Origin of the sequence: Lederbergia sp. NSJ-179 (assembly GCF_022867885.1) — a bacterium.
Classification (GTDB): Bacteria; Bacillota; Bacilli; order Bacillales; family Bacillaceae_C; genus Lederbergia.
The window spans coordinates 57,672-115,342 of the sequence record NZ_JALIFP010000003.1; the positions used below are offsets into that span (position 1 = coordinate 57,672).

Consider the following 57,671-nt stretch of genomic DNA (forward strand, 5'->3'; position numbering starts at 1 on the left):
TTTGATTTATATTGGACTAGGCATACGTTTAGCCCTTCAAACTCAAGAATAGATGGGGAATACGGATAAAATTCGTTTCTCGAACCACTTTAGTAACCATCTAAAAAGTGTAACAGAAGATGGTTACTTTTATTTTTATGCACAAAATTAAAACAATTTTATTCTCTCTGGACATGTGCTTGTTTTGGAACAATTCAGTCGTGACCTGTACCAACTCAATTGTGGCTTAGAATAGAAAACTAAGAGTAAAAACAATCTGCATGTTTTTATTCAGCATCTCACTGGTGTTTGCCATAATGATCGACAGCGAAGCTAAATAATACTTTCATCAAAAACAGAATACAAATGATCAGCATATAAGGCGTTATTCCCGGAAGCATGGGTATGCAGCCCAGACCAACAGACAAAAGCAAGCCTGCTGCGAATAATTGCGAAGTCTTCCCGATAAGGGCATTCACGATAAATGCTCCGATGATCGTATAAGCCCATATCCCCAATGAATACCAAATATCTGTGTTGAGAAGAAGGGAGATAAGCACAATATGGACATGGATTGCAATGAATACGATCCGATTTGTTTTTCGCACCGCATAAAAGTTGCTGGTTGAAGCTGTAAAATTTGCTATGCAGCCGGCAAAAACATCAAATATCAATAATAATGCCAAGGTACTGCGCCATGCCGGCAAATGGTCGGTCAATTCTGGGAATCTGTAATATAACGTTGCCGTCAGCAGTCCGCCAAAAAGCAGTATTGTCAAAATGGATGCAACAGATTGTTTTTCACCAAATACGTCGTGCAAAAAAGAAGGAATTCGAAGTTGCCTCATTTTACTCCACTCCCATTATCATTGGATATCATTTTTTAAAAAAGTTATGTACTATTTATAGTGCCGAACTCTAAAATCATTATATCTATACGGATTCAATGATTCAAGATGTTTTGTACTATTTTTATTGAAACGCTCTAAATCTTTGGTTACACTACATTTATGAGGTGAAAGATGATGAACGGCTACGAACGGCGGAAACAGAAAAAAATGGAGCGAATATTTAGCGTATCGATTGAATTATTTTTCAAATACGGTTTTCAAAAGGTCAGCGTGAATGAGATTGCGGATAAAGCGGGGGTTTCTCCTGCAACCATATATAACTACTTCGGTACAAAAGAACAGCTTTATACCGATTCCCTGGTCAATTGGTTGGACAAGCAACTGGCGCAGTATGAGAACATTTTGGATTCCGGGTTATCTTTTCCAGAGAAGACGAAAGAAATCATGCTGTTGGAGGCCAAAAACTTAAAGATTTTAGGGAACGAGTTTCCGAAAGTCCCATCCTCCGGGTTAGGCGGGTTGATACAAATAATGGACAGTTATAGCGAGCAAAAGATCGTGCACTTTTTTAAGAGGTTTGTCGCACTTGGCAAGCAAGAAGGGTATATTCGGAAGGATCAGACTGAAGAGATGATGATGCATTATTTCACGATGTTCCAGAATGAACTGCGGCGGTATTGGGAGGCATCGAATCAAGAACGGACAACCTGGAATATCGATCAATTGATGGAGTTGTTCTTTTATGGGATAGCTGGACGGGTCCAATCTTAGGAGCAGGGCGAAAGCCAAAGAGATCCCCTTTTTTGTGGAATTAGAAAAAAACTTTTTGCAATCTAGGAGTTGCTATTGTTAGTGACACGATTGCCTATTTGAAGCGACGTATTTCATAGACAACACAGCCTTTTATTCGTTATACTGTATAATGACAAGGGGGAGTGAAATTGTTAAAACAGGAAGATCTCCTTGCCCGCCAACTACAGCTGCAAGCTGAAGCAGATGTGATTGCTGAAGAAATGAACCTTAAGCAAATGCTGCAAGCAGTCGGTACACCAGTAAAAGTAGGGAGTGCGGCGCTTGGATTAATGGCTTGGAGAGACCTCGATATTACGGTCGTTTGTTCCAAGTTGAACATTGCTGCCATTTCCGAAATTGCTTCGCGATTAATGTCCAATCCTCAAGTCCGTGACGTAAAATTCATCAACGATACGGGCAACTGGAACACAGATCCCGCCTATCCCGACGGCTATTTTCTCGGTATAACGTGCGAGTCTAAAAGTGGAAACAAATGGGAACTGGATATTTGGTTCGTAGACGAGCCTGATAAGCAGCCTGATCTGGAGCATATTCGCACGATGCCCGATCGTCTTACACCGGAAGCAACTGTTTCTATTTTGAATATTAAAAGTATTTGGGCTAAACGAGCTGAGTATGGAAAGCAAGTGAAAAGCTTCGATATCTATACGGCTGTATTAGACGATAATGTACGGACGCCTGACGAATTCAAGCGATGGTTGCAAAAGCGAAACAACCATTTTCATTCGTAAAAAGAAGACAGGAGCTCATGCCCATGGCTTCTTTTTACCTCTAACACAAGAAGTTGTTTCACTGGTCGAATGACATTTTGTAATCAAAAATCTTATGTTTACGCCAACAAAATTTTTCGAATGCACTAAGAAATGCCGTAATTGCAATCGTTGCTGCTAAAGTATGGACGTTAACCCCCGAGGACAGGCTTCAAGCGGGCAGCTGTTTGCGGCTGCTCTTTCTTCATCGATTGACGCATGAAAAATTCAGCTACCTTGGGAACGTTGTCATAATATTACTATAAATATTATGACGTGCCGAGGAATAAAAAAACCATATTTCCTCCATCTCATTGACTAAAGTTTTCCTTTTTTGTTAAAAAATTGAGTTTTGGCAATTGTATTTAAAAACGTATAAATGGTAAGATATATGATTATTTTTACTATAAAACATTGTAAAATTTTATAAATAGACGATAATGGTAGTAAGGAAAGTATTCTATTATTAAGGAGAAATGTTCTAGATGGAGATAGGTGCGCTTTTTCGTAAGAAAAGTACGAAACGCTTGCTCATTTTTGGGCTAATTATATTAGCCTTATATAGCGTAAGAAGTATGATCAACTTAATGTTACTAACATTTATTATTTCATTTTTGATGAATCAATTAATAGAATTTATAGCCAAACGCCTTCCAATCAACCGGCGGATTCTGGCTTTAACCATGTTTATCATTATTATAGGATTACTGACGCTTGGCTTAGTAAAATATCTCCCAATTATTACATCGGAAATCACATCGCTCATTAAACAAATTAATAGTTTCTATATGCAACCACATGATAATATCCTGATAAGCTATATTCAAACCATTATATCTGAAAACCAAATTTCTGCTTATTTAGAGAATGGTTTCTCCTTTCTTATCAAATCATTTACTGATATTAGTAAAACGAGTGTTCAAGTAGTAATTGCTTTAATCTTAAGTTTGTTTTTCTTACTAGAAAAGAAACGTTTAATAGAATTCACAGCTAAATTTAAGGACAGTAAAATAGCTCCATTCTATTTTGAAATTGAATTTTTTGCTAAAAAATTCACTCGTACTTTTGGAAAAGTGATTGAAGCCCAATTTGCTATTGCGCTTATCAATTGTTTATTAACAGTCATTGCACTAGCCATTATGGGTTTTCCGCAATTATTTGCATTAGCGATCATGGTGTTTCTTCTTGGTCTTATTCCGGTTGCAGGAGTGATTATTTCCCTAATACCGTTAAGTATTATAGCTTATACAATTGGCGGATTTATAAATGTCATTTACGTGGTGATTGCGATCACGATTATTCATGCAATTGAGGCGTATATTTTAAATCCGAAGTTGATGTCAGCAAAAACAGATTTACCTGTATTTTACACATTCATTGTTTTGCTTTTTTCACAAAATTTATTTGGGGTCTGGGGGCTCATTATTGGAATACCTGTATTTGTGTTCCTTCTTGATGTTCTGGACGTAACGAATAAAGAAGGAACTTGAAAGGAAGGGAAGGATCGTACGCAATAATCTAATTTTTCACCTGTTGATCAAATAGGAATAGAAGCTCGAAGGTTTTCAAAATCAAGGAATTTTCACGGAAAAAGAAAGGAAACTTATGCGAAAGAAAAATAAAAAGTTTCCATTTCCTTCTTGACTATATTCTCACTTTCCTCTATACTCTTTTTTGGGTCTTAAAGAGATTGTTTCTTTTTCCCGGAGTATTGGCCCCTTGGTCAAGCGGTTAAGACACCGCCCTTTCACGGCGGTAACACGGGTTCGAATCCCGTAGGGGTCACCATCTAAAGGTTGGAAGTGGGAGGTTGGAAAACATCTCGCCCGCCGCAATTTAAGCGTAAAAAATACGTGACTGACAAAGTGAAAGAAGCTGACGCAGTATGCGCCGCTCATCACACCTCCCGTTAAAATTGGGAGGAGCAAGCAGGACAAGGAAGCGAATGAGAGACGGAAGAAGCGTACAAAAGTACGTGACTGACAGAGCGAAAGAAGCTGACGCAGTAATGCGCCGCTCATCACACCTCCCGTTAAAATTGGGAGGAGCAAGCAGGACAAGGAAGCGAATGAGAGACGGAAGGAGCGTACAAAAGTACGTGACTGACAGAGCGAAAGAAGCTGACGCAGTAATGCGCCGCTCATCACAATTTTAACCCGGAGGATTAGCTCAGTTGGGAGAGCATCTGCCTTACAAGCAGAGGGTCGGCGGTTCGAGCCCGTCATCCTCCACTTTATTTAAGATAGGAGTATGGATTTCGGCTAATACCGGATCTAGCTCCAGCGCCTAGCCCCTCGAGGTCATAAACCCGCGCCAATAAAAGTCAGAACCGGACTTTTATTGTCTCAGAACATTTGCTTGTCGGGGCTGACCAAGGCGCTTGCGCTTTTCAAATGGTGGGGTAGCGAAGTGGCTAAACGCGGCGGACTGTAAATCCGCTCCCTCAGGGTTCGGCGGTTCGAATCCGTCCCCCACCACCATTTTTAAAACCTGTGAATATTTAGTTTGTAAATGGGTAACATACATATATCATCGTTGGGCTATAGCCAAGTGGTAAGGCAACGGACTTTGACTCCGTCATTCGTTGGTTCGAATCCAGCTAGCCCAGCCATGAGCCATTAGCTCAGTTGGTAGAGCATCTGACTTTTAATCAGAGGGTCGCAGGTTCGAATCCTGCATGGCTCACCACTGAGGACGTCTTGATGATCAAATTTAAGGCTTTTTTTTATTTGTAAAGCTTGCATGAATAGCTTAGATACAAAATAGACGAGAAGCAACCAATCATGGATTGCTTACTCGTCTATATTTGTTGTGAGAGCGTGATACTTATTCAGAAGTTTGTCCAACTGGTCACTGATATGAATGACCCGTTCGTCCATAAAGGAAGAGGACAGACTCAGTTCAATCATCTGTTGTCGATAATCTTCAATCTTATTGAGTAAATCTGATTTATTTCTCACGTCCACTGCCCCCTGCTGTTTTTTTCATTTCTTGTATTCCCATTTAACAAAATATTAAACAAGTACTTAGAAATTTGGTAATATAGAAGTGATGTGTCTATTTTAAATATATAGTTACAAGATAAATTTTTTTAATTTGTATTTGAAACCTTTTTTTACTTTATACGTATATAGGATAACCGCATGAGCGGGGGGTATTTTAGGGATGGATTTGATTATCAATCAACGAATCAAAGAGGTTCTAAAGGGCGATCAGGAAGCATTTGGCGAAATTGTGGAACTATTTAAGGATAAAGTTTTCCAGCTTTGTTACCGAATGTTGGGGAATCGGCATGAAGCGGAAGATATTGCTCAAGAAGCTTTTGTTCGAGCGTATATTAACATCCATAGTTTTAATCAGAAAAAAAAGTTCTCCACATGGATTTACAGGATTGCCACCAATCTTTGTATTGATCGGATTCGGAAAAAGAAACCTGATTATTTTCTGGACGCAGAAGTTGCGGGATCAGAAGGATTAACTATGTACTCGCAAATTGCTGCTGAAGGGAAATCGCCTGATGCTGAAGTGGAAACCATTGAACTTCAAGAGATTGTTCAACAAGAAATTATGAAGCTTCCTGATAAATACAGAGTCGTTGTCATTTTGAGATACATTGATGAACTTTCATTAAATGAAATTAGTGAAGTTTTAGAAATGCCGCTAGGTACAGTGAAGACGCGAATTCATCGTGCGCGTGAAGCGCTTCGTAAACAACTGAACAATTTGTAGGAAAGGTGAGAAGGAAATTGAAGGCGTGTCCTGAAGAAATCGTTCTCTATATGCATGATTACTTAGATGGTGACCTGCCTTACGAGAAGGAGCAACTATTAAAAAGTCATTTACAGCAATGTTCTAGCTGTCAAAAGCATTTTCAAGAATTGAAAAGAACCGTTGCTTATATACAAAGCACTTCTAATTTACAACCATCCAGTGGATTTACCGCAAATGTTATGGCGAATTTGCCTAAAGAGAAAAGTAGTACTGGTGTCAAACGCTGGTTTCGTCAACATCCTATCCTTGTTGCAGCATCGTTATTTCTCGTTCTGATGGCTGGCAGTGTTTTTAGTATTTGGAGTGATGATCAAAGGTTTTCGGTGACCAAACAACCTAATCTTGTCGTTGAAAATAATACAGTCATCGTACCTGAGGGAAAGGTAGTTGATGGGGATATTACGGTCAAAAATGGTGATATCCGTATAGAAGGAGAAGTAAGAGGAGATGTGACCGTTATTAATGGTGATAAATATATGGCTTCAGCCGGAAACATCACAGGGAATGTAGAGGAAATTGATGAATTATTTGATTGGCTTTGGTATAAAATGAAACAAGGCGCAAATAAAATTGTTCATTTGTTTGAGGAGGACTAAGCAGGACTGTTGAAAATCAGCAGTCCTCTTTCTTTATTTAGCTCCAGCGCGCCTTGCTGTTCATCCATATTCCAGGCGCCTTGCACTTTCCTTAATTTTCCTATTGGATAAAATGACTGGATACGTGCAAATGGAAAAATAGAGATTCTCGAATGATATGTGATATAATAAATTGGTTAATAGAGCGAATAGATGTAAAAATGCATTTTTGAATAAATAGATGGAGGAAAGATAATGCCGTTTCCCGACCTTCCCATCCTAAAATACTTATCCCAAATCGTTGATATTTTTCTCGTATGGTTTGTTATTTATAAATTAATTATGGTGATCCGTGGAACAAAAGCTGTTCAGTTGCTTAAGGGAATATTTGTGATTATTATCGTAAAGTTATTGAGTGACTTTCTCCATTTAAACACATTGAGTTTAATGATGGATACAGTCATTACATGGGGATTTCTTGCGATTATTATTATTTTCCAACCAGAATTAAGACGTGCCTTGGAACAATTGGGACGTGGCAGATTTTTTGCGCGAAGTGGTATCCAAGAAGAGGAGGAACAAAAACAGCGGGTTGATGCGATTATCAATGCAACCAATTACATGGCGAAAAGGCGGATTGGCGCCCTTATTTCGATTGAAAAAGGAACAGGTATGGGGGATTATATTGAAACAGGAATTCCTATGAATTCAACGTTGACCCATGAATTACTAATCAATATTTTTATTCCAAATACACCTCTTCACGATGGGGCTGTCATTATCCAGAAGACGAAAATTGCTGCTGCAGCTTGCTATCTTCCATTGTCAGAAAGCCCGTTTATTTCTAAGGAATTAGGAACAAGACATCGGGCTGCATTGGGAATTAGTGAGGTGACAGATAGTTTAACCATCGTGGTTTCAGAGGAAACAGGCGGTGTCTCTGTTACGAAAAATGGGGAGTTACTTCGAGACTTATCAAATGAAAAGTTTAAGGAAATTCTCATACAAGAGCTTGTTACAGACAGCAATGTAAAAACGTCTTCCCCATCTATCTGGAAAAGAAGGGAGAAGACAAAAAATGGATAACTTTATGGAAAATCCTTGGTTCGTTAGAATTATTGCTATGTTGCTTGCCGTTTTACTTTTTATAACAGCGAATGATTTAGGTGCAAAGGATAAAGGTTCCACCCCAAACAACATGGAAAATAATGATTCAGATACCATTACGGATTTCCCTGTTGAAGTTTATTATGATTCCGAAAATCTTGTTGTTTCGGGAGTACCAGAAATGGTCGATGTGAAGATTGAAGGACAACGAAGATTTGTAGAGGCAGCTAAAAGACAGCGGGATTTTACGGTCTATGTTGATTTATCCAATTTAGAAATTGGGAAGCATCGTGTACCAATTCTATACAAGGATATTTCAGATAAATTGAAAGTGACAATTGAGCCATCCTATATAGAGGTTAATGTACAAGAAAAAGTGACAGATGAATATAGTGTGGAGGCTGAATTTAATCGGAGGATTTTAGCAGAAGGATTTGAAGCAGAACAACCAGAAGTAAAACCAAAAACAGTGAAAATTACAGGGGCTAAAGATGTTATAAAACGAATTGCCTATGTCAAAGCGACGATTGATGCGAGTGGTCTCATTAATGATACAATTAGAAGAGATGCTCATGTCACTGTGCTTGATCGCGATTTGAACAAGCTTGAGGTGATGGTTGAACCTGAAACAGTCGCTGTCACAATCCCGGTGACGAATCCGAGAAAAAACGTTCCGATCAAAATTAACAAAACAGGGGAACCGCCTAAGGGGATTGAAATTAAGGCTGTAAGCACGGTTACACCTGAGGTGGTTATATTTGGAACAACGGAGGTTTTAAAGGACATTAATGAGCTGGAAGTATCGGTGGATGTAAGTAATATTGAGCAGGATACAGAAGTGGAAGTCCCGCTTAATATTCCAGAGGGTGTGAATAAAATAACACCAGAGACGATTAAAGTAAAGATTACCGCAGATAAGGAAAAAAAGGAAAAAACTTTTGATAATGTGTCGATTGAATCGAAAGGTTTGAAATCTGGTATGGAGTTTGATCTATTGTCTCCAGGGAACGGATCCGTATCACTGAAAGTGTTCGGAGACGAAAAAGATCTAGCGAAAGCCAGTAAAGAGCAGTTCCATGTAGTAATGGATTTGAGTGGTCTAGATACAGGGACTCATGATGCGGACCTTACCGTTGATGGACCTAAAAACATGGAATGGGAATTATCCGAAAAAAAAGCAAAAGTCCGGATAAGAGAAAAAGAAACTGACTAAGACATTCTCTAAAGAAGGAGCGAAACGTAGAATGGGTAAATATTTTGGAACTGATGGAGTAAGAGGGGTTGCGAACAGTGAACTTACGCCAGAATTAGCATTTAAATTGGGAAGGTTTGGCGGCTATGTTTTGGCGAATCAAACAGAACGCCCTAAAATCCTCATCGGCCGAGATACCCGGATTTCAGGTCATATGCTAGAAGGTGCCCTTGTATCTGGATTATTGTCGATTGGAGCAGAAGTGATGCGCCTAGGCGTGATTACAACGCCTGGAGTAGCTTATTTGACGAAGGTATTGGGAGCGCAAGCAGGAATCATGATTTCTGCTTCTCATAACCCTGTAGCAGATAATGGAATCAAGTTTTTTGGACCAGACGGGTTTAAGTTATCAGATGAACAAGAAACTGAGATTGAAGAATTATTAGAGTCGGATGATGATGATCTACCACGTCCTATCGGAGCATCCTTAGGGGTTGTCAATGACTATTTCGAAGGTGGACAAAAGTACTTACAGTTTCTAAAACAATCAGTGGATGAGGATTTTTCCAACATCCATGTTGCGCTCGATTGCGCGCATGGTTCTACTTCCTCTTTAGCAACTCATTTATTTGCCGACCTTGATGCCGATATTTCAACCATGGGTTCATCGCCGAATGGACTTAATATCAACGAAGGAGTGGGATCAACCCATCCTGAAGCGCTTAGTGCCTTTGTAAAAGAAAAAGGGGCCGATATTGGTCTAGCCTTTGATGGGGACGGAGATCGAGTTATTGCCATTGATGAAAATGGACAAGTTGTGGATGGAGATTATATTCTCTATATTTGTGCAAAACAAATGCAAGAAGAGGCCCGCTTGCAACAATCAACCGTTGTTTCAACAGTCATGAGTAACCTAGGCTTTTATAAGGGACTTGATGAACAAGGGATTAAAAGTGTCCAAACAGCGGTTGGAGATCGTTATGTAGTAGAAGAAATGAAAAAGAATGGTTATAATTTGGGGGGAGAACAATCCGGGCATATCATTTTCCTTGATTATAATACAACTGGTGATGGTCTCTTAACCGGTCTTCAGCTTGTGAATATTATGAAGTTAACAGGGAAGCCATTATCGGAGTTAGCGAAAGGGATGGAAAAATTCCCGCAAAAGCTTGTAAACGTGCGTGTGAAAGATAAATATCATGTAACAGATAATGAAAAGGTAAAATCCGTGATAGAAGAAGTTGAGTCAGAAATGAATGGCAATGGTCGGATCCTTGTCCGGCCTTCAGGCACAGAACCGCTCGTTAGAGTCATGGTAGAGGCCGCTACCGAAGAAGATAGTGAAACTTTTGCCAATCGAATTGTTTCGGTTGTATTAGAAGAAATGGGCCTTTCTACAGAAGAATAGAAAGAGTAAAGCGCAAGGCGCCCGCTATCGGCGAAAAGCAAATGTTCTGAGACAATAAAAGTCAGGTTTTGACTTTTGTTGTCTCGGTTTTATGACATCGAGCCAGTGGCGCCTGGAGCTAGACCCTAACACTAGCCAATTTTTATACTTTCCTATCTTGTAACAAAAGCGCAAGCGCCCGAATAGGGCACTTGCGCTTTACTTATTATCCCCAAACTTCCTTGGCGATGTCCACAATGAACTTTAGTTTTTCCCATTGCTGTTCTTCCGTTAAATTGTTTCCATGGTGAGTGGAGGCAAATCCACATTGCGGGCTTAGGCATAGTTGTTCCAATGGAACATATTGAGAAGCTTCTCGAATGCGTGCGATAATTGTTTCCCTGTCTTCGAGTTCCCCCTTTTTCGAGGTGACAAGTCCAAGGACAACCCGGGCTCCGCGATTGGGGATATGTTCTAAAGGTTTAAAATCCCCTGAGCGATCATCATCATATTCTAAGAAGAACCCATTCACTTTTTCCTTCGCAAATAAGGTTGGAGCGATCAAGGTATAGCTTCCTTCAAAGGCCCAGTTAGACCGATAGTTTCCACGGCATAGATGGGTTGTCACCACTAGATCTTCTGGTTTCCCTTCTAATACACCATTTGCTACTCGTAGAGCTAAGTCAATTAAATATTCTCTTGAAAATTCTCCTTCATTAAAAGGGATGTCTGGAGAAGAAAGCCCTGCAATATATACATCATCCAACTGCAAATAACGGCAGCCTGCATCATAGAAAGCCTTGATTGCATCACGATAAGCCTGAATTACATCATTTGCATATTCCTCAATATCTGGATAAATATCGACGTCACGGATCCCTTCATTAAACAGTTGATTCGGACTCGGAATGGTTTGCTTGGCTACCGCACGTCCACCAACAATCTCATTGAACTCAATAAAGTCCTTTACATGAGGATGGTCAGGGTTAAAAGAGATTTTTCCAGTGTTTCGGACATTATATCTTTCCGTTTCTTCTTCTCCATTAAAAATATATCCAACCTCAGGGACATAGCCTTCAATTCCCGTTAAATGTTCTAAGAAATCTGTATGCCAGAAACGTCGTCTAAACTCTCCATCTGTCACAAGCTCAAGGCCTGCTTCAATTTGTTTATCAATAATGCGTTTGATTTCTTTTGTTTCAATTTCATGTAATTGTTCAGCAGTAATGGCCCCTTCATGGAAATCTTTTCTAGCTTGATGGATGCTTTCTGGCCGTAATAGACTTCCTACATGGTCTGCTCTAAAAGGTGCTTTCGTTGTTGTGATAGTTGTCATTGTTCATTTTCTCCCTTTTTTTAAAAATTTTTTTTTAACATACTTGCTGTGCGGCGGAAAAGGCTTGTTTTACATCCGCAATAAGATCCTCTGCTTCTTCAACTCCAACGGAGAAGCGTAATAAACGAGCGCATACTCCTCTTTTGATCCGCTCATCCTCCGGAATATCCGCATGGGTTTGTGTTGTAGGATAGGTAATAAAGCTTTCGACCCCTCCTAAGCTTTCGGCGAAAGCAATTAATTGCAAGTTTTTCAGGAAAGGATCTACCCATTTGCTATCTTTGATCCGGAAGGAAATCATACCCCCTTTACCTGCATATAGAACATCTGTGACAAAGGGTTCATTTTTCAAATAGGTAACGATTTTCTTCGCATTTTCCGTATGCTTTTTCATTCTTAGATGGAGGGTTTTCAAGCCTCTAACAAGCAACCAAGAATCAAGTGGGGATAGAATCGCACCTGAAGCATTATGGTTGGTTGCCAATTGTTCGCAAATCTTTTCTCCTTTTGCCACAACGATCCCAGCTACAACATCATTGTGACCGCCGATATATTTGGTTGCACTATGGACAACGATATCCGCCCCTAATTCAATTGGTCGTTGATAATAGGGAGTTAGAAAGGTATTATCGACAATCAGTAATAGATTATGTTTTTTGGCTAGTTGTCCGTACTGTTCAATATCAATCTCTTGCATAAGGGGATTTGTCGGTGTCTCAATAAGTAATGCCTTTGTTTTGGGTGTGATCAAATTTTCCGTTTCATGGACATCTCTAAAATCGGAGTAGACTGTTTTCATTTGATAGGACTCCTCATACTGTTTAAGAAGTCGATAGGTCCCACCATAAAGATCTGCACAGGCAATAATCTCTTCACCGGTGCGGAATAAAGATAGGGCCAGTTGAATGGCGGCCATCCCTGAACTACAAGCAAATCCAGCATCCCCTGCTTCAAGATTGGCCATCCCTTCTTCAAGAACAGCTCGAGTAGGATTTTTCGTCCTTGAGTAATCATACCCTGTGGAGAGACCAAGTCCTTGATGTTCAAAGGCTGTAGATAAATAAATTGGTAAATTGATGGCACCAGTCTTTTCGTCTGTTCGATTTCCTAGTTGCGCAAGCTTTGTTTCAATGTGATTCACTGGCATTATGGTCATCCTCTTCTGTAGAATATTTAAGAAAAGCGCAAGGCGCCTTGAATATGAATGGATATGGCGCGCTGGAGCTTGATCCAAAAAAATAAAGACCCTCTAGAAAAAAGAAGGTCTTCATAAATGAAAGTAAACCTCTTATCTTCTAGGTTAAAATACCTATTGGAATTAGCACCATTGCCTTAAAAGGCCGGTTGCTGAGACTTCAAAGGGCCAAATCCCTCCGTCTCTCTGGATAAGGAAAATATCATATTCAACTTTGAAAGGTTTAATGTTTAATACTTTATTATATTTCTTGAAAAAAAGCAAGGATTTTTTTCAAAACCTTGCGCAATAGACTTGTGATGGTTGCAAGTTTCCGGGGTGCCGTTTCATATGTTATGTTAAAATGATTTCATATGAAACAGGAGGTCATACAAAATGAATGAGAAATGGCATGAACGTTTTTCAAGCGATGAATATTTTTATGGGAAAGAGCCGAATCTTTTCTTGGTTGAGGTAGAGAAGATTTTGCCTAAGGGGAAGATTCTTTGTATTGCGGAAGGGGAAGGGAGAAATTCTGTCTTTCTTGCTTCACAGGGATATGATGTGACGGCATGGGATTTTGCTCAAGCAGGTCTTGATAAAACGAAGAAGCTAGCTCATGAACGGGGAGTTGTTGTCAAAACAGAGCTGCATGATTTGGCCAATGTCGAGTGGGAAGAAGAACAATGGGATGCAATTATACATATATTCGGGCATTTCCCGACACCAATTTTTGAAAGAACGATGCAAGGGATTCGTAGGGCATTGAAGCCTGGTGGGTATTATGTGGGTGAATTGTATACGAAGGAACAAATTAGATATGGAACAGGTGGTCCAAAGGAAATCGATAATCTTTGTGATCCCGGTACATTATTAGAGCGATTTTCAGGTTATTTCATTCAACATTTTTATATTGGAGAAGTGGAGAGAATCGAAGGTCAGGGGCATACAGGGGTAGCCCATGTTGTGCAAAGTATTTTTCAAAAAAGATAGATCTTTGTTATAGAGAATAGTGCGTAAAGAATAAAGTGATAGAAAGATCTTAAGGCATGGAGAGGATATTACAAATGAATATAAAAGAAAAACGAAAGCCCATTACGGCTTCTTTTGACCCTTGGGAAGCGTATGTGGATGTCGATGAATTTGGAGAAATGGTGTTATCGAATATTGAATTTACAACAACAACCCTGTGTAATATGCGTTGCGCTCATTGTGCCGTTGGTTATACATTGCAGGACCGTGACCCGGATGCACTGCCAATTGAATTACTTTTGAAACGTCTAGATGAAATCCCGCATCTCCGGACTCTTAGTATAACGGGCGGCGAGCCAATGATGTCGAAAAAGGCTGTGAGAGAATATGTGCAGCCCCTTTTGGAGTATGCGCATCAGCGAGGAGTCAGAACACAAGTCAATTCAAACTTAACCCTTCCGTTTAGCCGCTATGAATCGATTATTCCTTGTTTAGATGTCATGCATATCTCGCACAACTGGGGAACGGTTGATGAATTTGTTGATATTGGGTTTGCGAATATGGAAAGAAAGCCCTCAAGGGAAAACCGCGCAAACTATTTGAATCAGATGTTTGAGAATGCACAGGCACTTTCTAAGGAAGGGGTGTTAGTTGCTGCGGAAACGATGTTGAACAAACGGACTTATCCTTATTTAGAAAAAATCCATGAAGAAGTGATAGAGATGGGCTGTGCTCGCCATGAAATTCACCCTATGTATCCAGTCGATTTTGCTAGTAAACTAGAAACATTATCGTTAGAAGAAATGAGAAAGGCAATTCAACGTTTACTAGATCATCATGATCCCCATATTTGGATGATGTTTGGGACCCTTCCTTTCTATCCTTGCAGTGCTTCTGAAGAGGATTTAGCCTTGCTCAAACGGTTATACCAAGCGCCCAATGTAACAATTAGAAACGACCCGGATGGGCGCTCGCGGCTTAATGTGAACATATTTAATGGAGAGATTATTGTCACGGATTTTGGTGATGAACCATCGCTGGGAAATATCGAAACGACATCTTTAAGTGAGGCTTATAACACCTGGATGGAAACAAAAACGGCACAATCCCTTAATTGCCATTGTCCAGCTGTGAAATGCTTAGGACCTAATCTACTTGTAAAAAACACTTATTATCAGGATGTAAATTTTCAAGGAAGAAAAGAGAGAATAACGATAAAATGACGGATGTGGAGGTTTGCCAACTGCTAGGCTAATATTTAATGACCTCTTGGACCTTAAACATTACCCAATCTCCAAAAAGGATTTTCCCATTGTGCGGTTAATTACAACAGAAATTGAAAAGGAGAGGAAAAATGAGAAAGTTGATGCTGTTTATGATATTGTTTGCCTTCTTTAATATCCTTTTTATCCAATTTTCCCCTGCCCCCGTACAGGCTTGTTCATGCGCTGAATTACCGGGGGTGGAAGAGGAGTTTGATCGCTCCAAGGCAGTGTTTTCTGGGAAGGTCTTAGAAGTAAGGGAAAAAACAGATTCATCAGGGTATATGTATAAATCCATCCTATTTCAAGTAATCAAGACATGGAAGGGGATAAAAGAATCACAGGTAATCATTACGACCGGCATAGGCGGTGGAGATTGTGGAATTGATTTTAAGGAAGGACAAGAATATTTAGTGTATGCGGACGAGACGGATACGTATGAAGCAAAAACATTATCGACAGTTATTTGTGATCGAACGAATAAGATTCATTCTTCACAAGAAGATTTAGAAATATTAGGAGAAGGGCAACCTCCGACAGCAGAGATCGATCTAACTAATAAAGGGAGCAATGAAATTCCATCAAAAGATATCGATCATACAAAGAAGCAAGATATGGTGCAAGAGAAGGGCATCCCATTAGCCATCTGGATGATGACTCCGGTAGGTATCCTGTTCATAGTAGGATTGATAGCTTTCCTATTTCAGAAAAGAGAAGGGTAATCTACAAATGAGGAATTAATGGCCTTTGGAGTTCACATAAAAAGCGGATAGCATGTCTCACCTGCTTTTTATCTCGCATTAACTAGCAGTGAGCCGCAGGATGCGGCGAAATTAGCCTAAGAGTATTATTCTTCAGTGGGGAAAAAAGGGAATACAGATCCGCCACATCATGACGCCGTCCTGCGGGTTTAACCCCCCCGCTGAATAGGTTTCACTTTATTCTGGCATTTGCACTAATAGACCGACAAAGGAAGCGATGGGAATACTTATAGCTAAACCTAGTCCAATCATGGTAAAAGTCATGACGAACTGCTTAATATCTTCCGTAACATCTACTTTTGTTTGTAGAAACATAAACCCAGCTCCAATCACCATAGAAACAATTATGATAACAAATGGTAGCAATAATTCACTTATTTCTTGAACAGGCTGCATGGTGGCAAATCCAATGATCACTATCAGCATTGGTTAATTATGAACAACAATATTTTTGGACTTTGGAGTCCGAAAATAAAGTTCTAAGCTCGGTTTTATCTGTCAATCAAAATAATAAGGAAATAGTATTAATATTGGACAAAAATGATTTTGAACTATATCAAAATCATTTAGTGATAAATATTAGACAAGATATAGATGAGTTAAGTTATAAGAATGATCTAGTAAGAGACTCAAATACGCTAAACTTTACATATTATGTTACAAATAAAGATGAAAAAAACAAAATAATAAGAATAAAAACAGTATTAAAAGTATAATTGAAACTCCATTGGAAGATTCAAGCCAAAATGTGGTGTTTGACATAAATGCCGCTAATAATGATCATCCATTGATTATAGCTAAAAGAAACGAGGATATTACAATAAATTTAAGAGTTGGAGGAAATAAAACAAGGGAATATATTATTTGGGCTTATTTAGATTCAAAACAAGTCAAAATGAATGAGTATTTGTATAGTAATATAAAAGTTAATGAAAATAAGTTAGGCATTACCAATTTAAATCTTGAAAATACAGTTCAACCTGGTATATATGAGCTGGAAATATATTGTGTACCATCGCCTTATGAGGAAATAAGTGAGAATTTAAAAGAGGTTATTTCGGGTAAAAGGTATACTGTAAAGGTGGAGTAATCATGTTTAAGTTTATTTTTCAACAATGGAAAAATAGAAAGGCAACAGTTCTATTAATTATTATTGGTTTTTTTATTGGTAGTTTAGTAATATCACTTGGGATAAGTGCATCTGTGGAATCATTAGAGTATATAAATGACCAAAAAGGTGGTAACCCTGAACAGCAATTAGATATTTTTTTATCTAGTGATGGCGATTGGAATCAGAAAGATGTTGAAGACATAGTAGAAGCATTAAGTGAATTTGGGGAAGTACAGATTCTTAGTATGGGGAATCGAAGGTTGAATCAATATAATGACAGTTTTCCAATCGTTCCCGTGTTATTTCATCAGGAACCGGACTGGCATATACCATTAATAGAGGGTAGATATTTCTCAAAAGAAGATATGAAAGAAAACAAATCAATTATCGTAGGAAAAAGTATTGCCACGGAGCATAACATTAAAATAGGCGATAGTTTAATTATTGAAGGTGAAAAATTTCACGTAATTGGCATCGGCGGCCGTTCTTCAAGAGAAACGTCATGGGAGTATGCTATATATATGACGTGGAATGAATATTTGGCAATATACGAAGATAGTTTTCTTGAAGAAAATAATCTTCATAGTGTGAGTATTCATTTAGAAAGTGGTAAAGAGCAATTTATGAAAAAGAGCAACATGATTATAGAGAGAGCAAATCAGAAAGGGATCCAATTAATTTACGAAAATGTGAATAATGTAGATTCTAGTTCGTTCCGAAATTCGCTTGTTATTACAATAGTGGCTACAGTACTTATTTTTACTATAGCAATTATCAACATTATTCAAGTAATGCTGTATTGGTTAATGGAGCGAAAAAGAGAAATTGGTATTATGAAGGCATTAGGAGCGACCAACCGATATATTGCTAAAACGGTTTTAATGGAAGTCTTAACCATGTCTATTATTGGTTGCTTACTAGCGATTTCAGTACAATATCTTTCAATGCTACTATTATCTGATTCTTCTCTTGGAAAAGAGATTACCTTTAAAGTAACATGGTTAAATTTATATTATGCAATGGGGGTGTCTTTGTTTTTTGGAATGGTTTCCGCAATCACTCCTGCGCTGAATGCTATGCGTCTTGAACCGATCAATGCTATTAATCGTACGTGAGGTGTTATATATGATAAGACTTATTTGCCAATCAATGATCAATAAGAAAAGTAAGTTTTTATTGTTGATGGTACAGTTTACAATAGGTTTTGCTGCATTATTATTTGGATTAAGTTGTATTTTTAATTTGTTGCAATATAAAAAGAGTATTGAAGAGTTAGCTCCATTAGATACGGTTCATGCTTATATTAATGAGGATGACAGTCTATTAGAAAAAAATATAAACATGTTTAATGAATACAACAATATTTTTAAAAAACTAAAGGAAAAGAATTTAGTTGAAAATCTAGGTTTGTTTGAGACTATGTATGTTTATGATAGTACACAAGAGACAAAGAATGAATCACGTTTATATATTCTAAATAACGATAGTATTGAGATGTCAAACTTAACTTTGCAGGAAGGAACGACAAAACCATTAGAAACCGATATACATTCTCTTAATAATATACCTGTTGTTGTAAGTGCCGCAATGAAAGATCAATATAGACTAGGAAAGACTTATCAACTATATTATATGAATGGGCATACAGACGAGTATGAAAAGATAACGATTAGGGTTGTTGGAATTTTGGCATCATCCGTACATTTTTGGCCAGGGGGTTCAACTTATATTAGTGAAAACATTATGGCCAATAAAGAGTTTATATTAGCTCCTCAATTTAAGGATTTTGAAAAAGCTATCACATTTGCGTTTAACTCATTGTTTCAATTGCCAGAACACAATACAAGAGAAGCGAATTTGGAACAAATTCAATTGCTGTTTGAGGATCACGATCTGGATTTACAATATACTACATTACGAGATGAAATAGACTCCTATAATAAAGCCCAAAAAGTATTTATCATAGGTACAATAACTTTGGCCGCAATTCTTTTGTTATTATCCTTGTTGGGATGTATCGGTGCTATTTTAGCTAGTATAACGACAAGATACAAAGAGTTTGGCATTTATTATTCATTAGGATTTACAAAGACCAATATGATTCGATTGGTATACGGAGAAATAATCGCTGTTTTTGGGATTTCTTTCATTATAGCTACAGTTATTTGTAAAATTCTTTTTGCAACCCTTTTGGTGAATGAAGCACTCACTATGAATTTATCTGTTATTGCTATTGCATTCGTGATTATGATTATTTGTATTATGCTATCTACAATCATGCCTTTTATAAAGCTAAAGAAGATAGAACCAATTGAGATGATTATAGGAGTGAATAGATAGATGAATTATATTGAGCTAAATGGAATTAATAAATATTTTGAAGTAGGGGAAAGAAAAAATGTCTTAAAAGACATATCCCTACACATTAATAATGGAGAAATGATTGCCATTATGGGGCCATCTGGCTCGGGTAAATCTACACTACTTAATATTCTGGGACTACTAGATCGACCAACTTCCGGTACATATTACTTGGAAGAGAAAGATACGAATTTATTAAAAGATAAGGAGAGGGCTTTCACCAGAAATAAGAACATTGGGTTTGTATTCCAAAACTTTAACTTAATTAATGAGTTATCTGCATTAGAGAATGTTAAGATAAATCTGCAATTTTATAATTTGCATAGTAAGAAAAAAGTAGATCGTAAAGAGGCATTACATAGAAGCAAAGAGGCTTTAATATCTGTAGGCCTAGGAGAACACATCAATAAACGACCGTTGCAGCTTTCTGGGGGACAGCAACAAAGAGTAGCAATTGCTCGTGCAATAGTGAATGATCCGGCATTTATTTTGGCAGATGAACCAACAGGAGCACTCGACTCAAGTACAACTGAAGAAATTATGCAGGTTTTTAAAAGATTAAATCAACAAGGAAACACAATTATTATTGTTACACATAATACAGAAGTAGCAAATCAATGTAATCGCATCATTGAAATAAAGGATGGAGAAATAGTTGCAAGTGGAAGATAAATAGCAAGGAAGCTAGTACTCATTCAAAGGAAGTATAAAATATAGTGATATCCCCATAGCAGAGGCCTAAAAGCTATCTTATAGGAAATTTAAAATAACAAAAGAGCAGGAGAATCTGCTGAATGGCATTCCCAATTGTTAAGCTGTACCGAACATGGGGGCAGTTCAGTTATTCCCCTGCCTTTTTATACACCAGGAAACTAAAAATCCTAGCCTGTGGATAAATTCTAACAGGAATGGATTGGCGTCCAGCTCCAGGCGCACCGGCGAAGACATGTGGACATGGAGACTTAGCTGATGCTCCACGAAATAATCTGAGCCAAAAAGCCTTTAACGGCGTATAAAAGAGGCATGATGACGAATAAAAGACTGAGCATGACGAGTAAAAGTAGCCTGATGACGAATAAAAACAGGTGACGGCGAATAAATCCGTCTCAACGACGAATAAAGTCCCGCAGCATCATCTTTTCATAAACTTGCGCCTTTGTTGTTATTGAGGCATTTGTACAAATAGCCCGATTAAGGAAACAATAGGGATACTTGCAACTAAAGAGAGACCAATCATTGCAAATGTCAATCAAAAAAAGATTATGTCAAACCGAAAAAGCGCTGTATAAAAAACTTTTAATAAAAAGAAGGAAATCCCTCTAGTCAACCGCTCCTTTTGATGGTAAGATACCTTTTGTTTGATTATGAAAAAGGAGGGCGGATGACTTGAAGGCAAAACATACGAATGGAACACAACTTCATTTATTTCATCTCACTTGGCCCATTTTTTTGGAAGTCTTTTTATTTATGTTTATGGGGATTGCCGATACATTAATGCTCAGTTCGTTATCAGATGATGCGGTTTCCGGTGTGGGAGCTGCCAACCAATATTTGCAAATCGCCATTTTAATACTTGAAGTCGTCGGGAATGGGGCGGCGATTGTCGTTTCCCAGTATCTCGGTTCGAAAAGATATAAAGAAGCAGCCAAAATTTCAGCATTGGCTGTCACGCTTAATTTGCTTGTCGGAGTAGCCATTAGTGTAGGTTTTCTTATTTTTTCAAAAAGTATGATGACAACAATGAATTTGCAAGGGGATGTTCTTTACTATGCCACTCATTATTTAGGCATTGTTGGAGGAGCGATTTTCCTTCAAGCGATTATTAATTCATTAGCCGCGATTGTTCGTGTAGATGGATGGACAAAGCAAGCCATGCTTGTTTCTTTAGGAATGAATATTGTCCATATTGTCGGGAACTATGTATTGATATTTGGAAAATTTGGTTTCCCTGAATTAGGAGTACAAGGAGCCGCGATTTCGTCTGTTATTAGTCGTTTACTTGCCCTTATTGTTTTCTTTTGGCTCTTGTATCAAGCGTTGGACGTACGGATTAAAATTCGTTATTACATCACATTATCAAAAGAGTATATTAGGAAGATTTTAAAGATTGGGGTTCCCTCAGCGTTCGAACAAGTGATGTATCAAGGCTGCCAGCTGATGTTTTTATACTACGCAACATTCCTTGGAGCAGAATCATTAGCAGCCCGGCAATATGCGATGAATATATCGATGTTCACCTATCTATTTGCGATTGCAATTGGGATGGGTACAGCAATTATTGTCGGCCGTTTAGTCGGGGCAAGTGAAAAGGAACTGGCCTATACTCGTGTATGGAGCAGTGTGAAATGGTCGGTAGGTGTAACAGTGGGAATGGTGCTGATGGTGGTCATTTTTCGTAAACACTTGATGAGTATTTTTACGGATAATCCTCATATTATTGAATTGGGCGCATCTGTGTTATTACTTAGTATTGTACTTGAAACAGGACGCTCCATGAATATTGTGCTTGTGAACTCCTTGCGTGCAGCAGGCGATGCGAAATATCCACTCTATATTGGTGCTTTTTCAATGGTGATGATGAGCTTGCCGCTCGGGTTTTTCTTCGTGTTTCATTTAAACATGGGGCTTGCGGGCATATGGCTAGCGATTGCCGCGGATGAATGGATTCGAGCCATTATCTTTTTCTTCCGTTGGCGGAGTCGGGCTTGGGAAAATCATTCCCTTGTGCAACCAGAAGGTACGGAAAAACCTGCGCCTATCTAACAGAAGGTTCGGATGAAAAAAGGATAGCTCATGGGCTATCCTAATTCCTGTCCTGTGACAAGGATATAAAGAATCAAAAATACATTTAAAACAATGATGACCGCTGTACAGATCCAGGCGAGGATTTTGATCCAAGTCTTATTGGCAAATTCGCCCATCTTCTCTTTGCTGTTTGTAAAAACAACGAGGGGCACAACTGCAAAAGGGAGCTGGAGACTAAGAATAACCTGACTCCAAAGCAAAAGGTCGGCCGTTCCTCTTGAACCGGCGATCCATGTCACAACAAAAGCTGGGACAACAGCAATTAATCGTGTGATGATTCTGCGAAGCCAAGGTGAGATTCTTAAATGAATAAAGCCCTCCATCACGATTTGTCCTGATAAGGTTCCAGTGATTGTTGAGTTTTGCCCGGAGGCCAAAAGGGCTACAGCGAATAAAGTGCTTGCAATTCCTACACCAACCGTAGGACTTAATAGTCGATATGCCTCTTCAATTTCCGATACTTGAATACCTTTTCCATGGAAGGCGGCTGCCCCTAGAATCAAGATAGCTGAATTAATGAGGAAGGCCATTGATAAAGAAAAGGTGGAATCTAAAACAGAAAATTTAATCGCCTCTTTTTGGCCAGCTACTGTTCGTTTATATTGCCGTGTTTGGACAATTGATGAATGCAGATACAGATTATGAGGCATCACAGTCGCTCCTAAAATTCCTAAGGAAATAAACAACATTTCTGGATTGACGACAATCTCCGGGTCAGGTATATAGCCTTGAAGCAGTTCAGCAATCTCCGGTTTAGAAGCAATTACTTCAAATATAAAAACACCAAATATCGTCACCATTAAGACAATAACAATCGATTCAATAATCCGAAATCCCTTTTTTTGTAATAATAATAGTAATAAGACATCTAACGTTGTAATTAAAATACCAGCGAGCAACGGGATACCAAAAAGCAAATTCAAAGCAATGGCTGACCCAATAACCTCAGCTAAATCCGTCGCGATAATAGCAAGTTCGGTTAGAATCCAGAGAACAAACGAAAGCTTTTTACCTGTTGCATCTCGTGTTGCTTGGGCTAAATCTCTGCCTGTCACAATCCCGAGTTTGGCGGACAATGTTTGTAAGAGAATGGCCATTAAATTAGAAATGAGAATAATTGACAGTAATGTATAACCGAATCGAGCACCACCTGCTATCGAGGTTGCCCAGTTACCTGGGTCTACATATCCCACAGCCACAAGGGATCCAGGTCCCGCAAAAGCAAAAAACTTTCTCCAAAAACCAGCGTTTTCCGGTATACGAACAGAATTATTCACTTCTTCCAAGCTTATATTCGAACTACGTTTTAACCAACCACGATGAGAGTGTGATGATTGATCATGATCGTGCATTTTCCTCACTCCATATATAATTCAGTATGCAAAATATTTTGGTTTTGGGCAAATTTTGGATAAAAAATGTCCTGATCTCTTAAAGCTCATTGAATCACTTCTATCATACCCGTTTAAGTAATTTTCAATAGTAATATCATAAATCTTACCGGTTTGAGGATGCAAGGAAAAAACATTCCTATTTTTCATTTTCTTGTGAAATGTTAGGAGTTTTGACTAATTACTCATGTTGACCGTTTTAGGAAATATACCCTGATTTCTGACACAGATTATGTGCTTCCCCTAAGATAGATATTCTGATCGTAAGCCTTGTTAGTTTCCGCATACAAAAATAATCACAATCCATGTTAGAATTAGAATGAGTAAGTCGCTTGAAATTGATAAGGGGGTTTAGCATGGATGAGATTTCCTCTGTTTTTATTGACCGTGATGGTACAATTGGCGGAACGGGTCACTTTATTCATCCGAGGGATTTTTCTCCTTTTCCTTTTAGTTTAGAGGCGCTTTCTACTCTAAAGAAAAGTAACATCAAAATATTTGCATTAACGAACCAACATCGAATTAGTAGAGGAGAGGCGACACAACAGGATTTTTTTGATGAATTTGCTTTGTTTGGTTTTGATGATGCCTTTATTTGTCCGCATAGCTCCACATCAGGATGTGAGTGTCATAAGCCTAAGCCTGGACTACTTTTAGAAGCTGCTGCGAAACATCGGCTTGACCTCACGAAAGCTTGTGTAATTGGTGATGTTGGGTCGACCGATATGCTTGCTGCGCATGCGGTTGGTGCACGTAAAATACTAGTTTTGACAGGTTGGGGACAAAACTCGATTCATGATTACCGTCACACTTGGGAAGATGTAAAACCAGATTATGTAGCGGAAAACCTTTTAGAAGCAGTACAATGGATCGTGGATTATAATAATAGTTAAGTAATCACAATAGAGGGGAAATAAAGTCCCCTCTATTTAGAACCTTTCATCCCAACCACCCGTATTCTTTTATAATCGGCTAGCCATTGACCATTTCGGAACATGACCTCCCTTAAGCTGTCCTCAACACCTGAGATCAACTGTGCCTTCTGGCTTTCTGTTAATCCTTTAAAAAGGGAGCTGCCAAACATTTCTAGCCAATTTTTTAGTCCATGAGACCCTTCTAACGGGGTGGGCCGGTCAAAATGTTGCGCAAAGGTTACTCGAAATCCAACCTCTTCCATTAAAGAAGTGTACTCTCCGATGCTAGGGAAGTACCAAGGAATTCGCTTATCTCCATCCTCTATGCCCTGCTTTTTAAATTGATCAAGCACGGCATTGATAATCCATTCCACATTGTTTTCTCCTCCAAATTCCGCAACGAAGCGCCCACCAGGTTTTAGCGCATCATATATACAGGTAAGGGCCTGCTTTGGCGACTTAATCCAATGAAGAGTGGCATTAGAGAAAACAGCATCAAATTCATTTCGATAAGGTAAGGCGGTTGCATCCTCTACGTGAAAGGTGATATGAGGATACTTCTCTTTTGCTTCTTGAATCATGTTTTCTGATTGATCAATTCCGACAACCTGTGCACCCAAATCGGTGAGTTGGTTGGCTAAGTCTCCAGTGCCGCAGCCAAGATCCAGAATGCGTTCCCCGGCTTTTGGCGCTAACAATTCTACGATACCTTGTCCCAGTTTTGATACAAATGCGTGACTCTGATCATAAAGCTTTGAATTCCATTGATCATTTGAACTTTTCACCTATCGGATCCCTCCAGTTTCAATCTGAATAATGATAGTATATCTGTTTAATGATATAATGGAAATAAACAAAAATCGAAGTAATTGATAACGAAGTGTTATTGGGGTTGAACGGAATTGGAGATAAAATGGCTTAAAACCTTTTTAGTTGCCGCACAATTTGAAAACTTTAGAAAAGCCTCTGAGAAACTTTTCTTAACCCAACCAGCGGTTTCCAAACATATCAGACAGTTGGAGAAAAATCTTAATATCCCTTTGTTTAAAAGAGAAGGAAAGGCAGTCAGCCTTACAGCAGCAGGGCTTAAATTCCTCCCCATTGCGAGAGAATGGATGGCGATTTTTGAACAAAGGATGGATGAATTTGAATCATGGAAACAAGGATATCATCGTAAACTCACCATTACGGTCGCTCCACAAATTGCTTCTTCCTTCTTGCCAGCTATACTCCGTACGTTTATGGGGCAACACCCAGACATAGAGGTCATGATTAATATTATGAAGTCATATGATATCGGTGGGGAAATAAGCACGGGAAGGGCCGATTTAGGATTAACGAGAATTCAACCGGTCCAGGCAAATATCCAAACTGAACTGATACATGAAGAGAGGGTGATGTTGGTAGGGAGTCCGTTTATGCACAGGAACGGGAGCATAGACGAGGAGATAGTCTTAACTACCTATCGGTTGATGACCGATAACCATCCGGATTATTGGAATGATCTTTTGCCAAGAATAAAAAGTTTTTATCCAGCCGTACAAACAATGCCAGTAAATCAAGTGGAAGGGACAAAGCGTTTTATCGAGGAAGGACTTGGCGTGTCCTATTTGCCGATTTCGATGGTAAAAGAGGAAATAGAGTCTGGGAAATTAATAGAGATTCCATCCATTTATATTCAACCGCCTATTTCCAAAACATTTCTCATCGTAAAAGTGGCCACAGAGGAGGCACAATTATTTTCCCGCTTTTTAAAAGAGGCGATAGCAAGTCAGTAGTTCGGTTTTCGTAGAATGTCTGGTTCCTCGGGTATGAATTGCTGAAGTTTGAGAGTAGATTGCTGAACTTTGGAGAGAAATGCTGAACTTTGAGAGAGAATTGCTGATCTTTCGATGTGGATTGCTGAACTTCGGGTATGAAATGCTGAACTTCCGGCTTGAATTGCTGAACTCCTCTCTACTTCTTGGATTCGACAAGTTTAGATAAATAATTGCAGTATGATTGAACTTACCTCGCTTGCTGGCCAATCGACTTTAAGGAGACTGCTACTTTGGAACTTTTGTTTGAGTTGTAGTAACAATCTCCTTGTTGTCGGCCTAATACATATAAACGCTCTTTAAAAGAGAATTCGGAATGATAAGAGGAATGAAAGGGAGGATTTTCTTTATGGTGAAAGCAGTTATATTTGATTTAGATGGTACGTTGCTGAATCGTGATGCATCCGTACAAAAATTCATCGGGTATCAATATGAACGATTACGCGAATACTTAAGGCATATTCCAAAAGAAAAATATATATCAAGATTCATAGAATTGGATTGTCATGGGTATGTATGGAAGGACAAAGTGTATCAACAAATGGTCCAAGAGTTCTCCATTCAAAAGATGTCTTGGCAGGATTTGCTATCAGATTACGTGGAGGAGTTTCAATATTCTTGCGTCGGATTCCCAAATTTGATCCAAATGCTTACACAATTGCAAGGAGTGGTGTCACTTGGAATCATCACGAACGGAAAAGGAATATTCCAAATGGACAATATAAAAGCTTTAAAAATCGACCCCTATTTTAGTTCCATCCTTATTTCGGAATGGGAAGGAATGAGTAAGCCCAATCCTGAGCTTTTCCAAAAGGCTGCTCTCGACTTAGGGGTGTCTGTTAGGGAATGTATTTATATAGGTGACCATCCCATTAACGATATAAAAGGAGCCGAAGCTGTAGGGATGAAAACCATTTGGAAAAAGAATCCTTTTTGGGATAAGGTTGAAACCGATTATGTAATTGAGGATTTATCTGAAATCCCCCATTATGTTAGCACTAATATTCAATGGAGGTAAAGGCTAGGAATTTAGGAAAATAATACCTCTCGCTTTTGCAATGAATCCAGGCAGAACTAACGCCACTCTCATTGGATTTTAGCAATTTCTTTTTCTGCTTTCTCACATAATTCCATTAACCGGTTCGTATATACATCTCGAATTTTGTCATAAATTAATTTGGCTTCTACTTCATCGTATAAATGTGACGTTTTATTTCGATCGACCATCATATCAATCCATTGCTCTCCGTCTGATATAAGTCGATTTGCGAAAGCCTCACGAATCGTTGCCCTTGGACTTCTTAATTCAGTTACTCCATAATACTCCAAGAGCATTTTCATCAATTTCCAGCTTAGCTCAAAAGTAAACTCAAACCGCTGAATCACTCCATCAATAACAATATCGTATTCAATCTCCAGTTCTGTCGCTTCCTTAAGTCTCATGCAGGCTTGCTTATAATCCTCAAGCTTCTCATAAAGCCGTTCCTTGCTGCTCATATAAAACAACCCCCTCTCGTTGAATATTAGCCAATAATTCAGCCTTTTTTAGCCGATCCACAAATACAATATCCATTTTTAGGTGAGTAGGCATCTCCTGTATGTTTGCTTCAATTATATTTTGCTTCGTATGTGATACATTTTTGGCAGTGTAAATAGCTAAGTCGATATCTGATGTCGTATTAAAATCGCCTCGTGCCCTTGATCCATATAAAATAACCTTCTCGATCCGCTTATCCATCAGACAATAGGCAAGCAATTCATCCAAAAATCGCTGGGGCACATTCACTTCTAATGACATTTTATCCACCGCCAACTTGCGTGTTTTCCTCATTATACCATTACAGAAGAAAAAACGTAAAATACAGCACAAAGATAACAAATATTAGATATATGCTCAGAAGGAATACTTTAATGCGATCTTTCAAATGGATAAAATACATAATCAATTGCATTTCCAAAGGGCATTTTTCGCCGATAGTATTGGTTCCGAAATAATCGTCATTAAAATGTGCCTGTGATACTATTATGAGGAATGAGAAAGGAGAGAAAAAAATGCTAGAAACGGAGGGAGACATCATACAATGTATTCAGGAAGACGAGTGGATGATGAACATACTAAAAACAGTCCAAACCCTAGAATTGCCTGATTGGTGGATTTGCGCTGGATTTGTCCGCTCCAAAATATGGGATGTATTGCATGATTTCTCTGTTCGCACCCCGCTTCCAGACATCGATGTGATTTTTTTCGATTCAGTCCATGCAAGTGAACGAATTGAAAAGGAATATGAAAAACATCTTGTTTCCATATCTCCCCATATCCCTTGGTCGGTGAAAAACCAGGCGAGAATGCATTCCTTAAACGACATGCCACCATATTCTTCAAGTATAGATGGGGTTGCAAAATTCCCAGAAACTGTTACAGCGTTGGCGGTAACATTGAACAAGTGTGAGCATGTAATGTTAGCCGCTCCGTGGGGCGTAAGGGATGTGCTGAAAATGGAAGTAAGACCAACAAAGTATTATTCGCGAATTAGAAAAGCAGTCTATAACCGACGGATAGCTGCAAAAAAATGGTCAGAAACCTGGCCAAAATTGAAGGTTTTTGATGCGGACGGAAAGCTACGCCACACCAATAGAAAATAAAGGAAAGACCGTTCATATAAAAGAGGTGAGTACAAAGGAGATTCGATTATTAGTCCCGGAAGATGTGGAAATCTATTTTAAAATGGTTGCTTGAGGATGAAGGTATTGAAACCAAAACCCGTAAAGAGGCTCTTAAACAGGCATATGTTGCAGAATGGCTCCAAGATGAAAAGATCTGGCTTCAAATGTTGCGTGACAGAAATGAAACATCCCATGTGTATAGTGAGGAAAAAGCAAAAGATATATACGAAAATATCATGGATTATTATCCTGAAATGTTGCATACTTTTTTGTTCTTAAAGCAGAAATACTTAGGTGATGGGAATGAATCCTCTGATGATTAGTCAAAGAATAAAGGACCAGTTATGTACAATAGGGAAAAAGATAAATACCATTAACAAAATCATTCTTTTTGGTTCAAGAGCAATTGGGAATCATAAGGAAAAATCGGATATCGATTTAGCTTTTATTGCACCTAATATGACAAAAGAAGAGTGGACGAAACTCACCTTCACGATTGAAGAAGAATTAGATACACTGCTTTTTCTGGACTTAATCAAGTTTGAGGATGCTCCTGACGAGTTAAAAAAGGAAATTGAGGAATATGGCAAAGTAATCTATTTTAGATCCAAGTGAGTGAAATAATAGGAGAAAAAGAGAATTTTATTAGAAAAGAATAATCAGACCCCCAGTCGGAGGCAGCCTTTCCGCTATAGTTAGAAGGGGAGTAATCGATTTCACCAATAAAATTGATTACTCCTTCTACAAAGGTTCATTGTTGTTCTTCTGTTTCTTGTAAAAAGGCCTCCTCTTCCTCTGGGCTCAAAATGCCTGTTGCTTTTCCGATTGTCCCTCCTTGTAATTGCCAGATCGCATTATGGTCTTGGTCCACTTTGGAAAAATCTCCGTCCTTCCATCTCTCTAAAATATCCCTGTAGACACTTTCATTTTTTAAATTTACTTGATTTAGGCCCTGTAATAACCAGTCGATTCTCTCAGGAGTAATTTCATAAAATCCCCATTTTTCATCTGCTTTCACTTTTTGATGGGACATTTTATGAATGTAATTTCGATAATCCGAATCGGTTAACTCCTCTTGTGTACTTTTTTGCCCAAAAGGATTGGGTGTTTCTGCTCCCTCCTCCACATCATTCTCTTCAGCGGCTGTTACAGCATGAACCTCTGTTTCTTTCTTATCTTTATGTGCCTCTTCTGGTGATTTTGGAGAATCTGTGAATACAAGAATAAAAAAGATCCCCACTAGCACAACGATAAATCCTATTAAGGACCATACAATCTTTTTATACACGAAAGAAGACCTCCTTTAAAAACCAAAATCTGTTCACATATTAGGATGATTTTTAATCATACAGTATTTCTTTTTATATTCGTGATAAATCATGATTTACCTGCAAAATATTAATACTCGAAAAATGCGGGCTCTAGCGTTATAATACTATAGTTAAGTATCCAAAGTCGAAAGAGAGTGTTACGGATGGGACGTAAATGGAATAATATTAAAGAAAAAAAAGCGTTAAAAGATAAAAACACGAGTCGTATTTATGCGAAATTTGGCCGCGAAATTTATGTGGCAGCCAAACAAGGTGAACCAGATCCAGACGCGAATCAGGCTTTAAAAGTCGTCTTAGAAAGAGCGAAGACCTATAATGTACCGAAGGCGATTATTGACCGGGCGATCGAAAAAGCAAAAGGAGGTTCAGATGAAAGTTACTCTGAGCTTCGTTATGAAGGCTTCGGTCCAAACGGCTCGATGATCATTGTCGATGCGCTTACTAATAATGTGAACCGGACAGCTTCTGAAGTTCGAGCAGCCTTTGGTAAAAATGGCGGCAATATGGGGGTGAGCGGTTCTGTTGCCTATATGTTTGAGGCAACCGCTGTTTTTGGCATCGAAGGTAAAACAGCGGATGAGGTACTAGAAATATTAATGGAAGCTGATGTCGATGTCCGTGATATAATCGAAGAAGAAGACACGGTGATCGTCTATGCGGAGCCTGATCAATTTCATGCCGTACAAGAAGCACTAGAACAAGCGGGGATCACAGAATTCTCTATCGCCGAACTAACGATGATTGCTCAAAATGAAGTGACCTTGCCAGAAGAAGACCAAACCCAGTTTGAAAAATTGGTGGATGTATTAGAAGATTTGGAAGATGTTCAGCAGGTGTATCATAATGTTGATTTGGGTGATTAAAGCCATCTAAAACCAATCCTTCAAATAGAGGGATTGGCTAATTATATTTTTGGCAAAATATGGCAAGGGGACAGCGCTTCCTCAATGCCTGTAAAAATTCTTCCTTCTGCTTTGGCGTTAAAAATATCAGTGAGTGCGCAACGGCTATTAGTGAACTTCTGCCCCCCGTAACTCGGCAACGGAGTAAAAGTTCAGCAACCAACCCCAGTATTCTTTCACCACATGAATATATCAGCAATTTTCGCTGTCATTAGACAAAAATCGCTTTATAGGAGATAATTTTCATATAAATACGTTACTTTATCCCGATTGCGGAGGTGCTGCAAGATGAATGATCAGCAGGATTCCCAAAATAAAAGGCAAATAGAGGATCTCATAAAATCGATATATGAGGCTTTGACGAAAGCTAAAATTCCAGGAAAAGTGAAAAAGAAGATCCAAGTAGAACTGGATTCATTAAAGGCTTTTACATTGGATGCACGGCCTGCCCGGTTTGCGATCGTCGGCAGAAGAGGGGCCGGTAAATCAAGTCTGATTAACGCAGTTTTTGGCGAAAAAAGAGCAGAGATTGGCGATGTGAAAGCACGAACTGGCGCTGGGAAATGGCATCGATATCAGTCTGATTCTGGAGCTCTCGAAATATTAGATACAAGGGGCTTAGGAGAAGCAGATGATCCGGAGGAAGCCTTTTCAAAAGGGACTGCTTTAGAAGAAGTACAAGCCTCTATTAAGGAAAAATGCCCCGATGCGATTTTGTTTTTGAGTAAAGCAAAAGAAGTGAGCTCACGAATTGATGAAGATATACAGCAACTATTGGAGTTAAAAAAGACAATTCAGGAAGTCCATGAATTTGATGTGCCGATTATTGGGGTGGTCACACAAGTGGATGAATTAAGTCCAAAATCAGCGGACAAGCCGCCATTTGATCATCCAGTCAAACAGGAAAATATTCTTGAGGCGACACAAGTATTAGAAACGAAATTGCGAGAGACTGTTTCCAATCCCGTTAAAGTCATCCCTGTATCGGCCTATATGGAATTTGATCATGACGCGATTGTATATGATATTCGTTGGAATATTGATCGATTGTTGGATTATCTGATTGAGAAGCTGCCCAATGAAGCACAAATGGTACTGGCGAAATTATCGAAAATAAAATCAGTGCAAAAGAAAGTAGCCCGTAGATTGGGAAAGAGCATAGCCGGTATAACAGGAGCAATAGGGGCAAGCCCCATCCCGGGACCTGATCTCCCGATTATTACTGGCTTACAAACAACGATGATTGCTTCCATCGCTTTAATTTCTGGACAAAAGCTTGGGAAAAAATCTGTCGTCGAATTTATGGGCGCTATGGGAGTGAATGTTGCAACTGGAATGGTTTTACGCCAAGTGGCAAGACAATTAGTAAAATTTATCCCTGTTGCTGGTAGTGTCATTTCCGGAGTTATTGCAACTGCAGGCACCTATGCCTTATGTGAAGCAGCGATCGCCTATTTTATTGAAGGGAAATCAATCGAACGAGTGAAGGAAACCTATGAGCATGAATTTGAGGAGCAAAAAAAGAACGAGAAGTAGAAAGTGGGGACAACTGTTTAAGGTTGTCCTGTTTTCATGCGATAGGTAAAAAATAACCGCGACTTTTAAACATCATAATGATATATTTAATATAATACCTAATGAATAAGTAAAGAGGAGTTTTGGATCATGTCACGTCATATAAGAGAGCCGTTGTATTTACAAATTAAAGAGCACTTTAAACAGTTAATAACTTCTAAACAGTTGAATGCTCACGATCAAATTCCACCGGAGCGGGAGATTATGGAGGATTTTAATGTGAGTCGGATTACGGTTACGAATGCTTTAACAGAATTGGTACAAGAAGGGTGGATTTATCGAATACCTGGAAAAGGCAGCTATGTAAAGGAAATGGATAAGTTTCCTTCAAGTGATCAATCGAATGTGGAAGAAAAATCTTTACAAATGGAAGAGGCAGAGAGGTCCGCTAGTCGAGACACAAAGCGAAAACTAATTGGTCTTATCATGCCCACCATTGTAGATTCTTTTGCAGTAAGGTTAATAAATGGCATTCAAAGTGAATTACAAAAAACGGAGTATTCCATTGTGATTATGCTTAGCAATAATTCTAAAAAAACAGAACAGACTGCAATAAGAGAATTATTAAGAATGGGAGTGGCTGGTTTACTTATCTTTCCTGTTGATGCAGAAACATATAACGATGATATTTTGGAATTAAAAGTTAGGAATTTTCCTTTTGTGTTAGTGGATCGTTATTTACCAGGGGTAGAGACAAATTATGTAAATTCTGACAATGTAACAGGGACAATGTTGGCTGTATCTCATTTATGGGACTTGGGGCACCGGGATATTGTCATTTGTGCTGACTCACCAAGGTCCACTATTACGATAGAAGACAGAATAAAAGGATACATGAATGCTCTTAGAGAAAGAGGAGCGATGATTAATCCGTCCTTTATTTTAACTGATTTCACAGTGGATTACCATGACTTAGAGGAGGACGGCCTTTTCCATCAACTTCTAATGAATGGCGCGGCCACTGCCTATATCACCTTAAATGCAAAGCTTGGTCTCTATCTTTCTAAATTGGCGGAACATTTGAACGTGAAAATTCCTGATGACATTTCGATTGTCACGTTCGATAATCCTCACTTTGATGATGAATTAGGTGACTTCACGCATATTTTTCAATCAGAAAATACAATCGGCAAGGAGGCAGCAACCATATTACTCCAATTGTTGAAGGAGGATCAGAATGATGGTGCCTGCTATGAAAAAAGGATTATTCCACCAAAACTTGTTGTCAACGGGTCAACTGGTCCCGCACCAATGAACGAAAATCAATGACCATTATTTTTTTGTTATTGACATAAACGTATGGTTGGATATAATAATATAGAAATTGTACGATGATTTTAAAATTTTTATATATGGATTCATACGCAGTGATCTTCGAGAGATTTTCATCCTCAGATGCCTCAATTCTAACAGTATGGGATTCTATTAGAAATAGGTTTGAAAACGCTATTGCGGTTATGAATATTGATATTTTGAGGTGGAAATCGAACAAGGAGTGCATTTTGAGGTTGTACGTGGAGACCAGTATTTTGACCTTGTTCGTTAAGCGAATGGGTTACCACGTAAATAATAGATTGGCTTGAATACCAAGAGAAAATCATCAGCTTCGCATTCTTCTGACGTCAAGCGAACGCATAGTAAATACGAAGGGGGATCCATTGGGATAAGCGGCTCCCCCTTAAAAATTAGGAGGGTGAAAATGACAAAAGGAAATCGTAATGAAGAAAGAACGGGATTTCAGGAAGTTGCGGCATATCAACCTTCCTACGATTTACAGACAGACTTTGTCATGGTTTACGGAATTGATGAGTCTATGCCAGAGCGGATTAAAGAATGGAAAGATAAAGGGTATGTTGTCCATTTAATGACCGGTGTAGCTTGGGGAGAATACAAAGAATATTTATATGGAGAAGTTGATGGGAGGAATCATTGGGACGAAGCCCAAAAAAATAAAAAAGGAGACCATATTAGCCATGGTGTCGATGTTCCATACATGGTGCCGACGGTTTCCTATACGAACTTTCTGACAACCCGGATTAAACAGGCTGTTGATGCCGGTGTCGAGGCCATTCATTTGGAAGAACCTGAATTCTGGGTGGATGGTGGCTATTCGGAAGCATTTAAACGGGAGTGGCAAATTTATTATAAAGAGCCATGGATGCCACCACATCAATCGGTAGACGCCCAATACCGGGCCTCACAGTTGAAAGCATATTTATATACGCGCAGTTTAGATCGCTTATGTAGTGAATTGAAGGAGTATGCATTAGTAAAATATAATCGTTTTCTACGCTTTTATGTGCCAACCCATAGTCTCATCAACTATACGCAATGGCGGATTGTCAGTCCTGAATCAAAGTTAATTGATTTACCGGCGGTGGACGGTTATATCGCACAAATCTGGACGGGAACCTCGAGAACTCAAAATGTATATGAAGGAGTCCGTAAAGAGAGAACATTTGAAACCGCCTTTTTAGAATATGGAATGATGCAGGAGCTTGTTAGTGGGACAGACCGAAGAATGTGGTTTTTACATGATCCGATTGAGGATAATGCTAGATATACTTGGTCAGACTATCGAAAAAACTATTTCAAGACCGTAGTGGCTTCCCTTTTACACCCAGAAATCGCCCATTATGAAGTTTCTCCATGGCCAAGGAGGATTTTTGAAGGGACTTATCCCAGTGAAGATGGGACCACGCGAGAAAGAATTCCGAAAGATTACGCTACGACCCTCCTTACAGTGATGCATACATTGGGAAATATGGATCAGGAGGATATCCGGATTGACGGAAGACATGAAAAAATCGGTGTGCTTGTGTCAGATTCCACGATGTATCAAAGGAAAAATTTTGCCATTGAAGGGAATGAAACCGACTCTCGTTATGACGGAACAAATCCTGTGGCCATTTCCAAAGTAGAGGAAATGGATTTACTAAACTTTTCCCATTTTTATGGACTGGCATTGCCACTTTTAAAAAGAGGATTCTGGGTAAGGCCTGTTCAGTTGGATAATATCCGCCGCTTTTCTAATTACTTAAAGGATTATAGATTGTTGGTTTTAAGTTACGAATTTTTAAAGCCGGAATATCCTGATCTACATAATGCCATCGCCCAATGGGTAAAAGAGGGCGGCATTCTGATTTATGTTGGGGATGATAGCGATCCATACCATGAAGTAAGGGAATGGTGGAATAATCGGAAACAAAAATATCATTCGCCAAGAGAACATCTTTTTGAAAGTCTAGGATTTTCTCGTGAGACGAAGCAAGGTCTATATGAAGTAGAAAAAGGGATCGTTGGTTATTTAAATATTTCTCCGAATAAATGTGCTGAAAGTAAAAAAGATGCAGATTTATTAAGGGAAACGGTAAAAAATAGTTTGGAAATGGCTGATGCTACTTTTAAATGGGAAGAAAACAATTACTTCATGTTACAAAGAGGACCTTATCGAGTGGCGGCTGTTTTGGATGAATCCGTACATACAAAACCGCTTGAATTGGATGGAAGATTTGTTGATTTATTTGACCCGCAATTAAAGGTGAGACAGAAAATGTCTTTACAGCCGAATGATAACGCGTTTCTATATGATTTAGACTATCATCCATTTGATGAGGAAGTAGTGGTGATTGCTTCATCTTCAAGAGTGGAGGACCTTACACAGCATCCATCAGGCTTTGAGATGGTGGTGAAAGGCCCGGAAAAAATGGCTTCGGTGGCACGTGTGTATTGTCCGAAAAAACCACGTGAAGCAAAACTTTTTACTGGAAGTAGGAGTGAAGCAATCAAATGGGAGTGGGATGAAGCGACAAAAACTGTGTTATTAAACTATGTTCATAACACTGATCTTGTCACAAAGGTGCAAGTCAAGTGGAAATCCAAATCTGTATAAACAATGGGTGATTTAGTTGATCGCCTAGAGAGGGGGCGAATGAAAGCTCATAGCACTATTTTAAAGCTATCGCTTGCTATGAGCTAATCCAAGCAGGATTGAGAGTTTTGTCCGTCTGAATTGAGCATAGAATCCATATTTAGGAAAAAATTTAGGCATCCAATGCTGAATTGCATATTAAAATTTATAGGAGCTGAAAGCAATGTCTCAGAAATTAAGACCCCCTTCCGTACCATTAGTGACGAATGACCCTTATTTGAGCATCTGGTCAGCAGTAGACCATTTATACGATGACCATACTTGCCATTGGACAAATAAGCGTAATAGTATGGTAGGAATCATTTTAATCGATGGTAAGCCAAGAAGATTTATGGGAAAAGTAGAGTTGGTTGAGGCGAGACCATATGAAGAGCCTCCAAGTTTGGAGCAGAAAAGTTTACAAGTTGATCCATTAACAAGTACGTACACATTTGCCGGTGATGGAATTGAACTCGAAGTAAGCTTTATGACACCATTACTCCTTGATGATTTGGATCTATTGTCAAGACCTGCTTCTTATGTTACTTTCCGTGTTCGTTCGGTTGATGGGAAGCCGCATGATGTGAAAATATATTTTGATATATCTGGTGAATGTTGTGTGAACACACCCGACCAAGAAGTGATTTGGTCACGCGAAATCATCAATGACCAAATTGTCAGCCTGCGTATGGGCACAGAGGCGCAGCCAATTTTACAAAGGGTTGGCGATGACACGAGAATAGATTGGGGCTACTTTTATTTAGCAGCTAAAGGGACAAGTGACCTTAAGACCGTGATTCATTCATATAATGCTAGAAAAAGATTTGTAGAGACGGGGCAATTGCCTGAGAGCGATGATGAACAACAACCGCGGTCTCTCGTTGATAATCCTCCGGTTATGGCCGTTGTGTTGGGACTCGGGGAGATAAATGAAGATTGGGCTTCGGACTATTTGGTTTTGGCATACGATGATATTCACTCCATTGAATATTTCGGGAAACCTCTGGATGCCTATTGGCGCAGGAATGGTATGACGTTTGCAGACATGCTTGTTTTGGCTGTAGAACAATATGATGAAATTCAAGAGAAGTGTGATACATTCCATTCTCAACTGATCAACGAGAGTAAAGATGCGGGTGGGGAAAAATATCAAGATATTCTCTCATTAGCCTATCGTCAAGCGATTGCCGCACATAAATTGGTTTGTGATGAAAATGGAGATATTTTATTTTTTTCAAAAGAAAATTTCAGTAATGGCTGTATCGCGACAGTGGATGTCAGTTATCCGTCGATTCCGCTTTTTCTACATTATAATCCTGAATTAGTGAAGGGAATGATGCGGCCAATTTTCCGCTATGCGGGAAGTCCAGATTGGAAATTTGACTTTGCTCCCCACGATGTCGGAACTTACCCGAAAGCAAATGGACAAGTGTACGGTGAAAATAAATTAGAATTTCAAATGCCGATTGAAGAATGCGGGAATATGCTCATCATGGCTGCAGCTGTCAGCCTCTATGAAGAGGATGCTAGTTTTGCCAAGGCGCATTGGGGACTTTTAAGCAAATGGGCCAACTATCTGTTGGAAAACGGGCTTGATCCGGAGAATCAATTGTGCACAGATGATTTTGCCGGGCATTTAGCGCATAATGCCAATCTGTCGATTAAAGCGATTATGGGAATTGGTGCGTATTCAATTATGTGCAAAATGCTAAATGACTCGGTAGCGGAAACGAAATATTTAATGTCTGCGAAAGAAATGGCTTCAAAATGGGAAGGTATGGCACGTGTACAAGACCATTCGAAACTAACTTTTGATAGTGAATCTGATACCTGGAGTCTCAAGTATAATCTTGTCTGGGATCATCTTTTTGGTCTCCACCTTTTTTCAGACGAGCTAAAAGCAAAGGAACTTTCATTTTACCGCACTAAACAGAACCAATACGGAACCCCGCTTGACAATCGAAATACGTATACGAAAGCGGATTGGTTTGTTTGGAGTGCATCTATGGCAGAATCGAAGGAGGACTTCGAGAAAATGATTGCGCCTCTATGGGATTTTTTAAATGAATCTTCTAGTAGAGTACCTTTGACAGATTGGTATGACACGGTTACAGGGAAGCAGAGCGGGTTTCAAAATCGCTCCGTAGTAGGGGGATTATTTATTCAATTGCTGAATCGTAAATAAAATCATTTGTTAGTAGATACAAACATCCATACAAAGGCGATTTTTCAATTCAACCTATGAGTGGAAAATCGCCTTTTTCAACGTGCTTGTAATGCGAACAGCAATATTCCCGAAGCCAATCATTGCTTTCCTTTTATACTCTTCATGAATGTGCGGAAGACAGCGTTCAATACTGTGTCTTCCCTTTAGCTACAGACCCAAATAGGTAAACTGAAAATCTTCGTTTCATACATTCAATTATTTTCCGTTGCATGTTGTTCATTGCATATCCCTCTAAAAAGACATAATCGGTTATACTATATTATAGACAAAAAGTTTCATAAATGAACATAGAGTGTTGGTGCTGTGGCCGTGCCCGAAATGGTGTTCAGAGTAACAAACCGGTCACGACCAGCCATTGATCGTGACTAAAATTATCGAAAAAGCCCAAAGCAGTCATAACTATTGGAGTAAGGAGAAAGCCACACACAAAGAATTAGAAATATAAGATACAAAAGAGGAGCCTTGAATTATATTGGACATTCCCATTTTATACGAAGATAATCATCTACTTGCCGTTGAAAAGCCAGTGAATATTCCCGTACAAGCGGATCAAACCGGCGATCTAGATTTGTTGTCAATCTTAAAAGAAGATATTAAAGTGCGCTATCAGAAGCCAGGTAATGTGTATTTAGGTCTTGTACACCGACTGGATCGACCTGTTGGTGGTGTGATGGTATTGGCGAAAACGTCGAAGGCCGCATCAAGATTATCGGAGGTAATTCGAAGACAGGCTTTTAATAAAAAATACTTAGCTGTTGTCAGAGGAACTCCAAAGGAAAAGCAGGCAAAATTGGAACATACCTTATGGAAGGACCGACAAAAAAACCAGGTGTATGTCGTGCCTGCTGATCATCCTCAGGGAAAAAAGGCGGTGCTAGAATACAAAGTAGTTGGCGAGGAAAAAGATATGAGCCTTTTACAGATTCGGCTTCATACAGGCCGTCCCCATCAAATTCGGGTTCAACTTTCCCATATCGGCTGCCCATTACATGGGGATCAAAAGTATGGGCAAAAAATAAACAAGCCTGGTCAGCAAATAGCACTCTGGGCAGCCGAGCTACAGTTTGAACATCCAACGAAAAAGGATTGGATAAAGGTGACACAAGCACCACCAAAGACTTTTCCTTGGAAGCTGTTTGAGTGAAAGTCAAACATGGGTAAATAAAACGGGAGATCTTGATTACGCAGGATCTCCCGTTCCCCATTACTCCACCAACCCATAAAATTTCGTCTGACTAATGCCCTTCCCCTTCTTTTTCTGATATAGCATGTATATTTCTATAGGAATGGTCAAAAATATATCCAATATTATGCAGGAGTGGATGTAAATGATTGTATTGGATACAGAAATTGAAGGGAAAACGGCAAAGTTTGGTGAGATGATGGACCACTTATGTACAATGGGCTATTGTTTAGGAGGAAATTGGGATTACGATAAAGGGCATTTTGACTCTATTTTATGGCGTGAAGGCGGAGAAACCATTTATATGAGAATCCCCTTTCATGTAATAGATGGAATGCTTGATGAATATCATGCTCTTATTCGGTTTGAAAAACCTTATGTTATTAAGCATGTCGTCCATATCGGCCTAGACCGAGATGAAAACTCCTTACTAACCGCCACAGGGGTCAATCAATTTCAGGAACCAATGGATCGGGACGGAAACATTCATCGTCCTCAAAAATGGGAAGAAGTTGGAGAAGCAGCAATCCATGAGATATTGAATGGCGTCCCTCCAATATTTTCCTAAAAGATAGGAAAAATCGGAAGGTAGCAAAGATATTAACAACGGCTACCTCACCGATTTTCTGATCCGGCTCCTAGTATCTGACATCTAAAAGAACACATCAGGGCTTTTGGTAGATTCCTTATTACTCCTCATTCACAGGAATCGCCACATTATAATATTCTTCTAATGTGATATCTTTCTCATAAATTTCCTTTGCAATTTCATTTCCCACATAGCGAATATGCCATGGCTCGTACATATAACCTGTTAAGTTTTCCTTGCCCTTCGGATAGCGAATAATAAAACCATATTCATGGGCATGATTAGCGAGCCACTTCGCTTCTGCCGTATCTGCGAAACAGTCCTCGACTGCACATTCACCAGAAGAACCGGAAACATCAATCGCCAGTCCTGTTTGATGTTCGCTATGTCCTGGTCTGCCGCTATAACGATCCGCTTTCTCCTTGCCATCTTTTTTTACATAATTATTATAAAGCGTGGCCTGTGTTTCCTGTGAACGATAGCCGGAAGCTCCGGCCAAATAGATCCCGTCCTTTTCAGCAGCAGCAAACAACTTTTCCAAGGCTTTTGCTGCAACTTTACGAAGCTTTCGTTTTTCAATTTTCTCGGAAAAGATAAAGCGTACATCAGGATACACTAAGTCATCTGGTGCATACTGATCTGGTAATTTATATTGTTTGTTGACAAGTACAGTCACATCTTTTGGATCAGCGACTACTTGGATCGCCTTATCATGATACTTTGTTGGCTCCACTTTAGGAGCATTTGTATATTGATTTGTTTTTTCTGCACCTGTCTGATTTTCTGTATCTTGACTGTTATCCTTTATCGGATTCTCGTTTTCTTGACCAGTAGTTTCCGTTTTATCATTTGGATCGTTTGTTACGGGTGACGGCTCGCGCTTATGAATGTCCTTTCCTTCCGCTTGGAACAAATCACAGCCAGCGAGTATTCCTCCCGTAAAAAAAGATATGAAGGTGATAGATAGTAAGATTCGAAGTAATTTCATATTGTTTTCCCCCCAAGTCTTCATTTTAACTGTTTTATGAACCAAATTCCATCCTTTTCTGTAGGATGGACATGTGTAGAGTTTTACTAGAATCAAGTAAAATTTACAAAAACATAAAAATATGTTTAACTAAATAAAAAGGCGATTTAGATTGAGGGAACGAGGTGATAAAGTTGGTTGGTTTAAAGGATATTGCACAAGCGGCAGGTGTTTCTATTTCGACCGTTTCCAATGTGCTAAATGGAAGAAAAAATGTTGGCAAAGAAACAAGGGATCGAATTTTACAGTTATGTGAAGAGATGGGTTATCAACCCAATATCATGGGAAAAAGCCTAAAGAAAGGGCAAACAAATACGATTGTTTTCAATTTCAGTGATTTTGAACGCAGCTTCTATCTAAAAATTATTAAAGGAATTCATGATTACTTAACAGAAAATCATTTTGATTTGATCGTCTGTACGACAAATTCAAGTGAAAATTTTATGCGCGGCCATTTCACTCAAGGGGCGATCGTGCTCGATAGAAAGATGACAGATGCCTTTCTTGTTTCGACAGCAAGCAGTCAATTTCCAATCGTCGTAATGGATCGTATTATTGAAAACGAAAATATAAAAAGTGTGATCACAGAGAATTATAGTGTGATGTGTGAATTGACCCAAACACTGATTGACAAGGGTTTTCGCAAATTTGGTTATATTGGGGGGTATGAAAGTTCACTGGACCATCAAGAGAGATACCAAGCGTTTATTGATACTTTGACAATGAATCATATCCCTTTCCCAAGAACCAAATATTATCATGGAGATTTTTCAGAAAAGAGTGGTTACCGTGTCACCAATATTTTGATCTTAAGTAATGATCTCCCGGAAATTCTTGTTTGTGCAAATGATAATATGGCAATTGGTGCGATCAAGGCATTGCGGGAAAATAAGATTGAGGTCCCTAAGGATATTTCAGTGACGGGGTTTGATGATAGTAGTAATGCAGAGAATTTTGGGCTAACAACTGTGACGATCCCTCGCTATGAAAGTGGCTATATTGCAGCGAAGGAACTCGTAGAAATGATTCGAGGAGCAGGGAATCAAGAAGACTTTAAAATCACAGCGAAAATAAATTGGCGAGAGACAGTAAGGTAAAATAACTTGTTCAAAAGGCGAATCCATTGATTTGTCTCTTTTTTTCATTCAAAGGAAGTAAAAAAGAGTATGTTAATCAACAATTCGCATAAAATATAAAGGAAATTCAATAAAAGACAGCGATTACTTTTAAAAAATACAGTAAAATGATTGACTTTCTCTCTGTAAGCGGTAATATATGAGTATAACGTTTTACTAATCTTATTTTCATAAGGGGATGAAGAAATGCGAAAAGTTAATAAGGCATTTCCTTTTTTACTAGCCATGTTAATCGTTGCTTCCATAGCCTTGGCAGGGTGTGGTTCAGCAAAAGATGAAAATGGAAAAGGAAAAGGAAAGTCTGCTGAACCGACGGTTACCATATTCAACAGTAAGGTCGAAATCGTAGATCAGTTGGAAGCACTTGCGGAGGAATATACAAAGGAAACAGGCAAGAAGGTGGAAGTGCTGGGCGCTGCTGGCGACCAATATATGCAGCAACTGCAAACGAAACTAACTAGTAATCAAGGCCCATCCATTTTTAGTGCGAGTCCAGAAGATGCTATGAAGCTTAAATCTTATCTCTATGATTTGAGTAATGAAGATTATGTGAAGTATATTGCCCCAGATATGGAATTAAAAATAGATGATAAAATTGTTGGCGTTCCATATGGTGTGGAAGGATTCGGAATTGTTTACAACAAAGATATGGTAGACCCTAAAGATGTGACCGATTACGATTCTTTTGTGGACGCATTGAAAAAGTTTAAAGGCGAGGACATTAATGGTTTCGGACTGTCCCAAGAAGCTTATTTCTTGATCGGACATATTTTAAATACGCCCTTTGCTTTACAAGATGATCCGCTTGCCTTTATCGAAAAATTAAACAAGGGTGAGGTGAAGATGGCGGATACAAAGGAATTCCAAGATTTTGCCAAATTTATGGATGCCATTAAGGCGAATACGAAGAACCCTGTCGAAGTGACTTATGATGGTGAGATTGGTGACCTTGCTACCGGTAAAACAGCGATGATTCACCAAGGAAACTGGGCATATGGGATGTTCGAAGATTATGATTTAGACTTTGAATTAGGTATGATGCCTTTTCCACTGGAAGGAAATGATAAATTAGCTGTTGGAGTAGGGAATAACTGGGCCATTAATAACCAAAAGGACGAAGCAGAAATTAAAGCAGCGAGCGATTTCTTAAACTGGATGCTCACAAGTGATACAGGAAAACACTATATTGTCGATGAATTTGGCTTTATTCCGGCTATGACAAATATTGAGGCAAAAGAACTTGATCCATTATCACAGGCTGTGCTTGATGCTTCTAATAGTGGGGAAACCATCCCTTGGGCACATAGTTATTTCCCAGCAAATGTGGTTGTCAATGATCTTACTCCGGCAACACAAGAATATTTCTTATCAAAGGATATGACAGGTCAGCAATTCCTTGAGAATTTGGATGCTGCATGGGCAAACGGTGTGAAATAGAGGAAGCTTGTAAAAGACAAATTGAATACTCTGTAAACAAAAAAGGCCCTTCGTGAAATGTATGAAATCGCTTGTAGGAATACATTAGGCGATGGGCTTTCATTTTGCCGAAATGAAAGAAGGGATTGACTTGATTAAAAAAAGAAAAGATTGGGCTTGGTTTGCGCTATTTACGGTTCCGCTCCTGATCATTTTTGCGACAGTTGTCATCATTCCGTTTTTTATTGGAATTTATTATTCCTTTTTTGATTGGGATGGGATACCTTCCAATCCAAAGACTTTTGTAGGGTTTGGGAATTTCACCCAATTATTTGATGACCCACGTTTTCTTCAGTCTGCATGGAAAACAATTAAGTTTACCGTATTAGCACTCATTTCTGTCAATGTTTTAGGAATCACGTTTGCGTTATTGGTTACTACGAAGCTTCGAACCTCTAAGGCTGCGCGGACGATGATGTTCATGCCTAATTTGATCGGGGGATTAATTTTAGGATATATATGGCAATTTATTTTTACAGACGCTTTTAAAATTCTAGGAGAATCATCTGGTATGACAGGTGTCTTCTTTAACTGGCTTCTGCAACCGAACTATGCCCTTTATGCGATGGTCATTGTTTTTACATGGCAAATGGCAGGTTATACAATGATTATTTACTTAGCAGGTATTCAAGGAATTCCGAATGAATTAATTGAGGCTGCCCGTGTCGATGGGGCTAATTTCTGGCAAAGGCTCACAAAGGTTATTTTTCCATTATTAATGCCATCCTTCACAATTTCTTTATTCTTGACGCTTGCCAATGCGTTTAAGATCTACGATGTCAATTTATCGCTAACAAACGGGGGGCCTGTGAATGCCACGGAATTATTTGCGATGAACATATTTAATGAAATCTTCGGTTACAGCCATTACGGATACGGTCAAGCAAAAGCGATCATATTCTTTGTTGTTGTAGCGGCTATCACATTGACGCAAGTGTACATGACGAAGAAGAGAGAGGTGCAGATGTAATGAAAAAAACAAGTAAATTAGCTGCAGAGATCTTGCTTTTTCTACTTGCACTTGCCTTTTTATCGCCGATTTATATTATGCTCGTCAATTCTTTTAAGAACCGGGAAGAGTTATATAGTAATGCCCTTGCCTTCCCCTCCCAATTTAGTTTTCAATATTATGAAACAGCAATGGAAAAGATGAACTTTTTACTTGCCTTGAAAAATTCCTTATTTGTAACGATTGTTTCGATCATTTTTATTGTGATTTTTTCGTCCATGACGGCTTGGATGTTAGTAAGGACAAATCATAAGATTAGCAATATTATTTTTATGACCTTTGTAGCAACCATGCTGATTCCATTTCAAACCTTAATGATGCCTCTAATGGAATTCATGGGGATGATTCGTGATAACCTCAACATACCAATGTTGAACACGCATGGCGGGTTGATTTACATGAATATTGGCTTCCATGCTAGCTTATCTGTGTTTTTATATCACGGATTTATAAAATCGATTCCTGTTTCTTTGGAGGAAGCGGCCACCATTGATGGTTGCTCCAAATTTGGTGTTTTTTGGCGAATTGTTTTTCCAATGCTTAAGCCGATCACAGTAACGGTCATGATTTTGAATGTGATTAGCATTTGGAATGATTATCTATTGCCATCCTTGGCGCTATCAGATAAGGCACTGCGGACCATTCCGTTAACGACTTTTTATTTCTTTGGAGAGTTTACAATCCAATGGAATTTGGCTATGGCTGGATTAACGATGACAATCATTCCAGTTGTCATATTTTATGCTTTTTCTCAAAAGTACATTATTAAAGGGATTGGAGAAGGAGCAATTAAATAAGAGGGAAGACATGCGTGTAGTTGACAAAGCAAATAACTTTTTGAAGGGTATGTAATGAATGAAAAAGAATAAGCTCGTTTATGAAATGGCTGATTTTAGTTTAGATAATGACGAATTATTGGTGAATGAAACCTTATTTCATAATGCGAACGGATACTTAGGTGTCCGTTCTAATTTTGAAGAAGGCTATCCAGATCATTTTCAATCCATTCGCGGAAGTTATCTTAATGGCTTTTATGATCTGGCCGAAATGAAACAGGCTGAAAAGCTTTATGGATTTGTCGAAGAAAAGCAAACGATCGTCAATGTGGCGGATACTCAAGGAATCCAGCTTTTGATTAATCAAGAGCGTTTTAGTCTGTTTGAAGGCGAGGTCTTAAAACGTTCACGGACCTTAGATATGGAAAAGGGAGTGACAAAGAGAACGATACTTTGGCGTTCTCCTAAGGGGCATGAAGTGGAAATCGTTGTGACCAGGATGGCTTCCTTTGCCATGCTGCCACTGTTTACGATTCAGTATGATGTGACAGCCAAGAATTTCTCTGGGGAGCTTGAATTTCTGTCCTCTCATATTGGGAATGTGCAAAACTATTTCAATCCAGATGATCCGCGTGTAGCAGCAGAAAGTTTCCGTCATATTCATGTGGAAAGGATGGAAACAAAAGATGAAGTCTCTTTGATTACATCGCGGACATCTGCATCCCAATTACAAGTTGTAACAGCGGTCAAACACCGCTTGTCAAAAATGGGTGAGATCAATCATCATATTCAGGGGGAATCGATCGAATGGGAAGTAAAAACGTTTATTGAGGAAAATGAGACCGTCTCTCTGATAAAATATACCATTTTTGCCGATTCGATCCGTGAGGAGAACCCATATGAACATGCTTGGCAATTGATGGGAGAGGCAACAACCAAATCAATTGAAACGTGGTATCAAAGGCAGGAACAGTTCCTCACTAACTACTGGGATCATGCAAGTGTGGAAATTGATGGTGATGACGAATTAAGCATGGCGATGTACTACAATCTCTATCAATTGTTGCAATCGGCCGGGAAAGATCAGTATAGCAATATTGCTGCCAAGGGTCTGAGTGGTGAGGGTTATGAAGGCCATTATTTCTGGGATACAGAGATGTATATCCAACCTTTCTTTTTGCTGACACAACCAGAAATGGCGAAAAATCTAATTCAGTATCGTTACAATATTTTAGATTCTGCTCGGGAACATGCTCGGATTATGTGCCATACAAAAGGTGCTTTATATCCATGGAGAACAATCTCTGGGAAGGAATGCTCGGGATATTATCCTTCAGGATCGGCGCAATATCATATTAATGGGGATATCGCCTATTCTGTAATCAATTACTATCTGGTCACAAAGGACCTCGACTTTATTGCAAAGTATGGAGCAGAAATGATCTTTGAAACGGCTCGATTATGGCTTGATGCTGGTCACTTTTATCAAGATCAGTTTATGATTCACGATGTAACAGGTCCTGATGAATATACTTGTGTAGTCAATAATAATTACTATACAAATGCCTTAGCCCAATACCATTTACAATGGGCGGTGAAATTTTATCAGCTATTACAAGCAAATGATCAGACAGCTGTATTGGAAAAAATTCAATTATTACCGCAAGAAATCGAGGAATTTTCAAAAGCGGCGGAGCAGATGTATTTACCTTATGACTCAGAGCTAGATATCAATCCACAGGATGATTCCTTCTTAAGCAAGCGGGTTTGGGATTTGGAGAAAACGCCAAAAGATCAATTCCCATTATTGCTCCATTATCATCCTTTACATCTTTATCGTCATCAGGTGTGTAAACAAGCGGATACGGTATTGGCCCATTTTATTGTGGAGGATGCACAAAGTTTACGTACGATTGAAAACTCCTTCCATTATTATGAAAAGATTACGACCCATGACTCATCTTTATCCACTTGTATTTTCAGTATTATGGCGGCTAAATTAAAGGAATATAAGAAAGCATACGATTACTTTGGAGAATCGGCAAAGCTTGACCTGTTTAATACCCATAAAAATACAAAAGATGGGATCCATACCGCCAATATGGGTGGAAATTATATGGCGATTGTCTATGGATTTGCAGGACTACGAATCAAAGAAACGGGATATCACTTTTCTCCATTTTTGCCGGAAAAATGGACGGGTTATAAGTTTAAACTCCATTATGAAGATAGTGTGATCAGAGTCAAAGTGGATCGCCAGTCCTGCCAGTTCTCACTTGAGAAAGGGAGCCGTAAAAACATCCATGTGTACGGGAAATCATATCAGCTTGAGGATTCCCTAGACATTCCATTGGAGGGAAAATAAATGAAGCATTCCTGTGCGATTTTTGATTTAGACGGTGTTCTAGTAGATACAGCCAAATATCATTATTTAGCGTGGAAAGAACTCGCTGATCGACTCGGATTTAACTTCACCCTTCACGATAATGAGCGGCTAAAAGGTGTATCAAGAATGAGCTCGCTAGATATTTTATTAGAAGTTGGTCAGATGAAAGACCGGTTTACCCAAGTGGAAAAAGAAAATTTGGCTGCAGAAAAAAATCAGCGCTATGTCGAATGGATTTCCAAACTGGATGAATCAGAATTGCTGGAAGGAGCGCTCTCCTTATTAGAGGCTTTAAAAAAGAAGGAAGTCAAGATCGCATTGGGATCAGCTAGTAAAAATGCGCAACTGATTTTAGAGAATGTAGGAATTGCACACTTGTTTGATGTCGTGGTGGATGGAAATGCCGTTTCAAAGGCGAAACCAGATCCGGAGGTTTTTACTTTAGGAGCGGATAAACTACAAGTCCCTTATGAACGCTGTGTTGTTTTTGAAGATTCACAGGCTGGATTGGAGGCGGCGAAGGCAGTCGGAATGTTCGCGATCGGAGTTGGACAAAAACATGCTCTCCCGCATGCCGATATTGTTTACCCATCTTTAAAAAATTTTCCAGTCGAGTTATACTTTTAAGAAAATACATAGGGGTGTTGTGCATTGATCCATGAAATGATTTCAATTCAGACAGAGCATTCAGAAGCTAAGCTGTATACGTATATTTTGAGTAACTCACCGGAAATCGACCCAGATCGAAAAAGACCGGCTGTAGTGATTTGTCCGGGTGGAGGGTATGTCACGACTTCTGACCGTGAGGCAGAGCCTGTAGCTATTCAGCTAAATGCAATGGGTTTCCAAGTTTTTGTATTAAGATACAGTGTGCATCCAGCCACTTTCCCAACCGCTTTATTAGAACTTGCAACCTCGGTAGCGCTTGTGAGGGAAAACGCTGAAAAATGGCATATTGACCCTAATAAAGTGATCGTTGCTGGTTTTTCAGCAGGTGGTCATTTAGCCGCAAGTCTGGGAGTATTCTGGGAAAAAGAATTCTTGTCTCAAAGCATAAAAGTCGATAAAGACGCCTACAAGCCAAATGGGCTTATCTTAAGCTACCCTGTTATTTCATCTGGTGTCCATGCCCATCAAGGTTCATTTAATGCTTTACTAGGTGACCAGCAAGAAGAACTGAGAGAGAAGCTTTCGTTGGAAAAACAGGTAAATGCGCAAACACCACCAACCTTTCTTTGGCATACCTTTGAAGATGCCAGTGTCCCAGTGGAAAACTCGATGCTCTTTGCCATTGCCTTAAGAAAACATAATATTCCCTTTGAGCTCCATATTTATCCGAATGGAGGGCATGGCCTCTCACTTGCCAATGAAGAAAGCTTTAGTCGTAAAAACAATTTTGGAATTCAGAAGGAATGTCAAAACTGGATTGAGATGGCGGGAGTGTGGATTCGTAATTTAGCTTAAGGGAAACTCATGGCAGTTATCCTAAACTGGAAATGAATCTCGTTTTTTTTCGCAAAAGAAGGACCAAAGTAAGCTCGGTAGTCAAGGGCGATTCATGACGCCCAAAACAGCGGGCCCACAGTAAAATCGGTAGTCAAGGGCGGCTCATGGCCCCCCGGAAAAGTCACATGAAGTGAAATTTGGTGTAGATCATCTAGGAGTTTGAATACAAGTAGCTAAAAAGGGATCCAAGAGCCAATTTTTATTGGATTATTGGGTGCCTTTTTTCCATTTGTCAATCTTTATTTTCGGGTAAATTCCATACAAGTTCCTGAAGATTTATACTTAGATTCTTTAGATTTATATCGTAACAAAAGTAAAAGAACCAGTTATAGGCGGATTCCTTTCCATTGGTTCTCAACCAATCTATACTTGTTCCAAACATAATATTATTATATGAACAAAATCTGCTAAAAAATTCATTTCCATAAGAATAGTTAACTGCTTTAAGACAGTTGCTTACTTTTCATAACATATGTAAATAATAGGAGTGTTTTTTAGTATGCGCTATTCTGAATGTGTTAAAATTTATATGCCTACATTTTTAATTGAGGTATTGAAATAAATGGGAAGTTTGCGGGTTTTTGCCAGGGAGGGAAGAGGTTGTCTAAAGAGAATAATCAACAACCGATCACACAAGCAGATGATGATGAAAAACTTATTTTTGAAATGCATTACCATGAAGTTTATAAGGTTGTATATTTTATCATTCAAGATCGATATCTCGCTGAGGATCTTACTCAAGAGGCCTTTATAAAAGCGTTTCAAAATTTACATAAGCTAAAAAGTGGAACAAAAATGAAAGCGTGGCTTGTGACCATTGCCACGCGGACGGCGATTGATCACATAAGAAAAGTAAAAAAGCGAAACGATTATCTAACAGATGACGTCTATATACTAGATAGAAATTCCAATCGAAACTGCTCTGGGTCTCCTGTAGAGGGAAAAGTGGAAAAACGGATGCTCAAACAATTGATTAAACGATGCATTTCTGTTCTAAACCCCCCAGCTTATAAAGAAGTGCTACTGCTAAAGTTTGAGTACGACTTAAAGGAGGAGGAAATCGCAGAAGTGTTAAATATTAGCCCTAGTGCGGTGAAATCTCGCCTTCATCGTGCGAAAAAGAAGTTAAGAAAAGAATTGCAAAATTATGATGAGTTTAGGGATGGTGATCATTTTGAGTAGAGAAAAAAGTGATTCCCTGGACCAACTGATCAAGGAATCCATCCATGAAGAAATGGAACAGGCTCCATCCCCCATGTCTTCTTTGGAAGAGGCTTGGGAGAAGCTAGAAGAGTCACGGAAGAAACATCCTGTTCGTCGGCCAAAAAGCTTCAAGAAGGTGTGGATGTATGCTGCATCCATTCTTCTTGTTCTTGCCTCCGTCACTTTATTTTCGACATCCCAAGGTTCAGCCTCTCCAACACTAACCCAATTTTTCCAAAAGGTTCAAGGGAAAGTGGTTCATTTATTTTTAAAAGTGGGGGAGGATACAGGATTTGGCGATCCTCCTCAAGGCGAATCGGAAGATGGTCCAGTGGTAGTGGAATCGGAAATTGAATCTGTGCAAATGAGTTTGCAAGAAGCACAGAAGGAAACCGCATTTCCGATTGTGGTGCCCAGCTATATACCGAAAGCCTATCATTTGGAAAATGTGACCGTTATGAAAAGGGAAGACGAATTAAGTGGAGAAATTTTTTTGCAGTATGAAGGCGCGAACGAGGAGGGCTTTGTGATCAATCAGCGAGCAGTTGGAGAAGCCCTTGGGATGGGAATGACGTTGGACAATGAAGATACCCAAATTGAGAATATAATCGTGAATGGACAACAAGCACAGCTCCTATCGATCCAAGATGATCTTCGTGAATTATTATGGGTGAAAGACGACCAAATGTATTATTCCATAAGCGGAAATTTGTCAAAACAGGAGATTATAAAAATTGCGGAATCGATGGAATAGGCAAAACAGAAAAAATGGAGTAAATATGTACGTCATCCTCTATTCTTGGACAATTATCTGTAAAAGAAGTGGTTTATTGCTGGGGTCCTACCAACAAATTTCGATTGTTAGTAGGACCCTTTGCTTAGGATATCTTAATAATGCACGATATGATTACTATGTTGGATTAGAGAAAAGGTGGTCATTTAAAACTTATCAGTTTCCTACCCATACAACAAACGGTTTGTCATACACTGATAGTCTTAGTTCAGTAGACTCTGGAACCTATAGGGTAAATGTTACTAAAATAGATTATTCTCCAGCAGGAGTAGTCGCAAAAGGATCTGGCACAATTAGTCAATAATTAAAAAGACAGGGGAACAATAATAATGAATACAATTCTTTCAGCCGTCAATCTTCATAAAAAATATCGGAAAGAAAATAATATGAATGTTCTGAACAACATTAACTTAACTGTTAATAAGGGGACCATTACGGTTATTATGGGGACTAGTGGATCCGGTAAAACGACTTTACTTAGCACTATTGGAGGATTAAATCAACCAACAAAAGGATCCGTTTATTTTCGGCAACAAGATATATTTTCCTTGAATGATAAAAGATTAGCGAAATTGCGAGGAAGACATTTTGGCTTCATCTATCAATCTTACAATTTAATTCATGAGCTAACTGTTTACGATAATATCATATTACCTCTATATATCACGAAACAAAAAATGAATGAACAGAAAATTTTAGGACTGATAGATTCACTTGGTTTAATGTCTGTCAAGAATAACTTCCCAACCGAATTGTCAGGCGGCCAGCAACAGAGAGTTGCCATTGCTAGAGCAATGATTCATCAGCCGGATATTATCTTTGCTGATGAACCTACTGGAAATTTAGATTCGAAAAACTCAAGAAATGTAGTTGATATACTGCAAAAATTATGTCATCAGCATGATAAAACTCTGATCCTGGTGACACATGATAAAGATTTAGTCAGAAACCCTGATCAACTTCTATGTATCAAAGATGGCCAAATCATTAAAGGGTGATAATGGTGAATTTTCTACACACTTTAAAAATTTCTATTAAAATTTTAATCAATGATAAGAAATTTTTTGGAGCTGCCATTTGCTTATTATCTTTCATAGTAAGTTTTCTTGTTATTTTCCCTACAATTTCAGGGGAAATCTTATCTAAATCCAAATTGGAAGCTTATCAAAAGTATGGAGAACATGATTTTGTCATTAGTAGCAACTCCCAAAAGCAAATACAATCAATCATTAAAGATGATACTTTTAAAGTTTGTGGACAGGTTTATATTTCGGATTCCTATCCAATTGGTGGGAACCAAATTCAGGCAACACTTGGAGCGATGGACTCCCTAGCTTTTCAAACAGGGCATTTAGCATTAAAGTATGGAAAAATGCCTACAGAAAACAACGAGGTTGTCATTGAAGCTTTTATGGCTGAACCATTAATACAGGAATATAAAGATTTACACGCTGATTTCAAATTATTTCAGCCTTTTGATATAACTTTAGAGGATACAACCTATCATGTGGTAGGCGTTATAGAAAATTATTCTTCTTCATGGACAAATCCTGATTTTATAGAGATAGGATATAATACCTTTCCAAATATTATATTAAATTCAGAAGTTCAAGACAGCGATTACACCTTGAGTAACAATACTTTTTTGTTAATGAAAAAACAATTCTCTCTTAAAGATAACATGTCCGATTACATTCGGGAACATGAATTGGAGCGTGAGCAAATTCTAATGAACCATCGGTTGGAAGCCAATGGTTTAAGTTTAATAAAAAGGCTACAAGACTATACCTATCTATTTATTGCACTCAGTTATTTCGTTTCTTTTCTAACTATATTTTATCTTTTTTTCACTCAATACATCGTACGAAAAATAAAAGTCTATGAGATATTCTATGCGACGGGCTTGACACCTACGCATATACATATATTAATTATTTCTCAAGGGACAATTCTGTTTGTTTTAAGTGTGATCGCTGGCACATTTATCAGTACTTTAGTATTGTCCATTTATCAACAATGGTTTTTGCAAAACCAAACCGATACAATCAAGATTTTCAATATTCCTATTCTCATTGGAATAACCATTTTCTTTGGGATCGTCTTAGCTATAATTACTGTTATTATGAAAAGACGATTATTTCGTCAAAATTCAAACGTTTCAGGTCGAACGTTGGTCCCTATTTTACATAATAAGATTAGCAAGTTTTCTCTGCAATGGAAAATCATTTTGATGCAAATCGTTGGATCCATTAAATTGACTATACTTAATATTGGCTCGCTCGCCTTAACTTTTGTATTATTATTTCTAAATTTAATTATTACCAATGAAACGGCTTACGAACCTGATCAAAACACTGCCCATTATGGATTACTTTCAAAACAGACTATAGCCGAGGAAATTCTTAACCAATACCCAGTTACCCTTAATCAAAAATTTTCCTTCTCGTTCGAGGATACAGAAGAGCTAGAAAAATTAGATTCTGTTCGTTTTATATCTAAAATTCCGTTAACATTGGGGACGACACTTCTACTAACTGATGAACAACTTTCTCCTTATTTTCGTCAATGGATGGAGTCATATACAGAGGAAAATTCGTTTGTTAATTTTTCAACATACGACTATGACAGTCTAAATATTCCTGAAAACTACCATCCCATTAAAAATGTAAACTTTCTCCTTGTGGATCAACAAAATTGGGAAGGCTATAATCAAATACTCCAATTGGCTCCATCGGTTTATGAACAATTGGAAAAGTCCGCTTCCACAATCTTATTTGTCCCTGAGAAAACGGATAAACAAAAACTTGAAAATTTAACCATTGGAAGAATTGAAGTAGAAAAAAGTGAATTAACCTTCAAAAGGTGGGATTTAAATGTGATTGATATTATTCCTTCTGAATTTATCGATCCAAACACAAAGTCTTCTTTGAACGGACCAACGATCCTATTACATGAAAATGTCGTAGCTAAGGAACAAATTTTTCCAGGGATAGCTGACATTGAAGTCTATCGAAAGTCAAATCTATCTCACGCTGACATCCAAGATTTAGAAGATAAACTATTACAGTTGATCGCTAGATTTCCGGGTAGTCTTTATTATTCTAAAGATGCGGAGTTTGAAGAGACAGAAAACACGGTGAATTATCTTCGCAGTCTCTCCATGACTCTAATGATCTTTGTTATTATTTTTTCAGCCATAATATTTTATCTTATCTTCTTTATGAAAATATTAGTGAAAGAAAGAGAGTGGCTAATTTACAGAGCTTTGGGAGAAATCGTGAACAAAACAGTAATAAGATTTGTCTTAGAGATATTGTGTTATTACATTCTTTCAGCCATAGGTTCTATTATCATTCTTGCAATTATTCTTTTTCTATTCCCGGTTAATCCAACCGCTTTATTAAAAGGAACAACATACTTACTTATGGTTACGACCATTTCGTTTGTATCCTCCTTACCGATTTTTATATTGTTGCGGAAAAAAATTAGTTTGCAGTACATCTCTGAAATCTTATCAAAGAATTAAATATGACGAAATTCTCAATGTTCAAGTATCCAAAAATTTTAACACGGAAACTAATGAGATCGCTAACCCCTTATGAAATTTTTGCTAGCATTATGCGAGGTAATTGATAGTGAGTAACAAATGAAGTTACAAAAAGTCATCCAGTTTAAATCTAAAGGAATTACGCTATACACTTACTTATAGCTAAGATCATCAACAGGCTTTTAGCTTGAATTGTGACGGACGAGTTAGCAAAATGTAAGTGTATAATAACCAAGCAGTGTAATACAACCAAGGGTGGAAGATAGAAAATGAGGTTACAAGAAATCATCGAAATTATAAGGGAAAATTTTACTCTAGCATTAGTCGGAGTAATAGTAGTAGGAATTATCTTTTTTCTCGGGTATTTCGTTGTGTATAGAAAACTTTCGGGTGGAAGGAAGCGCATTTCCAAAAAACAGCTGGTTCTTACAAGTTTATTTATTGGTTATTTTATTATGGTGATGGGTGTGACTTTCCTGAATAGAGACTCAACCTATCCAGGTGGGGTGAATTTAACCTTATTTAGTTCTTACCGGGAGGCTTGGAATAGTTTTAGTGTTAGAGAATGGCAGTTTCTGTATTTAAACATCTTGATGTTTGTACCGTTTGGAATCCTTCTCCCGTTATGGCATGCTCGCTTTCGAAAAGCCAGGTGGACCATTGGGATGGCGGCAGTATTTACGCTTTCCATTGAAGCATTCCAACTCCTAACAGGATTTGGTGTTTTTGAGTTGGATGATCTATTTAATAATCTGTTGGGTGCGATTATTGGCTATGGGATTATTATGGGTATCCTGATGATTAAAGACAAAGGAATCAAGCACTCTTTGTTATATTTTTCTCCTTTATTACTTGTGGTCCTCCTATCCGGCAGTATGTTTGTCTACTATTATACGAAGGAATTTGGAAACCTTATCATTGTGCCAAATTATAAGACAAATATGGCTAGTGCCACTATCACAAATGATGTGCAGCTTGATGATCAGAGAAAAAATGTTCCGATCTATAAGGCGCCAAGCTATACAAAGACTTCTGGAGAGGTACATGCTGTAGATTTTTTCAAGAGACAGCATCTTGATACAGAGGAAATGGAGGTTATATCGTATCCAGATGAGGGGATTTATCGGATTCAAGGATATAGTATATGGTTTCAATTTTTAGATGGAAGTTATAGTTATACGGACTTTTCAAGCCTGGATGCAGCACCAAAAGATGTGGATGAAAAAACATTAAAAGACAGCGTAACAGCGCTGGGTATAGATATCCCCGAAGATACTGATTTTCAGAAAGTCGATACAGGGTTTTATGAATGGACGGCAGATAAAATAGTCAATGGGCATCAGCTTATAGATGGTTCTTTAAGCGTACATTATTATAGCGATGATACAGTGAAGAACATTGATAATCAATTGATCACCTATGACAAGGTAAAGGATGTCCAAATAAAAAGTGAACAAGAAGCATATGACGAGATTTTAGCAGGGAAGTTTAAATATTATCCGGAGAATAATCGGCTCGAAACCTTACATATTGATCAAGTAGAAGTCAGTTATTATTTAGATTCCAAAGGTTATTATCAACCTGTTTATGCTTTTCAAAGTATAATCGACGGCAGGGAAATGACGATCTATATTCCGGGGATGTAGAAGGAGCCCTTTTTTAAAAATAAGACGTGGTGCTACAATGAAAAAGTGTAGGTTCCACGCCTTTTTTATTTTAATAAACAAAACAGAAACAGGGCGTCCCTCTTATCATCCACGAATTAATTAGGCCATCAAGAACTCAATGAAAATAGGAGTTCGTATCATTAAAAACAGACTGAATGTAACTTTAAGCGTGTCGATCAATGTTGGGATTTAAACGGCAAAGATTAATGCCTAATAAAATGGATATGGTTTCAGATAGAGGAGTAAGTAAATTCTAGTAGATTATGATACTATTTACATATATACATAGATAATAGGGATGTAAAAATATAAAGATGTCGATATGTGCTTTGTTGGGAGGGACGATGTTGCCTGAAGAGAAATATAATCAGCTAAATACACCAGCTGATTATGAAAAGCTTATATTTGAAACACATTACCAAGAGGTTTATAGGGC

At 38.6% G+C, this 57,671-nt stretch carries 54 protein-coding genes, 5 tRNA genes and 1 riboswitch (2 of these 60 cut by a window edge); of the genes, 48 read left to right on the plus strand and 11 right to left on the minus strand.

The window, feature by feature from the left end:
• A protein-coding gene (locus tag MUB24_RS03540; protein ID WP_244701335.1) for a LysE family translocator crosses the window boundary here: on the plus strand, positions 1-52 show its 3' portion. Its footprint begins 590 nt before the window's first position; only the last 52 of its 642 coding nucleotides appear in the window; its start codon lies beyond the left edge, outside the window; the stop codon is at positions 50-52.
• Between the two features lie 226 nt (positions 53-278).
• Here the strand turns inward: MUB24_RS03540 and MUB24_RS03545 are convergent, their stop codons facing one another.
• A complete protein-coding gene (locus tag MUB24_RS03545; protein ID WP_244701338.1) occupies positions 279-827 on the minus strand; it encodes a hypothetical protein in 549 nt (182 codons plus the stop codon).
• 177 nt (positions 828-1,004) lie between these two features.
• Between MUB24_RS03545 and MUB24_RS03550 the strand changes: the two genes are divergently transcribed.
• The 8 genes from MUB24_RS03550 (at position 1,005) to MUB24_RS03585 (ending at position 5,080) form a co-directional block, all read left to right on the plus strand.
• Positions 1,005-1,601: a TetR/AcrR family transcriptional regulator gene (locus tag MUB24_RS03550; protein WP_244701708.1), complete on the plus strand. Its 597-nt coding sequence runs from the start codon at positions 1,005-1,007 to the stop codon at positions 1,599-1,601.
• 170 nt (positions 1,602-1,771) lie between these two features.
• Positions 1,772-2,374 (plus strand): hypothetical protein, encoded by a 603-nt coding sequence (locus tag MUB24_RS03555; protein WP_244701341.1) that lies wholly within the window; start codon positions 1,772-1,774, stop codon positions 2,372-2,374.
• Positions 2,375-2,877: 503 nt separating this feature from the next.
• Complete coding sequence (locus MUB24_RS03560) at positions 2,878-3,882, plus strand: AI-2E family transporter (protein WP_244701344.1); 1,005 nt, start codon at positions 2,878-2,880, stop codon at positions 3,880-3,882.
• Positions 3,883-4,105: 223 nt separating this feature from the next.
• Positions 4,106-4,180 (plus strand) — tRNA-Glu (locus tag MUB24_RS03565).
• 370 nt (positions 4,181-4,550) lie between these two features.
• Positions 4,551-4,623: transfer RNA gene (locus MUB24_RS03570), tRNA-Val, on the plus strand.
• 164 nt (positions 4,624-4,787) lie between these two features.
• A tRNA-Tyr gene (locus MUB24_RS03575) sits at positions 4,788-4,872 on the plus strand.
• A gap of 56 nt (positions 4,873-4,928) precedes the next feature.
• A tRNA-Gln gene (locus MUB24_RS03580) sits at positions 4,929-5,003 on the plus strand.
• Position 5,004: 1 nt separating this feature from the next.
• Positions 5,005-5,080 (plus strand) — tRNA-Lys (locus MUB24_RS03585).
• A 104-nt stretch (positions 5,081-5,184) separates the two neighbouring features.
• Here the strand turns inward: MUB24_RS03585 and MUB24_RS03590 are convergent.
• Entirely contained in the window at positions 5,185-5,352 is a 168-nt protein-coding gene (locus MUB24_RS03590) for an aspartyl-phosphate phosphatase Spo0E family protein (RefSeq protein ID WP_244701348.1), read from the minus strand.
• A gap of 205 nt (positions 5,353-5,557) precedes the next feature.
• On the opposite strand from MUB24_RS03590, the gene sigW reads away from it, so the two are divergent.
• From sigW to glmM, 5 genes are all read left to right on the plus strand, one after another.
• Complete coding sequence (sigW, locus tag MUB24_RS03595) at positions 5,558-6,121, plus strand: RNA polymerase sigma factor SigW (RefSeq protein WP_244701351.1); 564 nt, start codon at positions 5,558-5,560, stop codon at positions 6,119-6,121.
• A gap of 17 nt (positions 6,122-6,138) precedes the next feature.
• The gene (locus MUB24_RS03600) at positions 6,139-6,759 is read left to right on the plus strand and encodes a zf-HC2 domain-containing protein (protein ID WP_280516857.1); all 621 of its coding nucleotides are present in this window, start codon (positions 6,139-6,141) and stop codon (positions 6,757-6,759) included.
• A gap of 234 nt (positions 6,760-6,993) precedes the next feature.
• Positions 6,994-7,824: a diadenylate cyclase CdaA gene (gene cdaA, locus MUB24_RS03605; protein ID WP_244701354.1), complete on the plus strand. Its 831-nt coding sequence runs from the start codon at positions 6,994-6,996 to the stop codon at positions 7,822-7,824.
• Entirely contained in the window at positions 7,817-9,058 is a 1,242-nt protein-coding gene (locus tag MUB24_RS03610; RefSeq protein ID WP_244701357.1) for a CdaR family protein, read from the plus strand. Before cdaA ends, MUB24_RS03610 begins: the two co-directional genes overlap by 8 nt.
• A gap of 31 nt (positions 9,059-9,089) precedes the next feature.
• Positions 9,090-10,445 (plus strand): phosphoglucosamine mutase, encoded by a 1,356-nt coding sequence (gene glmM / locus MUB24_RS03615; protein WP_244701360.1) that lies wholly within the window; start codon positions 9,090-9,092, stop codon positions 10,443-10,445.
• A 205-nt stretch (positions 10,446-10,650) separates the two neighbouring features.
• Here glmM and MUB24_RS03620 read toward each other — a convergent pair whose 3' ends face one another.
• Together MUB24_RS03620 and MUB24_RS03625 are read right to left on the minus strand one after the other, a co-directional pair.
• The gene (locus tag MUB24_RS03620) at positions 10,651-11,760 is read right to left on the minus strand and encodes a 5-methyltetrahydropteroyltriglutamate--homocysteine S-methyltransferase (protein ID WP_244701363.1); all 1,110 of its coding nucleotides are present in this window, start codon (positions 11,758-11,760) and stop codon (positions 10,651-10,653) included.
• Positions 11,761-11,794: 34 nt separating this feature from the next.
• On the minus strand, positions 11,795-12,907 hold the full coding sequence (locus MUB24_RS03625) for a methionine biosynthesis PLP-dependent protein (RefSeq protein ID WP_244701366.1): 1,113 nt from the start codon (positions 12,905-12,907) through the stop codon (positions 11,795-11,797).
• 138 nt (positions 12,908-13,045) lie between these two features.
• Positions 13,046-13,152, minus strand: a riboswitch (SAM riboswitch).
• A gap of 178 nt (positions 13,153-13,330) precedes the next feature.
• Here MUB24_RS03625 and MUB24_RS03630 point away from each other — a divergent pair.
• The 3 genes from MUB24_RS03630 (at position 13,331) to MUB24_RS03640 (ending at position 15,890) form a co-directional block, all read left to right on the plus strand.
• Positions 13,331-13,927, plus strand: a complete 597-nt coding sequence (locus MUB24_RS03630; protein WP_244701369.1) for a class I SAM-dependent methyltransferase — start codon at positions 13,331-13,333, stop codon at positions 13,925-13,927.
• A gap of 74 nt (positions 13,928-14,001) precedes the next feature.
• Complete coding sequence (gene yfkAB, locus MUB24_RS03635) at positions 14,002-15,129, plus strand: radical SAM/CxCxxxxC motif protein YfkAB (protein WP_244701372.1); 1,128 nt, start codon at positions 14,002-14,004, stop codon at positions 15,127-15,129.
• A 131-nt stretch (positions 15,130-15,260) separates the two neighbouring features.
• On the plus strand, positions 15,261-15,890 hold the full coding sequence (locus MUB24_RS03640) for a hypothetical protein (protein WP_244701375.1): 630 nt from the start codon (positions 15,261-15,263) through the stop codon (positions 15,888-15,890).
• Between the two features lie 216 nt (positions 15,891-16,106).
• Here MUB24_RS03640 and MUB24_RS03645 read toward each other — a convergent pair whose 3' ends face one another.
• The gene (locus tag MUB24_RS03645; RefSeq protein ID WP_244701378.1) at positions 16,107-16,325 is read right to left on the minus strand and encodes a hypothetical protein; all 219 of its coding nucleotides are present in this window, start codon (positions 16,323-16,325) and stop codon (positions 16,107-16,109) included.
• A gap of 331 nt (positions 16,326-16,656) precedes the next feature.
• On the opposite strand from MUB24_RS03645, the gene MUB24_RS03650 reads away from it, so the two are divergent.
• From MUB24_RS03650 to MUB24_RS03670, 5 genes are all read left to right on the plus strand, one after another.
• Positions 16,657-17,019: a hypothetical protein gene (locus MUB24_RS03650; RefSeq protein WP_244701381.1), complete on the plus strand. Its 363-nt coding sequence runs from the start codon at positions 16,657-16,659 to the stop codon at positions 17,017-17,019.
• Positions 17,020-17,021: 2 nt separating this feature from the next.
• Positions 17,022-18,155, plus strand: coding sequence for an ABC transporter permease (locus tag MUB24_RS03655; protein WP_244701383.1), 1,134 nt, complete (start codon positions 17,022-17,024; stop codon positions 18,153-18,155).
• A gap of 10 nt (positions 18,156-18,165) precedes the next feature.
• The gene (locus tag MUB24_RS03660) at positions 18,166-19,380 is read left to right on the plus strand and encodes an ABC transporter permease (protein ID WP_244701386.1); all 1,215 of its coding nucleotides are present in this window, start codon (positions 18,166-18,168) and stop codon (positions 19,378-19,380) included.
• On the plus strand, positions 19,381-20,073 hold the full coding sequence (locus MUB24_RS03665; protein WP_244701390.1) for an ABC transporter ATP-binding protein: 693 nt from the start codon (positions 19,381-19,383) through the stop codon (positions 20,071-20,073). It abuts the gene before it with no gap.
• A gap of 714 nt (positions 20,074-20,787) precedes the next feature.
• Positions 20,788-22,164: an MATE family efflux transporter gene (locus MUB24_RS03670; protein WP_244701392.1), complete on the plus strand. Its 1,377-nt coding sequence runs from the start codon at positions 20,788-20,790 to the stop codon at positions 22,162-22,164.
• A 35-nt stretch (positions 22,165-22,199) separates the two neighbouring features.
• On the opposite strand, the gene MUB24_RS03675 is transcribed toward MUB24_RS03670, so the two are convergent.
• Entirely contained in the window at positions 22,200-23,558 is a 1,359-nt protein-coding gene (locus tag MUB24_RS03675; RefSeq protein WP_244701394.1) for an Nramp family divalent metal transporter, read from the minus strand.
• A gap of 395 nt (positions 23,559-23,953) precedes the next feature.
• Between MUB24_RS03675 and MUB24_RS03680 the strand changes: the two genes are divergently transcribed.
• Positions 23,954-24,490, plus strand: coding sequence for an HAD-IIIA family hydrolase (locus MUB24_RS03680; protein WP_244701396.1), 537 nt, complete (start codon positions 23,954-23,956; stop codon positions 24,488-24,490).
• Between the two features lie 32 nt (positions 24,491-24,522).
• Here the strand turns inward: MUB24_RS03680 and MUB24_RS03685 are convergent, their stop codons facing one another.
• Complete coding sequence (locus MUB24_RS03685) at positions 24,523-25,296, minus strand: class I SAM-dependent methyltransferase (protein ID WP_244701398.1); 774 nt, start codon at positions 25,294-25,296, stop codon at positions 24,523-24,525.
• A gap of 117 nt (positions 25,297-25,413) precedes the next feature.
• Here MUB24_RS03685 and MUB24_RS03690 point away from each other — a divergent pair, with 117 nt between their 5' ends.
• Positions 25,414-26,289, plus strand: coding sequence for a LysR family transcriptional regulator (locus MUB24_RS03690; protein ID WP_244701400.1), 876 nt, complete (start codon positions 25,414-25,416; stop codon positions 26,287-26,289).
• Between the two features lie 388 nt (positions 26,290-26,677).
• Positions 26,678-27,346, plus strand: coding sequence for an HAD family hydrolase (locus MUB24_RS03695; protein WP_244701402.1), 669 nt, complete (start codon positions 26,678-26,680; stop codon positions 27,344-27,346).
• A gap of 68 nt (positions 27,347-27,414) precedes the next feature.
• Here MUB24_RS03695 and MUB24_RS03700 read toward each other — a convergent pair whose 3' ends face one another.
• On the minus strand, positions 27,415-27,825 hold the full coding sequence (locus MUB24_RS03700) for a nucleotidyltransferase substrate binding protein (RefSeq protein WP_244701405.1): 411 nt from the start codon (positions 27,823-27,825) through the stop codon (positions 27,415-27,417).
• A complete protein-coding gene (locus MUB24_RS03705; RefSeq protein WP_244701408.1) occupies positions 27,800-28,126 on the minus strand; it encodes a nucleotidyltransferase domain-containing protein in 327 nt (108 codons plus the stop codon). Before MUB24_RS03705 ends, MUB24_RS03700 begins: the two co-directional genes overlap by 26 nt.
• Before the next feature lie 254 nt (positions 28,127-28,380).
• On the opposite strand from MUB24_RS03705, the gene MUB24_RS03710 reads away from it, so the two are divergent.
• From MUB24_RS03710 to MUB24_RS03720, 3 genes are all read left to right on the plus strand, one after another.
• On the plus strand, positions 28,381-28,971 hold the full coding sequence (locus MUB24_RS03710) for a nucleotidyltransferase family protein (RefSeq protein ID WP_244701410.1): 591 nt from the start codon (positions 28,381-28,383) through the stop codon (positions 28,969-28,971).
• 62 nt (positions 28,972-29,033) lie between these two features.
• Positions 29,034-29,315 carry an HI0074 family nucleotidyltransferase substrate-binding subunit gene (locus MUB24_RS03715; RefSeq protein ID WP_244701413.1) on the plus strand — a complete coding sequence of 94 codons (282 nt, stop codon included), beginning with the start codon at positions 29,034-29,036 and terminating at the stop codon, positions 29,313-29,315.
• The gene (locus MUB24_RS03720; RefSeq protein WP_244701416.1) at positions 29,296-29,607 is read left to right on the plus strand and encodes a nucleotidyltransferase family protein; all 312 of its coding nucleotides are present in this window, start codon (positions 29,296-29,298) and stop codon (positions 29,605-29,607) included. Before MUB24_RS03715 ends, MUB24_RS03720 begins: the two co-directional genes overlap by 20 nt.
• A gap of 136 nt (positions 29,608-29,743) precedes the next feature.
• Here MUB24_RS03720 and MUB24_RS23425 read toward each other — a convergent pair whose 3' ends face one another.
• Entirely contained in the window at positions 29,744-30,280 is a 537-nt protein-coding gene (locus tag MUB24_RS23425) for a DUF6241 domain-containing protein (protein ID WP_244701419.1), read from the minus strand.
• 186 nt (positions 30,281-30,466) lie between these two features.
• Here MUB24_RS23425 and MUB24_RS03730 point away from each other — a divergent pair, with 186 nt between their 5' ends.
• From MUB24_RS03730 to MUB24_RS03760, 7 genes are all read left to right on the plus strand, one after another.
• Entirely contained in the window at positions 30,467-31,186 is a 720-nt protein-coding gene (locus MUB24_RS03730) for a YebC/PmpR family DNA-binding transcriptional regulator (protein WP_244701421.1), read from the plus strand.
• Positions 31,187-31,513: 327 nt separating this feature from the next.
• Positions 31,514-32,761 (plus strand): GTPase, encoded by a 1,248-nt coding sequence (locus tag MUB24_RS03735; protein WP_244701423.1) that lies wholly within the window; start codon positions 31,514-31,516, stop codon positions 32,759-32,761.
• A gap of 129 nt (positions 32,762-32,890) precedes the next feature.
• Entirely contained in the window at positions 32,891-34,069 is a 1,179-nt protein-coding gene (locus tag MUB24_RS03740; protein WP_244701426.1) for a GntR family transcriptional regulator, read from the plus strand.
• A gap of 430 nt (positions 34,070-34,499) precedes the next feature.
• Positions 34,500-36,692 (plus strand): hypothetical protein, encoded by a 2,193-nt coding sequence (locus MUB24_RS03745; protein ID WP_244701429.1) that lies wholly within the window; start codon positions 34,500-34,502, stop codon positions 36,690-36,692.
• Between the two features lie 202 nt (positions 36,693-36,894).
• Complete coding sequence (locus MUB24_RS03750; protein ID WP_244701432.1) at positions 36,895-38,895, plus strand: glutaminase family protein; 2,001 nt, start codon at positions 36,895-36,897, stop codon at positions 38,893-38,895.
• Positions 38,896-39,409: 514 nt separating this feature from the next.
• On the plus strand, positions 39,410-40,081 hold the full coding sequence (locus MUB24_RS03755; RefSeq protein ID WP_244701435.1) for an RluA family pseudouridine synthase: 672 nt from the start codon (positions 39,410-39,412) through the stop codon (positions 40,079-40,081).
• A gap of 184 nt (positions 40,082-40,265) precedes the next feature.
• On the plus strand, positions 40,266-40,688 hold the full coding sequence (locus MUB24_RS03760; protein ID WP_244701438.1) for a YugN family protein: 423 nt from the start codon (positions 40,266-40,268) through the stop codon (positions 40,686-40,688).
• 121 nt (positions 40,689-40,809) lie between these two features.
• On the opposite strand, the gene MUB24_RS03765 is transcribed toward MUB24_RS03760, so the two are convergent.
• A complete protein-coding gene (locus MUB24_RS03765) occupies positions 40,810-41,697 on the minus strand; it encodes a M15 family metallopeptidase (RefSeq protein ID WP_244701441.1) in 888 nt (295 codons plus the stop codon).
• Between the two features lie 164 nt (positions 41,698-41,861).
• On the opposite strand from MUB24_RS03765, the gene MUB24_RS03770 reads away from it, so the two are divergent.
• The 13 genes from MUB24_RS03770 to MUB24_RS03830 form a co-directional block, all read left to right on the plus strand.
• Positions 41,862-42,833, plus strand: coding sequence for a LacI family DNA-binding transcriptional regulator (locus tag MUB24_RS03770; RefSeq protein WP_313898421.1), 972 nt, complete (start codon positions 41,862-41,864; stop codon positions 42,831-42,833).
• A 225-nt stretch (positions 42,834-43,058) separates the two neighbouring features.
• Positions 43,059-44,309, plus strand: coding sequence for an ABC transporter substrate-binding protein (locus MUB24_RS03775; protein WP_244701444.1), 1,251 nt, complete (start codon positions 43,059-43,061; stop codon positions 44,307-44,309).
• A gap of 133 nt (positions 44,310-44,442) precedes the next feature.
• A complete protein-coding gene (locus MUB24_RS03780; protein ID WP_244701716.1) occupies positions 44,443-45,318 on the plus strand; it encodes a carbohydrate ABC transporter permease in 876 nt (291 codons plus the stop codon).
• Complete coding sequence (locus MUB24_RS03785) at positions 45,318-46,154, plus strand: carbohydrate ABC transporter permease (RefSeq protein WP_244701446.1); 837 nt, start codon at positions 45,318-45,320, stop codon at positions 46,152-46,154. Before MUB24_RS03780 ends, MUB24_RS03785 begins: the two co-directional genes overlap by 1 nt.
• Positions 46,155-46,212: 58 nt before the next feature.
• On the plus strand, positions 46,213-48,498 hold the full coding sequence (locus MUB24_RS03790) for a glycoside hydrolase family 65 protein (protein WP_244701449.1): 2,286 nt from the start codon (positions 46,213-46,215) through the stop codon (positions 48,496-48,498).
• A complete protein-coding gene (gene pgmB / locus MUB24_RS03795; RefSeq protein WP_244701453.1) occupies positions 48,499-49,146 on the plus strand; it encodes a beta-phosphoglucomutase in 648 nt (215 codons plus the stop codon).
• A gap of 24 nt (positions 49,147-49,170) precedes the next feature.
• Positions 49,171-49,983, plus strand: coding sequence for an alpha/beta hydrolase (locus MUB24_RS03800; protein WP_244701456.1), 813 nt, complete (start codon positions 49,171-49,173; stop codon positions 49,981-49,983).
• A gap of 642 nt (positions 49,984-50,625) precedes the next feature.
• Entirely contained in the window at positions 50,626-51,207 is a 582-nt protein-coding gene (locus tag MUB24_RS03805; protein ID WP_244701459.1) for an RNA polymerase sigma factor, read from the plus strand.
• Positions 51,200-51,982, plus strand: coding sequence for a DUF4367 domain-containing protein (locus MUB24_RS03810; protein WP_244701461.1), 783 nt, complete (start codon positions 51,200-51,202; stop codon positions 51,980-51,982). The genes MUB24_RS03805 and MUB24_RS03810 overlap by 8 nt, the downstream gene beginning before the upstream one ends.
• Before the next feature lie 368 nt (positions 51,983-52,350).
• Complete coding sequence (locus MUB24_RS03815) at positions 52,351-53,019, plus strand: ABC transporter ATP-binding protein (RefSeq protein WP_244701464.1); 669 nt, start codon at positions 52,351-52,353, stop codon at positions 53,017-53,019.
• Between the two features lie 5 nt (positions 53,020-53,024).
• Complete coding sequence (locus MUB24_RS03820; RefSeq protein WP_244701467.1) at positions 53,025-55,547, plus strand: ABC transporter permease family protein; 2,523 nt, start codon at positions 53,025-53,027, stop codon at positions 55,545-55,547.
• A gap of 290 nt (positions 55,548-55,837) precedes the next feature.
• On the plus strand, positions 55,838-57,214 hold the full coding sequence (locus MUB24_RS03825) for a VanZ family protein (RefSeq protein ID WP_244701470.1): 1,377 nt from the start codon (positions 55,838-55,840) through the stop codon (positions 57,212-57,214).
• Between the two features lie 368 nt (positions 57,215-57,582).
• On the plus strand, positions 57,583-57,671 hold the start of the coding sequence (locus tag MUB24_RS03830; protein WP_244701473.1) for an RNA polymerase sigma factor. Its footprint extends 490 nt past the window's final position; the window shows 89 of its 579 coding nt (coding positions 1-89); it begins with the start codon at positions 57,583-57,585; its stop codon lies off the right edge, out of view.

Coding starts and splice junctions, on each gene's coding strand:
- MUB24_RS03545 (WP_244701338.1), bottom strand. CDS start 827: ATGAGGCAACTTCGAATTCCTTCTTTTTTGCACGACGTATTTGGTGAA.
- MUB24_RS03550 (WP_244701708.1), top strand. CDS start 1,005: ATGAACGGCTACGAACGGCGGAAACAGAAAAAAATGGAGCGAATATTT.
- MUB24_RS03560 (WP_244701344.1), top strand. CDS start 2,878: ATGGAGATAGGTGCGCTTTTTCGTAAGAAAAGTACGAAACGCTTGCTC.
- sigW (WP_244701351.1), top strand. CDS start 5,558: ATGGATTTGATTATCAATCAACGAATCAAAGAGGTTCTAAAGGGCGAT.
- cdaA (WP_244701354.1), top strand. CDS start 6,994: ATGCCGTTTCCCGACCTTCCCATCCTAAAATACTTATCCCAAATCGTT.
- MUB24_RS03610 (WP_244701357.1), top strand. CDS start 7,817: ATGGATAACTTTATGGAAAATCCTTGGTTCGTTAGAATTATTGCTATG.
- glmM (WP_244701360.1), top strand. CDS start 9,090: ATGGGTAAATATTTTGGAACTGATGGAGTAAGAGGGGTTGCGAACAGT.
- MUB24_RS03620 (WP_244701363.1), bottom strand. CDS start 11,760: ATGACAACTATCACAACAACGAAAGCACCTTTTAGAGCAGACCATGTA.
- MUB24_RS03625 (WP_244701366.1), bottom strand. CDS start 12,907: ATGCCAGTGAATCACATTGAAACAAAGCTTGCGCAACTAGGAAATCGA.
- MUB24_RS03630 (WP_244701369.1), top strand. CDS start 13,331: ATGAATGAGAAATGGCATGAACGTTTTTCAAGCGATGAATATTTTTAT.
- yfkAB (WP_244701372.1), top strand. CDS start 14,002: ATGAATATAAAAGAAAAACGAAAGCCCATTACGGCTTCTTTTGACCCT.
- MUB24_RS03640 (WP_244701375.1), top strand. CDS start 15,261: ATGAGAAAGTTGATGCTGTTTATGATATTGTTTGCCTTCTTTAATATC.
- MUB24_RS03645 (WP_244701378.1), bottom strand. CDS start 16,325: ATGCAGCCTGTTCAAGAAATAAGTGAATTATTGCTACCATTTGTTATC.
- MUB24_RS03655 (WP_244701383.1), top strand. CDS start 17,022: ATGTTTAAGTTTATTTTTCAACAATGGAAAAATAGAAAGGCAACAGTT.
- MUB24_RS03660 (WP_244701386.1), top strand. CDS start 18,166: ATGATAAGACTTATTTGCCAATCAATGATCAATAAGAAAAGTAAGTTT.
- MUB24_RS03665 (WP_244701390.1), top strand. CDS start 19,381: ATGAATTATATTGAGCTAAATGGAATTAATAAATATTTTGAAGTAGGG.
- MUB24_RS03675 (WP_244701394.1), bottom strand. CDS start 23,558: ATGCACGATCATGATCAATCATCACACTCTCATCGTGGTTGGTTAAAA.
- MUB24_RS03680 (WP_244701396.1), top strand. CDS start 23,954: ATGGATGAGATTTCCTCTGTTTTTATTGACCGTGATGGTACAATTGGC.
- MUB24_RS03695 (WP_244701402.1), top strand. CDS start 26,678: ATGGTGAAAGCAGTTATATTTGATTTAGATGGTACGTTGCTGAATCGT.
- MUB24_RS03700 (WP_244701405.1), bottom strand. CDS start 27,825: ATGAGCAGCAAGGAACGGCTTTATGAGAAGCTTGAGGATTATAAGCAA.
- MUB24_RS03705 (WP_244701408.1), bottom strand. CDS start 28,126: ATGTCATTAGAAGTGAATGTGCCCCAGCGATTTTTGGATGAATTGCTT.
- MUB24_RS03710 (WP_244701410.1), top strand. CDS start 28,381: ATGCTAGAAACGGAGGGAGACATCATACAATGTATTCAGGAAGACGAG.
- MUB24_RS03715 (WP_244701413.1), top strand. CDS start 29,034: ATGTGGAAATCTATTTTAAAATGGTTGCTTGAGGATGAAGGTATTGAA.
- MUB24_RS03720 (WP_244701416.1), top strand. CDS start 29,296: ATGAATCCTCTGATGATTAGTCAAAGAATAAAGGACCAGTTATGTACA.
- MUB24_RS03730 (WP_244701421.1), top strand. CDS start 30,467: ATGGGACGTAAATGGAATAATATTAAAGAAAAAAAAGCGTTAAAAGAT.
- MUB24_RS03735 (WP_244701423.1), top strand. CDS start 31,514: ATGAATGATCAGCAGGATTCCCAAAATAAAAGGCAAATAGAGGATCTC.
- MUB24_RS03740 (WP_244701426.1), top strand. CDS start 32,891: ATGTCACGTCATATAAGAGAGCCGTTGTATTTACAAATTAAAGAGCAC.
- MUB24_RS03745 (WP_244701429.1), top strand. CDS start 34,500: ATGACAAAAGGAAATCGTAATGAAGAAAGAACGGGATTTCAGGAAGTT.
- MUB24_RS03750 (WP_244701432.1), top strand. CDS start 36,895: ATGTCTCAGAAATTAAGACCCCCTTCCGTACCATTAGTGACGAATGAC.
- MUB24_RS03760 (WP_244701438.1), top strand. CDS start 40,266: ATGATTGTATTGGATACAGAAATTGAAGGGAAAACGGCAAAGTTTGGT.
- MUB24_RS03765 (WP_244701441.1), bottom strand. CDS start 41,697: ATGAAATTACTTCGAATCTTACTATCTATCACCTTCATATCTTTTTTT.
- MUB24_RS03775 (WP_244701444.1), top strand. CDS start 43,059: ATGCGAAAAGTTAATAAGGCATTTCCTTTTTTACTAGCCATGTTAATC.
- MUB24_RS03785 (WP_244701446.1), top strand. CDS start 45,318: ATGAAAAAAACAAGTAAATTAGCTGCAGAGATCTTGCTTTTTCTACTT.
- MUB24_RS03790 (WP_244701449.1), top strand. CDS start 46,213: ATGAAAAAGAATAAGCTCGTTTATGAAATGGCTGATTTTAGTTTAGAT.
- pgmB (WP_244701453.1), top strand. CDS start 48,499: ATGAAGCATTCCTGTGCGATTTTTGATTTAGACGGTGTTCTAGTAGAT.
- MUB24_RS03815 (WP_244701464.1), top strand. CDS start 52,351: ATGAATACAATTCTTTCAGCCGTCAATCTTCATAAAAAATATCGGAAA.
- MUB24_RS03825 (WP_244701470.1), top strand. CDS start 55,838: ATGAGGTTACAAGAAATCATCGAAATTATAAGGGAAAATTTTACTCTA.